At 71.4% G+C, this 56515-nt stretch carries 54 protein-coding genes (1 of these 54 cut by a window edge); 21 read left to right on the top strand and 33 right to left on the bottom strand.

Annotated features, from left to right (window positions below; all coding sequences use genetic code 11):
* From ABT354_RS29180 to ABT354_RS29150, 7 genes are all read right to left on the bottom strand, one after another.
* Window positions 1-687: the start of an NADH-quinone oxidoreductase subunit G gene (locus ABT354_RS29180; RefSeq protein ID WP_351499180.1), read on the bottom strand. The gene continues 1818 nt to the left of window position 1, outside the view; 687 of the gene's 2505 nt are visible here — the first part of the coding sequence; it begins with the start codon at window positions 685-687; its stop codon lies beyond the left edge, outside the window.
* Entirely contained in the window at window positions 684-2060 is a 1377-nt protein-coding gene (gene nuoF, locus ABT354_RS29175; protein WP_351499178.1) for an NADH-quinone oxidoreductase subunit NuoF, read from the bottom strand. The genes ABT354_RS29180 and nuoF overlap by 4 nt, the downstream gene beginning before the upstream one ends.
* Window positions 2060-2869, bottom strand: coding sequence for an NADH-quinone oxidoreductase subunit NuoE (nuoE, locus tag ABT354_RS29170; RefSeq protein ID WP_502983521.1), 810 nt, complete (start codon window positions 2867-2869; stop codon window positions 2060-2062). The genes nuoF and nuoE overlap by 1 nt, the downstream gene beginning before the upstream one ends.
* A 35-nt stretch (window positions 2870-2904) precedes the next feature.
* Window positions 2905-4266: an NADH-quinone oxidoreductase subunit D gene (locus ABT354_RS29165; RefSeq protein WP_351499174.1), complete on the bottom strand. Its 1362-nt coding sequence runs from the start codon at window positions 4264-4266 to the stop codon at window positions 2905-2907.
* Window positions 4266-4994, bottom strand: coding sequence for an NADH-quinone oxidoreductase subunit C (locus ABT354_RS29160; RefSeq protein ID WP_351499172.1), 729 nt, complete (start codon window positions 4992-4994; stop codon window positions 4266-4268). Before ABT354_RS29160 ends, ABT354_RS29165 begins: the two co-directional genes overlap by 1 nt.
* Before the next feature lie 91 nt (window positions 4995-5085).
* On the bottom strand, window positions 5086-5640 hold the full coding sequence (locus ABT354_RS29155; protein WP_351499170.1) for a NuoB/complex I 20 kDa subunit family protein: 555 nt from the start codon (window positions 5638-5640) through the stop codon (window positions 5086-5088).
* Between the two features lie 21 nt (window positions 5641-5661).
* The gene (locus tag ABT354_RS29150) at window positions 5662-6021 is read right to left on the bottom strand and encodes an NADH-quinone oxidoreductase subunit A (protein WP_003956195.1); all 360 of its coding nucleotides are present in this window, start codon (window positions 6019-6021) and stop codon (window positions 5662-5664) included.
* A gap of 744 nt (window positions 6022-6765) precedes the next feature.
* Here ABT354_RS29150 and ABT354_RS29145 point away from each other — a divergent pair.
* A complete protein-coding gene (locus ABT354_RS29145) occupies window positions 6766-7638 on the top strand; it encodes a C40 family peptidase (RefSeq protein WP_351499167.1) in 873 nt (290 codons plus the stop codon).
* A 105-nt stretch (window positions 7639-7743) separates the two neighbouring features.
* Here ABT354_RS29145 and ABT354_RS29140 read toward each other — a convergent pair whose 3' ends face one another.
* On the bottom strand, window positions 7744-8715 hold the full coding sequence (locus ABT354_RS29140; protein WP_351499165.1) for a YobF C-terminal domain-containing protein: 972 nt from the start codon (window positions 8713-8715) through the stop codon (window positions 7744-7746).
* A gap of 493 nt (window positions 8716-9208) precedes the next feature.
* Window positions 9209-10495, bottom strand: a complete 1287-nt coding sequence (locus ABT354_RS29135) for a geranylgeranyl reductase family protein (protein WP_351499163.1) — start codon at window positions 10493-10495, stop codon at window positions 9209-9211.
* Between the two features lie 105 nt (window positions 10496-10600).
* On the opposite strand from ABT354_RS29135, the gene ABT354_RS29130 reads away from it, so the two are divergent.
* Entirely contained in the window at window positions 10601-11107 is a 507-nt protein-coding gene (locus ABT354_RS29130) for a GNAT family N-acetyltransferase (protein WP_351499161.1), read from the top strand.
* A gap of 120 nt (window positions 11108-11227) precedes the next feature.
* Here ABT354_RS29130 and ABT354_RS29125 read toward each other — a convergent pair whose 3' ends face one another.
* The 4 genes from ABT354_RS29125 to ABT354_RS29110 all read right to left on the bottom strand — a co-directional run bounded on the left by ABT354_RS29125 (window position 11228) and on the right by ABT354_RS29110 (window position 14837).
* Window positions 11228-11920 carry a demethylmenaquinone methyltransferase gene (locus tag ABT354_RS29125; protein ID WP_351499159.1) on the bottom strand — a complete coding sequence of 231 codons (693 nt, stop codon included), beginning with the start codon at window positions 11918-11920 and terminating at the stop codon, window positions 11228-11230.
* Window positions 11921-11964: 44 nt separating this feature from the next.
* Entirely contained in the window at window positions 11965-12591 is a 627-nt protein-coding gene (locus tag ABT354_RS29120) for an imidazolonepropionase-like domain-containing protein (protein ID WP_351499157.1), read from the bottom strand.
* 30 nt (window positions 12592-12621) lie between these two features.
* On the bottom strand, window positions 12622-13821 hold the full coding sequence (gene mqnC, locus ABT354_RS29115) for a cyclic dehypoxanthinyl futalosine synthase (protein ID WP_351499154.1): 1200 nt from the start codon (window positions 13819-13821) through the stop codon (window positions 12622-12624).
* Between the two features lie 134 nt (window positions 13822-13955).
* A complete protein-coding gene (locus tag ABT354_RS29110; RefSeq protein WP_351499152.1) occupies window positions 13956-14837 on the bottom strand; it encodes a menaquinone biosynthetic enzyme MqnA/MqnD family protein in 882 nt (293 codons plus the stop codon).
* A gap of 371 nt (window positions 14838-15208) precedes the next feature.
* On the opposite strand from ABT354_RS29110, the gene ABT354_RS29105 reads away from it, so the two are divergent.
* The gene (locus ABT354_RS29105; RefSeq protein WP_003956183.1) at window positions 15209-15412 is read left to right on the top strand and encodes a cold-shock protein; all 204 of its coding nucleotides are present in this window, start codon (window positions 15209-15211) and stop codon (window positions 15410-15412) included.
* Between the two features lie 254 nt (window positions 15413-15666).
* Here the strand turns inward: ABT354_RS29105 and ABT354_RS29100 are convergent, their stop codons facing one another.
* From ABT354_RS29100 to ABT354_RS29070, 7 genes are all read right to left on the bottom strand, one after another.
* Entirely contained in the window at window positions 15667-17010 is a 1344-nt protein-coding gene (locus ABT354_RS29100; protein WP_351499150.1) for a dicarboxylate/amino acid:cation symporter, read from the bottom strand.
* A gap of 453 nt (window positions 17011-17463) precedes the next feature.
* On the bottom strand, window positions 17464-17745 hold the full coding sequence (locus ABT354_RS29095; RefSeq protein ID WP_351499148.1) for a DUF4229 domain-containing protein: 282 nt from the start codon (window positions 17743-17745) through the stop codon (window positions 17464-17466).
* Window positions 17746-17872: 127 nt separating this feature from the next.
* A complete protein-coding gene (gene mqnE, locus ABT354_RS29090) occupies window positions 17873-19036 on the bottom strand; it encodes an aminofutalosine synthase MqnE (protein ID WP_351499145.1) in 1164 nt (387 codons plus the stop codon).
* 90 nt (window positions 19037-19126) lie between these two features.
* Window positions 19127-19582 (bottom strand): Lrp/AsnC family transcriptional regulator, encoded by a 456-nt coding sequence (locus ABT354_RS29085; protein ID WP_351499261.1) that lies wholly within the window; start codon window positions 19580-19582, stop codon window positions 19127-19129.
* 156 nt (window positions 19583-19738) lie between these two features.
* On the bottom strand, window positions 19739-20407 hold the full coding sequence (locus ABT354_RS29080; RefSeq protein WP_351499259.1) for a UbiX family flavin prenyltransferase: 669 nt from the start codon (window positions 20405-20407) through the stop codon (window positions 19739-19741).
* Window positions 20408-20519: 112 nt separating this feature from the next.
* Window positions 20520-21431: a menaquinone biosynthesis prenyltransferase MqnP gene (gene mqnP, locus ABT354_RS29075; protein WP_351499143.1), complete on the bottom strand. Its 912-nt coding sequence runs from the start codon at window positions 21429-21431 to the stop codon at window positions 20520-20522.
* The gene (locus tag ABT354_RS29070) at window positions 21428-22879 is read right to left on the bottom strand and encodes a menaquinone biosynthesis decarboxylase (protein ID WP_351499141.1); all 1452 of its coding nucleotides are present in this window, start codon (window positions 22877-22879) and stop codon (window positions 21428-21430) included. The genes mqnP and ABT354_RS29070 overlap by 4 nt, the downstream gene beginning before the upstream one ends.
* Window positions 22880-22968: 89 nt before the next feature.
* Here ABT354_RS29070 and ABT354_RS29065 point away from each other — a divergent pair, with 89 nt between their 5' ends.
* Complete coding sequence (locus tag ABT354_RS29065) at window positions 22969-23289, top strand: PLD nuclease N-terminal domain-containing protein (RefSeq protein WP_351499139.1); 321 nt, start codon at window positions 22969-22971, stop codon at window positions 23287-23289.
* Window positions 23290-23373: 84 nt separating this feature from the next.
* Here ABT354_RS29065 and ccsB read toward each other — a convergent pair whose 3' ends face one another.
* From ccsB to hemL, 7 genes are all read right to left on the bottom strand, one after another.
* Window positions 23374-24453 carry a c-type cytochrome biogenesis protein CcsB gene (gene ccsB / locus ABT354_RS29060; RefSeq protein WP_351499137.1) on the bottom strand — a complete coding sequence of 360 codons (1080 nt, stop codon included), beginning with the start codon at window positions 24451-24453 and terminating at the stop codon, window positions 23374-23376.
* Window positions 24450-26285 carry a cytochrome c biogenesis protein ResB gene (resB, locus tag ABT354_RS29055; RefSeq protein ID WP_351499135.1) on the bottom strand — a complete coding sequence of 612 codons (1836 nt, stop codon included), beginning with the start codon at window positions 26283-26285 and terminating at the stop codon, window positions 24450-24452. Before resB ends, ccsB begins: the two co-directional genes overlap by 4 nt.
* A 5-nt stretch (window positions 26286-26290) precedes the next feature.
* The gene (locus ABT354_RS29050; RefSeq protein WP_351499132.1) at window positions 26291-27115 is read right to left on the bottom strand and encodes a cytochrome c biogenesis CcdA family protein; all 825 of its coding nucleotides are present in this window, start codon (window positions 27113-27115) and stop codon (window positions 26291-26293) included.
* Window positions 27116-27119: 4 nt separating this feature from the next.
* A complete protein-coding gene (locus tag ABT354_RS29045) occupies window positions 27120-27713 on the bottom strand; it encodes a TlpA family protein disulfide reductase (protein WP_351499130.1) in 594 nt (197 codons plus the stop codon).
* A gap of 101 nt (window positions 27714-27814) precedes the next feature.
* The gene (locus ABT354_RS29040) at window positions 27815-29179 is read right to left on the bottom strand and encodes a polysaccharide deacetylase family protein (RefSeq protein WP_351499128.1); all 1365 of its coding nucleotides are present in this window, start codon (window positions 29177-29179) and stop codon (window positions 27815-27817) included.
* Window positions 29180-29475: 296 nt separating this feature from the next.
* A complete protein-coding gene (locus ABT354_RS29035; RefSeq protein WP_351499257.1) occupies window positions 29476-30123 on the bottom strand; it encodes a histidine phosphatase family protein in 648 nt (215 codons plus the stop codon).
* A gap of 119 nt (window positions 30124-30242) precedes the next feature.
* Window positions 30243-31550 carry a glutamate-1-semialdehyde 2,1-aminomutase gene (gene hemL / locus ABT354_RS29030; protein WP_351499125.1) on the bottom strand — a complete coding sequence of 436 codons (1308 nt, stop codon included), beginning with the start codon at window positions 31548-31550 and terminating at the stop codon, window positions 30243-30245.
* Between the two features lie 273 nt (window positions 31551-31823).
* Between hemL and ABT354_RS29025 the strand changes: the two genes are divergently transcribed.
* The 3 genes from ABT354_RS29025 to ABT354_RS29015 all read left to right on the top strand — a co-directional run bounded on the left by ABT354_RS29025 (window position 31824) and on the right by ABT354_RS29015 (window position 34982).
* Window positions 31824-32381 carry a hypothetical protein gene (locus ABT354_RS29025; RefSeq protein ID WP_351499123.1) on the top strand — a complete coding sequence of 186 codons (558 nt, stop codon included), beginning with the start codon at window positions 31824-31826 and terminating at the stop codon, window positions 32379-32381.
* A gap of 123 nt (window positions 32382-32504) precedes the next feature.
* Complete coding sequence (locus ABT354_RS29020; RefSeq protein ID WP_351499121.1) at window positions 32505-33239, top strand: Mut7-C RNAse domain-containing protein; 735 nt, start codon at window positions 32505-32507, stop codon at window positions 33237-33239.
* A gap of 234 nt (window positions 33240-33473) precedes the next feature.
* Window positions 33474-34982, top strand: a complete 1509-nt coding sequence (locus ABT354_RS29015; protein ID WP_351499119.1) for an FAD-dependent monooxygenase — start codon at window positions 33474-33476, stop codon at window positions 34980-34982.
* A 301-nt stretch (window positions 34983-35283) separates the two neighbouring features.
* Here the strand turns inward: ABT354_RS29015 and ABT354_RS29010 are convergent, their stop codons facing one another.
* Complete coding sequence (locus tag ABT354_RS29010) at window positions 35284-35763, bottom strand: hypothetical protein (protein ID WP_351499117.1); 480 nt, start codon at window positions 35761-35763, stop codon at window positions 35284-35286.
* Window positions 35764-35892: 129 nt separating this feature from the next.
* Here ABT354_RS29010 and ABT354_RS29005 point away from each other — a divergent pair, with 129 nt between their 5' ends.
* Entirely contained in the window at window positions 35893-36228 is a 336-nt protein-coding gene (locus ABT354_RS29005) for a YnfA family protein (RefSeq protein ID WP_351499114.1), read from the top strand.
* A gap of 98 nt (window positions 36229-36326) precedes the next feature.
* Complete coding sequence (locus ABT354_RS29000) at window positions 36327-37091, top strand: SDR family NAD(P)-dependent oxidoreductase (RefSeq protein WP_351499112.1); 765 nt, start codon at window positions 36327-36329, stop codon at window positions 37089-37091.
* Window positions 37092-37148: 57 nt separating this feature from the next.
* Here the strand turns inward: ABT354_RS29000 and ABT354_RS28995 are convergent, their stop codons facing one another.
* Entirely contained in the window at window positions 37149-38354 is a 1206-nt protein-coding gene (locus ABT354_RS28995) for an RtcB family protein (protein WP_351499110.1), read from the bottom strand.
* 171 nt (window positions 38355-38525) lie between these two features.
* Between ABT354_RS28995 and ABT354_RS28990 the strand changes: the two genes are divergently transcribed.
* The 3 genes from ABT354_RS28990 (at window position 38526) to ABT354_RS28980 (ending at window position 41970) form a co-directional block, all read left to right on the top strand.
* A complete protein-coding gene (locus ABT354_RS28990; protein ID WP_351499108.1) occupies window positions 38526-39368 on the top strand; it encodes a hypothetical protein in 843 nt (280 codons plus the stop codon).
* A gap of 187 nt (window positions 39369-39555) precedes the next feature.
* Entirely contained in the window at window positions 39556-40302 is a 747-nt protein-coding gene (locus tag ABT354_RS28985) for a DUF3558 domain-containing protein (RefSeq protein ID WP_351499106.1), read from the top strand.
* Window positions 40303-40374: 72 nt separating this feature from the next.
* Window positions 40375-41970: a DUF2637 domain-containing protein gene (locus ABT354_RS28980; RefSeq protein ID WP_351499104.1), complete on the top strand. Its 1596-nt coding sequence runs from the start codon at window positions 40375-40377 to the stop codon at window positions 41968-41970.
* A gap of 42 nt (window positions 41971-42012) precedes the next feature.
* Here ABT354_RS28980 and ABT354_RS28975 read toward each other — a convergent pair whose 3' ends face one another.
* Window positions 42013-42219, bottom strand: a complete 207-nt coding sequence (locus ABT354_RS28975; protein ID WP_351499102.1) for a hypothetical protein — start codon at window positions 42217-42219, stop codon at window positions 42013-42015.
* A gap of 290 nt (window positions 42220-42509) precedes the next feature.
* On the opposite strand from ABT354_RS28975, the gene ABT354_RS28970 reads away from it, so the two are divergent.
* The 6 genes from ABT354_RS28970 (at window position 42510) to ABT354_RS28945 (ending at window position 48158) form a co-directional block, all read left to right on the top strand.
* Entirely contained in the window at window positions 42510-42884 is a 375-nt protein-coding gene (locus ABT354_RS28970; RefSeq protein ID WP_351499254.1) for a transcriptional antiterminator, read from the top strand.
* Between the two features lie 31 nt (window positions 42885-42915).
* Complete coding sequence (locus ABT354_RS28965) at window positions 42916-43287, top strand: DUF2620 family protein (RefSeq protein ID WP_351499252.1); 372 nt, start codon at window positions 42916-42918, stop codon at window positions 43285-43287.
* Between the two features lie 39 nt (window positions 43288-43326).
* On the top strand, window positions 43327-44679 hold the full coding sequence (locus ABT354_RS28960; RefSeq protein WP_351499250.1) for a YhfT family protein: 1353 nt from the start codon (window positions 43327-43329) through the stop codon (window positions 44677-44679).
* Between the two features lie 105 nt (window positions 44680-44784).
* Window positions 44785-45816 carry a phosphotriesterase family protein gene (locus ABT354_RS28955; protein ID WP_351499099.1) on the top strand — a complete coding sequence of 344 codons (1032 nt, stop codon included), beginning with the start codon at window positions 44785-44787 and terminating at the stop codon, window positions 45814-45816.
* The gene (locus ABT354_RS28950; RefSeq protein ID WP_351499097.1) at window positions 45813-46973 is read left to right on the top strand and encodes an aminotransferase class V-fold PLP-dependent enzyme; all 1161 of its coding nucleotides are present in this window, start codon (window positions 45813-45815) and stop codon (window positions 46971-46973) included. The genes ABT354_RS28955 and ABT354_RS28950 overlap by 4 nt, the downstream gene beginning before the upstream one ends.
* Before the next feature lie 9 nt (window positions 46974-46982).
* On the top strand, window positions 46983-48158 hold the full coding sequence (locus tag ABT354_RS28945; protein WP_351499095.1) for an alanine racemase: 1176 nt from the start codon (window positions 46983-46985) through the stop codon (window positions 48156-48158).
* A gap of 17 nt (window positions 48159-48175) precedes the next feature.
* Here ABT354_RS28945 and ABT354_RS28940 read toward each other — a convergent pair whose 3' ends face one another.
* Together ABT354_RS28940 and lysS are read right to left on the bottom strand one after the other, a co-directional pair.
* Complete coding sequence (locus ABT354_RS28940; RefSeq protein WP_351499093.1) at window positions 48176-49807, bottom strand: hypothetical protein; 1632 nt, start codon at window positions 49805-49807, stop codon at window positions 48176-48178.
* 242 nt (window positions 49808-50049) lie between these two features.
* Window positions 50050-51795 carry a lysine--tRNA ligase gene (gene lysS / locus ABT354_RS28935; protein ID WP_351499248.1) on the bottom strand — a complete coding sequence of 582 codons (1746 nt, stop codon included), beginning with the start codon at window positions 51793-51795 and terminating at the stop codon, window positions 50050-50052.
* 177 nt (window positions 51796-51972) lie between these two features.
* On the opposite strand from lysS, the gene argS reads away from it, so the two are divergent.
* Window positions 51973-53742 (top strand): arginine--tRNA ligase, encoded by a 1770-nt coding sequence (argS, locus tag ABT354_RS28930; RefSeq protein ID WP_351499091.1) that lies wholly within the window; start codon window positions 51973-51975, stop codon window positions 53740-53742.
* Window positions 53743-53892: 150 nt separating this feature from the next.
* Here argS and ABT354_RS28925 read toward each other — a convergent pair whose 3' ends face one another.
* Window positions 53893-54168 (bottom strand): DUF1876 domain-containing protein, encoded by a 276-nt coding sequence (locus ABT354_RS28925; protein WP_351499089.1) that lies wholly within the window; start codon window positions 54166-54168, stop codon window positions 53893-53895.
* Between the two features lie 190 nt (window positions 54169-54358).
* On the opposite strand from ABT354_RS28925, the gene ABT354_RS28920 reads away from it, so the two are divergent.
* Complete coding sequence (locus ABT354_RS28920; protein WP_351499087.1) at window positions 54359-55261, top strand: NAD(P)-dependent oxidoreductase; 903 nt, start codon at window positions 54359-54361, stop codon at window positions 55259-55261.
* A 212-nt stretch (window positions 55262-55473) separates the two neighbouring features.
* Complete coding sequence (locus tag ABT354_RS28915; RefSeq protein WP_351499085.1) at window positions 55474-56382, top strand: glycoside hydrolase family 19 protein; 909 nt, start codon at window positions 55474-55476, stop codon at window positions 56380-56382.
* Window positions 56383-56515: the final 133 nt, after the last annotated feature.

The following is a 56515-nucleotide window of genomic DNA, read 5'->3' as shown; positions in this document are numbered from 1 at the left end:
GCGGTAGGCGGCGGAGGTCAGCGCGCCCACCGGGCAGATCTGGATGGTGTTGCCGGAGAAGTAGGAGGCGAAGGGGTCGCCCTCGCCGGTGCCGACCTGCTGGAGGGCGCCCCGTTCGATCAGTTCGATCATCGGGTCGCCCGCGATCTGGTTGGAGAAGCGGGTGCAGCGGGCGCAGAGCACACAGCGCTCGCGGTCGAGCAGGACCTGGGTGGAGATCGGTACGGGCTTCTCGTAGGTGCGCTTGCGTCCCTCGAAGCGGGATTCGGCGTCGCCGTGGGACATGGCCTGGTTCTGGAGGGGGCATTCGCCGCCCTTGTCGCAGACCGGACAGTCGAGCGGATGGTTGATCAGCAGCAGCTCCATCACGCCCTTCTGCGCCTTCTCGGCGGTGGGCGAGGTGAGCTGGGAGCGGACGACCATGCCGTCGGTGCAGGTGATGGTGCAGGAGGCCATCGGCTTGCGCTGGCCCTCGACCTCGACGATGCACTGGCGGCAGGCGCCGGCGGGGTCGAGGAGGGGGTGGTCGCAGAAGCGCGGGATCTCGATGCCGAGGAGTTCGGCGGCGCGGATGACGAGCGTCCCCTTGGGGACGCTGATCTCGGCTCCGTCGATGGTCAGCGTGACCAGGTCCTCGGGCGGCTGGGCCGCGCCGCCCCCGGAGGGGGCGCTGGTGGTCACGGTCATGCGGTCACCTCCGTGCGGTGATCGGCCCAAGCGGTGGACCTGGCCGGGTCGAAGGGGCACCCGGCGCCGTTGATGTGCTCCTCGTACTCCGCGCGGAAGTACTTCAGGGAGGAGAAGATGGGGGACGCGGCGCCGTCGCCGAGGGCGCAGAAGGACTTGCCGTTGATGTTGTCGGCGATGTCGTTGAGCTTGTCGAGGTCGGAGAGGACGCCCTTGCCGTCCTCGATGTCCCGCAGCAGCTGGACCAGCCAGTAGGTGCCCTCGCGGCAGGGGGTGCACTTGCCGCAGGACTCATGGGCGTAGAACTCGGTCCAGCGGGTGACGGCGCGGACGACGCAGGTGGTCTCGTCGAAGCACTGGAGCGCCTTGGTACCGAGCATCGATCCGGCGGCTCCGACGCCCTCGTAGTCGAGGGGGACGTCGAGGTGTTCCTCGGTGAGCAGCGGGGTGGAGGAGCCGCCGGGGGTCCAGAACTTGAGCCGGTGGCCGGGGCGCATGCCGCCGCTCATGTCGAGGAGCTGGCGGAGGGTGATCCCGAGGGGTGCCTCGTACTGTCCGGGGCCGGCGACATGGCCGCTGAGGGAGTAGAGGGTGAAGCCGGGGGACTTCTCGGTGCCGAGGGAGCGGAACCATTCCTTGCCCCGGTGGAGGATGGCGGGAACCGAGGCGATGGATTCGACGTTGTTCACCACAGTGGGGCACGCGTACAGACCGGCGACCGCGGGGAAGGGGGGTCGCAGCCGGGGCTGGCCGCGGCGTCCTTCGAGCGAGTCGAGCAGTGCGGTCTCCTCACCGCAGATGTACGCGCCCGCGCCCGCGTGCACCGTGATGTCGAGGTCGAGTCCGCTGCCGAGGATGTTCCTGCCGAGGTAGCCGGCTTCGTAGGCCTCGCGTACCGCCTCATGGAGGCGGCGGAGGACGGGGACGACCTCGCCGCGCAGATAGATGAAGGCATGGTTCGAGCGGATCGCCCAGCAGGCGATGATCATCCCCTCGATGAGGGAATGCGGGTTGGCGAAGAGGAGCGGGATGTCCTTGCAGGTCCCGGGCTCCGACTCGTCGGCGTTGACAACTAGATAGTGGGGTTTGCCGTCTCCCTGGGGGATGAACTGCCACTTCATCCCGGTGGGGAAGCCGGCGCCGCCGCGGCCGCGCAGCCCGGAGTCCTTGACATAGGCGATGAGGTCGTCGGGCGACATCTCCAGGGCCTTGCGGAGTCCCTGGTAGCCGTCGTGGCGCCGATAGGTCGTCAGGGTCCAGGAGTCCTCGGCGTCCCAGAAGGCGGAGAGGACCGGGGAGAGCAGTTTCTCGGCGCTGGTGTCGCCGTCGGCCGGGGGACGGGCGGTGCCGTCCTGTTCGGTGGACAAGGTCATCACTCCCCCTCCTCGGTAACCGGTCCGGACGGGTGGCCGGGGTCGGAGTCGGCTGTGGGCTGCGGTGCGTCATGGGAGCTGAGGTGCTCGGAGCCGGGCTGCGGCGGGGCCTCGGGGGCCTCGCCCCGGGGGGCGACCACCCGGGCGGGGCTCTCGCCCTTGGCGAGGCGGAGTCCGACCAGGGAGGCCGGGCCCGCGCCGCCGGTGGCGGCGACGGCTCCGGGGCGTTCGTCGGGGAATCCGGCGAGGATCCGCGCGGTCTCCCGGAAGGTGCACAGGGGGGCGCCGCGGGTGGGTTCGACGGGGCGTCCGGCGCGCAGGTCGTCCACGAGGGAGCGAGCGGACTGCGGGGTCTGGTTGTCGAAGAACTCCCAGTTCACCATCACCACGGGGGCGAAGTCGCAGGCCGCGTTGCACTCGATGTGCTCCAGGGTGACCTTGCCGTCGTCGGTGGTCCCCTGGTCGCCGACGCCGAGGTGGTCCTTCAGCTCGGCGTAGATGGCGTCACCGCCCATGACCGCGCAGAGGGTGTTGGTGCAGACGCCGACCTGGTAGTCGCCGGAGGGCCGGCGCCGGTACATGGAGTAGAAGGTGGCGACGGCCGTGACCTCGGCGGTGGTGAGGTCGAGCACCTCGGCGCAGAAGCGCATCCCGGTGCGGGAGACGAAACCCTCCTCCGCCTGGACGAGATGGAGCAGGGGCAGCAGGGCGGAGCGGGAGTCGGGGTAGCGGGAGATGATCTCCTTGGCGTCCGCCTCCAGCCCGGCGCGTACCTCGGCCGGGTAGTCGGGGGCGGGGAGCTGGGGCATCCCGAGCGCCACTTCCTGATTGGACGACTGGGCCGTCACCGGTCGACGCCTCCCATCACGGGGTCGATGGACGCGACGGCGACGATGACATCGGCGACCTGGCCGCCCTCGCACATCGCCGCCATGCTCTGGAGATTGGTGAAGGAGGGGTCCCGGAAGTGGACCCGGTAGGGGCGGGTGCCGCCGTCGGAGACCACATGCGCGCCGAGTTCGCCCTTGGGTGACTCGACCGCCACATAGGCCTGTCCGGCGGGGACCCGGAAGCCCTCGGTGACCAGCTTGAAGTGGTGGATCAGGGCCTCCATGGAGGTGCCCATGATCTTCCTGATGTGGTCGAGGGAGTTGCCGAGACCGTCGGGGCCGAGGGCGAGCTGGGCGGGCCAGGCGATCTTCTTGTCGGCGACCATGACCGGGCCGGGGGCCAGCCGGTCGATGCACTGCTCCACGATCCGCAGCGACTGGCGCATCTCCTCCAGGCGGATGAGGAAGCGGCCGTAGGAGTCGCAGGTGTCGGCGGTGGGGACCTCGAAGTCATAGGTCTCGTAGCCGCAGTACGGATCGGTCTTGCGCAGATCGTGCGGGAGTCCGGCGGCGCGGAGGATGGGCCCGGTGGCGCCGAGGGCCATGCAGCCGGTGAGGTCGAGATGGCCGATGCCCTGCATGCGGGCCTTGAAGATGGGGTTGCCGGTGGCGAGTTTGTCGTACTCCGGCAGGTTCTTCTTCATGGTCTTCACGAACTCGCGCAGCCGGTCCACGGTCCCGGCGGGGAGGTCCTGGGCGAGGCCGCCGGGCCGGATGAAGGCGTGGTTCATCCGCAATCCGGTGATCAGCTCGAAGAGGTCCAGGACCAGCTCGCGGTCGCGGAAGCCGTAGATCATGATCGTGGTGGCGCCCAGCTCCATGCCGCCGGTGGCGATGCACACCAGATGCGAGGAGATCCGGTTCAGCTCCATCAGCAGGACCCGGATGACGGAGGCACGGTCCGGGATCTGGTCCTCGATGCCCAGGAGCTTCTCCACGGCGAGGCAGTAGGCGGCCTCGTTGAAGAAGGGGGTGAGGTAGTCCATGCGCGTCACAAAGGTGGTGCCCTGGGTCCAGTTCCGGAATTCGAGGTTCTTCTCGATCCCGGTGTGGAGATAGCCGATGCCGCAGCGGGCCTCGGTGACGGTCTCGCCGTCGATCTCCAGGATGAGCCGGAGCACTCCATGGGTGGAGGGGTGCTGGGGACCCATGTTGACGACGATGCGCTCGTCGTCGGCGCGTACGGCGCTGCGGGCGATCTCGTCCCAGTCGCCGCCGGTGACGGTGTAGACGGTGCCCTCGGTGGTCTCGCGGGCCTGCGCCCGGGAGGCCTCGTCGGGAGCGCCGGTGCGGGACTCGGCGTGGGAAGTGGACATCAGCTGTACGACCTCCGCTGGTCCGGAGCCGGGATCTGGGCGCCCTTGTACTCGACGGCGATACCGCCGAGCGGATAGTCCTTGCGCTGCGGGAAGCCCTGCCAGTCGTCCGGCATCATGATCCGGGTGAGGGCGGGGTGGCCGTCGAAGACCAGACCGAAGAAGTCATAGGTCTCGCGCTCGTGCCAGTCGTTGGTGGGATAGACCGGGACCAGCGACGGGACATGCGGATCGGCGTCGGGGGCGGTGACCTCGACCCGGATCAGCCGGCCGTGGGTGAGCGAGCGCAGATGGTAGACGGCGTGCAGCTCGCGGCCCTTGTCGTCGGGGTAGTGGACCCCGCTGACGCCGGTGCACAGTTCGAAGCGGAGCGCGGGGTCGTCGCGCAGGGTGCGGGCGACCTGGAGCAGATGCTCCCGTTCGATATGGAAGGTCAGCTCCCCCCGGTCGACCACGGTCTGCGCGATGGCGTGCTCGGGGACGAGGCCCTGTTCCTCCAGGGCGCCCTCCAGCTCATCGGCGACCTCGTCGAACCAGCCGCCGTAGGGGCGGGTGGCCGGGCCCGGCAGGCGTACGGAGCGGACGAGTCCGCCGTAGCCGGAGGTGTCGCCGCCGTTGTTGGCGCCGAACATGCCGCGCTGGACGCGGATCTCCTCGCCGTGCTCACCGCGCATGCCGGGGAGGTTCTGCTCGCTGAGTTCCTTCTCGGGGTTCGGCTGGTCCGTCATCGCCCCTCCTCGGGGGTCGCGTCCCGGCCGGTGCGGCTCGGGGGTGCGGCCCGGTGCTTCGTCCGCCGGCCGGTGGGCGGGGATGCCTCGCTCACCGGAGCAGACCCTTCATCTCGATCAGCGGCAGGGCCTTGAGCGCCGCTTCCTCCGCCTCCCGGGCGGCCTCCTCCGCGTTGACGCCGAGCTTGGTGGACTGGATCTTCTGGTGGAGCTTGAGGATCGCGTCCATCAGCATCTCGGGGCGGGGCGGGCAGCCCGGCAGATAGATGTCCACGGGGACGATGTGGTCGACGCCCTGGACGATCGCGTAGTTGTTGAACATGCCGCCGGAGGAGGCGCAGACGCCCATGGAGATGACCCACTTGGGGTTGGGCATCTGGTCGTAGACCTGGCGCAGTACGGGGGCCATCTTCTGGCTGACCCGGCCGGCGACGATCATCAGATCGGCCTGGCGGGGGGAGCCCCGGAAGACCTCCATACCGAAGCGGGCCAGGTCGTAGCGGCCGGCGCCGGTGGTCATCATCTCGATGGCACAGCAGGCCAGTCCGAAGGTGGCCGGGAAGACCGACGCCTTGCGCACCCATCCCGCGGCCTGTTCCACAGTGGTCAGCAGAAAGCCGCTCGGCAGCTTCTCTTCGAGTCCCATTGGTCTCTCAGCCCTTCAGCCTCAGTCCCATTCCAGGCCGCCGCGCCGCCATACATACGCATAGGCGACGAAGACGGTGAGCACGAAGAGCAGCATCTCGACGAGCCCGAAAAGCCCCAGGGCGTCAAAGCTGACGGCCCAGGGATAGAGGAAGACGATTTCGATGTCGAAGACGATGAAGAGCATCGCCGTCAGGTAGTACTTGATGGGGAAGCGACCGCCTCCGGCGGGCGTGGGGGTGGGCTCGATGCCGCACTCGTACGCTTCGAGCTTCGCCCGGTTGTACCGCTTGGGTCCGATCAGCGTGGCCATGACCACGGAGAAGATCGCAAACCCTGCCCCCAGGGCTCCGAGCACAAGGATGGGTGCGTAGGCATTCACCCTCTTCGCTCCTTCCAGTCGTCCTTGACCGAGTGGACCGCACCGGGCGTCTGCCGCTCCGCCACGAAGATCGTGTTCATGTGAGGCAGTTCACAAGCCCGCGTGCCCCGCATCCTATGCCCGGCGGTCTGTGATCTGCGACACGGGGTCGGTAACCACTCTTGTGATCTCCACCACCCGTCGAAGGATCATGAACACGGATGAGGGGTGATCTTCATACGTGAAGCGCCCAGTTGATCACCAGCGGTGACATCTTCCGGCGTTTCCGCTGGTCGAAGCGGTTTCCCACTATCAAGCGGAGGCCCGTTCAGGCAAATTGGCATGGAACGCGAATGGGTGATAGTAAGCCTTGCCTTACTTCCGGGAGGGGGCACCGGGGGCGGGAGCGGGGAATCCCGTACGGACACAGCGGGGGCATGCGCCGTCACCCACCGTGCCGCATCGCTCCGTTATCTTCCGGACACCGTCCGCGAGATGTCGCCGCATCGAAATGTGACCTGCGCCACGTCCATCCGTCGCACCAAGAACCGAGCTTGGCCAACGACCCGAGCCGGTGGTAGGGCGATGGCAATTCGGACTTTTTTCTGAAAGTCCGTGATCACGACCATGATCACCGGTGTCCGTATTGCCCGTTGTGGCGTCAATAAAGGCCCCAGGAAAGCGGATTAAATAATTCCGATCGTAACTGTGGCGCAACCCACGAAGGTTGTCGGGAACCTGCCGTGGCTGATAGCGGTTGTCCCCATGTCCCACACCGCTCAGATACCCAGCCACCGGAAGCCCCGCCGCCCCAGCGCTTCCGCCATGGCGCTCCGTGCCGGAGTCGCCGGTGGCGTCCTCGGCACCATCGCCGTGGCCGGTACCGCCGGAACGGCACACGCCGAGCCGGTGACCGAGACCATCGAGATGCCCGTCCTCTCCCCCACCGCCGGTCTCGCCCTCGCCGTCGAGGAGACCGCCCACGCCCAGCAGCAGGTCGCCTTCGACCAGGAGGTGCAGGCGCAGGAGGACGCGGCGGCCGAGACCGCCGCCAAGACCGCCAAGAAGGCCAAGGCCGAGGCGATCCGGCTGGCCGAGGCCGAGAAGAAGGCCGAGGAGAAGCGGGAGCGCGAGGCCAAGGCCGCCGCCGAGGCGGAGCGCGAGCGGGAGCGCGCCTCCCGTACCGCCGAGCGCACCGACCTCACCACCCAGGCGTCGACGGGCTCCTCCTCGTCCGCCACCGGTGGTTCCACCTCCGCGCCGAGCAGCTCCAACCAGGCCTCCGGCTCGGTCGCCACCGTCATCGCCTTCCTCAAGGCGCAGGTCGGCGACGCCTATGTGATGGGTGCCACCGGCCCCAACTCCTGGGACTGCTCCAGCCTGGTCCAGGCCGCGTTCCGCCAGGTGAACATCCAGCTGCCGCGCATCTCGCAGGAGCAGTCGACCGCCGGTACCCAGGTCGGCACCTCCAACCTCCAGGTGGGCGACATCCTTTACTGGGGCGCCGCCGGCAGCGCGTACCACACCGGTGTCTACATCGGTGACGGCAAGTACCTCGACGCGGCGAACCCCGCCAAGGGCGTCGTCATCCAGGATCTCTCCGGTTACCCGGCGACGGGCGCGGTGCGCGTGCTCTGAGCACACCGCGGGCCGACCGGCCGACCGGCCCGAGGGGCCGACGGGAATCTCCCGTCGGCCCCTTTGGCATGTACGGCCCCCAGGGGTTCCGGGACTCCCGGGGGCTCACCGGCTCCCGAGGGCGGCGGCGAGGGCCCCGTGGAGCCGCTCGTAGCCGGGCGCCAGCCGGTGGAGGGCGGCGGCCAGGGCGGCGTCGTCGCCCCGGGAGAGGGGCTCCTGAAGGGCACCCAGGGCACGGGCCTGCCCGGCGGCGGCGGTCGCGGCGGTCTCCAGACCGAGCAGGGCGAGGGCGCGGGCCGCGTCGGCCAGCCGCCGGGCGCCGACCCGTACCCCGAACTCCCGCAGCAGCCTCCTCGTCCCCGGTGCGAGGCCCACGGCGGCCAGTTCGGCCAGGGCGAGGACCGCCTCGGCGCCACCGAGGGTGCCCGGCGGCACCGGGGCCGTGCCGCCCCGGCCCGCGAGCCAGTCCAGCGCCCGGGGCAGCGAACGGCGCAGGGCCTCCCGTACCGGCACCTCCCGCGCACGGACGAACCCCGTCCGCAGGACATACGGTTCGGGGCCGTAGTCGACCGCCTCGGCCCGCCAGGCGGCCTCGAAGGCGTCGACGGGCAGGGTGGCGTACGGAAAGCCCTCCGGGTCGTGCAGCAGCACGGTGGTGGCGGTGGCCTCCAGCACCACCGCGTAGTGGTCGCCGAAATCGGCGGCCGGGGTGCCCGGCTGATGGAGCAGCAGCCCCATGTCGACGGGGCCCACCAGCACCGGGCCCCGGGCGAGGGCCGCGCGGAGCCGGTCCAGCGCCTGTCCGGGGGTGCCGCCCGCGGTGCGCTCGCAGCCCAGTCCGAGCAGCTCCACGGCGGCGTCCAGGCCCTGTTCCGGGTCCCAGCCGTACGGGTCGAAGAACGGCAGGGTGCCCCCGATCAGCTGAACGCCGAACGGCGATCCGGTCAGGGTCTCGATCACCCAGGGGTCGGGCACCTCCACCGCCGGTGCCACGCCGGCCGTCATCGCCAGCGCGTTGCTGTAGCAGTAGGGGCCGGAGCCGATATAGGCCGTCGGCGGATACGCGGGGGTGCTCATGGCGGGGCCTTTCCCTGAGGTGGCTGGGTACGGGCGCCACTTCAGGCCCTGCCCCCGTGACAAGGTCAAGCCACCGCACCCGGCCTCGGCGCCCGCCCGCGCACCCCGTACCCGTACCCGTATCCGCACCTGTGCCCGTGCCCGTACAGCACAACGGACCGGAGCCGAGGGCTCCGGTCCGTTGAAGGATTTCCGATGGTCAGAGGACCGTCGGATCAGGCGGTGAGGGCCGGGTCCCAGGACCCGTCGTCGTCACCCGTGACGGTCTTGAAGAAAACGTTGTGCTCCATTTCGGCTCCCCCGTTGAGTGGTCCTGTCCACCGCCCGCTGCGGTGAACAAGACCCAGAGTGCGGGGGGCAGCCGCCTCACAGCAACGGCCATCGTGTCCGGGACAGTCCTGCTCTGTCCCGGACAGCGAAACCGCAGGTCAGGACGGCAAACATGGGACAGGAGGGACAGCCTCCACCGGGCCGTGCCGATCCGGCGGCACGGTCACGCCTTGGGGGCCACCCGGGAGAGGCCGTTGATGATGCGGTCCATCGCGTCACCGCCCGTCGGGTCGGTGAGATTGGCCAGCATCTTCAGAGTGAAGCGCATCAACAGCGGATGGGACAGACCCCGATCGGCCGCCAGCTTCATCACCTTCGGGTTGCCGATCAGCTTCACAAAGGCGCGGCCCAGCGTGTAGTAACCGCCGTAGGTGTCCTTGAGGACCTTCGGGTAGCGCTGGAGCGCCAGTTCGCGGTGGGCCGGAGTGGCGCGGGCATGGGCCTGGACGATGACATCGGCCGCGATCTGCGCGGACTCCATGGCGTACGCGATGCCCTCCCCGTTGAACGGGTTGACCAGGCCACCGGCGTCACCGATGAGGAGCAGCCCCCGGGTGTAGTGCGGCTGCCGGTTGAAGGCCATCGGCAGCGCCGCACCCCGGATCGGGCCGGTCATGTTCTCCTCGGTGTATCCCCACTCCTCGGGCATGGAGGCGCACCACGCCTTGAGGACCTCACGCCAGTCCAGCTCCTTGAAGGCGGTGGTGGTGTTGAGGACGCCGAGGCCGACGTTGGAGGTGCCGTCACCCATGCCGAAGATCCAGCCGTAGCCGGGCAGCAGCCGGTCCGGGCCGGGGCCCCGGCGGTCCCACAGCTCCAGCCAGGACTCCAGATAGTCGTCGTCGTGGCGGGGCGAGGTGAAGTAGGTCCGTACCGCCACTCCCATCGGGCGGTCCTCACGGCGGTGCAGCCCCATCGCCAGGGAGATTCGGGAGGAATTGCCGTCGGCCGCGACGACCAGCGGGGCGTGGAAGGTGACGGGGGTCTTCTCCTCGCCGAGCTTCGCCTCCACCCCGACGATCCGGCCGGTGCGGTCGTCCAGAACGGGCCCCTGGACATTGCAGCGCTCGTACAGCCGGGCTCCGGCCTTCTGCGCCTGCTGGGCCAGCTGGTCATCGAAGTCGTCCCGCTTGCGGACCAGTCCGTAGTCCGGGTACGAGGCCAGCTCCGGCCAGTCCAGCTGGAGCCGCATCCCGCCGCCGATGATGCGGAGGCCCTTGTTCCGCAGCCAGCCCGCCTCCTCGGAGACATCGATACCCATGGCCACCAGCTGTTTGGTGGCGCGCGGGGTGAGGCCGTCACCGCAGACCTTCTCGCGCGGGAAGGCGGTCTTCTCCAGCAGCAGGACATCCAGTCCCGCCTTGGCGAGGTAGTACGCGGCGGTGGAACCGGCCGGCCCCGCCCCGACGACGATCACATCGGCGGTGTGTTCGGAGAGCGGCTCGGACACGGTGTTCCTCCGGAGACTCGACAACTCGATAAAACGTGCGTGATGGCACTGGAACAGGTGCAGTCTATGGGTGCGTACTGATCACCGATCGAAGGGCTCCCTTCCATGAGCAGGCTCCTTCCCGCCGTACGGCTCCGTGTGCCCACCGACGAGGATGCCCTCGCCTGGCACCGGGCCTTCGACGACCCCGAGGTCATGGAATTCTTCGGGGGACGCTCCGCCGAGTTGTCCGTGTACGAGGAGTTGACGGCACGGCAGCGGCGCCACGACGCGGAGCTGGGCTTCTGCCTGTGGACCCTGCTGGACGACGCGGACTCGGTCATCGGTTTCGCCGGTGCGCAGCCCTGGCCGCGCACGGAGTACGGGCCGGTCGGTGAGATCGAGATCGGCTGGCGGCTGACGAGGTCCGCCTGGGGGAAGGGGTATGCCAGCGCCGCGGCCCGTACCACCGTGGAGCGGGTACGGGAGGCCGGTCCGAGAGAGGTCGTGGCGATGGTGGACGCGCGCAACGACCGCTCCATAGCGGTGACCCAGCGGCTGGGGATGGAGCGGGCGGAGAGTTATGAGGTGTCCGGGGGCCGGACGGCGCTCTGCTTCCGGCTGACGCTGTAGCCCGGCCCCCGCTCCCGGGGCCCGGCGCGAACCAGCGGGCCCCGGGGCCCTGGGTCCTTGGTCCTTGGTCCTGGGTCCTGGGTCCTTGGGGCTCAGGGACCCCGGTGTGCTCCCGTGGCGTTACGGCTTGGTGCCCCGGTGCAGCGCCACGATGCCGCCGGAGAGGTCGCGCCAGGCCACCCGGGACCAGCCGGCGCTCTGGAGGATCCCGGCCAACTCGGCCTGGTCCGGCCAGTCCTGGATGGACTCGGCGAGATACACATACGCGTCCGGGTTGGAGGAGACGGCGCGCGCGACCGGCGGCAGCGCCCGCATCAGATACTCCTCGTACACCGTCCGGAAGGGCGCCCAGGTGGGGTGGGAGAACTCGCAGACCACGATCCGCCCGCCGGGCCGGGTGACCCGCAGCATCTCCCGCAGGGCCCCCTCGGTGTCCCGCACATTGCGCAGCCCGAACGAGATGGTGACCGCGTCGAAGACATCGTCGCGGAAGGGGAGCCGGGTGGCGTCGCCCGCGGTCAGCGGCAACCACGGCTCGCGCTCCTTGCCGACGCGGAGCATGCCGAGCGAGAAGTCGCAGGGGACCACATAGGCCCCGGCGCGGGCGAACGGCAGCGAGGAGGTGCCGGTGCCGGCGGCGAGGTCCAGGACCTTCTGCCCCGGGCGCGGGTCGACCGCCCTGGTGACCTCCCGGCGCCATCTGCGGTCCTGGCCGAGCGAGAGCACATCGTTGGTGAGGTCGTAGTTCTTCGCGACATCGTCGAACATCGCGGCGACGGCGTGCGGCTGCTTGTCCAGGGAGGCTCGGTTCACGCGGCCCATTCAAGCAGGGCGCTCCGGCGGGGCCCCGGCGCGGGTCAGCGGCGGCGGTGGACCAGCCGGCCGCCCAGCACGGTGGCGACGCAGACATGGTCCCGGACGAGACGGTCGGTGCCGAGCGGCCCCGCGGGAGGCCCGCCGCGGGACCCGGCGGCGTCGAAGACCGCGAAGTCGGCGGGGGCGCCGGGGACGAGCTGCCCGGCGGGCAGCAGCGGCGGGGCGTCCGGGGGCGCGGTCCGGGTCCGCAGCCCGGAGCGGTCGACCGCGGTGCGCACGGAGGGCCGGTGGAAGGGGCCGGAGACGGTGGTGACGCCCTGGGCCAGCAGCCGCTGGGTGCCGCGCCGGGCGCTGCCGCCCCAGCCGGTCGCGTCCAGCTCCAGCGCGGCGAGCGCGGGCCCGGTCAGCGGCTCGGTGCCGAGCCGGTCCGCCTCCCGGGGGTCGGGGTGGTAGGCGGCCTCCAGGAGTGCCCCGGCCCCGGTGTGCCAGAGCCCCGGGGCCAGCAGACCGGGCCAGTACCGCTCGCGGACGCCGGGGTGGGCGGCGGTCAGCTCCTCGTACGGTCCGAGGGCGTGGATCCCCCCACCGGAGACCAGGACGGCATACCGGCCACGGCGGACGACGCCCTCCCCGGTGAGCAGGGCGTCGGCGGCGTGCAGGGTGAGCACGAGGGCCTCTCTTCCGGCGGACCCCGGCCGTCAGCGGGCGTCGAGGAGCTTCAGCTCGGGGTGGGCGGTGCCGCCCTCGATCGCGGTGGAGGAGATGTGCGAGACCACCCGCTCGTCGACGGGGTCGTCGGCCGGGTCCTCGTGGACGACGATGTGCTCATAGGTGGTGGCCCGCTGCGCGGGGACCCGGCCCGCCGCGCGGATCAGGTCGATGATCTCCTGGCGGTTGGAGCGGTGCTTGGCCCCCGCCGAGGAGACGACATTCTCCTCCAGCATGATCGAGCCGAGGTCGTCCGCGCCGTAGTGGAGGGAGAGCTGGCCGACCTCCTTGCCGGTGGTCAGCCAGGAGCCCTGGATATGGGCGACATTGTCGAGGAAGAGCCGGGCGATGGCGATCATCCGGAGGTACTCGAAGAGCGTCGCCTGGGTGCGGCCCTTGAGGTGGTTGTTCTCGGGCTGGTACGTGTACGGGATAAAGGCCCGGAAGCCCCCGGTCCGGTCCTGGACGTCGCGGATCATCCGCAGATGCTCGATCCGCTCGGCGTTGGTCTCGCCGGTGCCCATCAGCATGGTGGAGGTGGACTCCACGCCGAGGCCATGGGCGATCTCCATGATCTCCAGCCAGCGCTCGCCGGACTCCTTGAGCGGGGCGATGGCCTTGCGGGGGCGGGCGGGCAGCAGCTCGGCGCCGGCGCCCGCGAAGGAGTCGAGCCCGGCGGTGTTGATCCGGCGGATGGCCTCCTCGGCGGAGACCCCGGAGATCCGGGCCATGTGGTCGATCTCGGAGGCGCCCAGCGAGTGGATCACCAGCTGGGGGAAGGCCTTCTTGATCGCCGAGAAGTGCTCCTCGTAGTACTCCACGCCGTAGTCGGGGTGGTGGCCGCCCTGGAACATGATCTGGGTGCCGCCCAGCTCGACGGTCTCCGCGCAGCGGCGCAGGATGTCGTCGAGGTCGCGGGTCCAGCCCTTGCGGGTGTCCTTGGGCGGGGCGTAGAAGGCACAGAACTTGCAGGCCGTGACGCACACATTGGTGTAGTTGATGTTGCGCTCGATGATGTACGTCGCGATGTGCTCGGTCCCCGCGTAACGGCGGCGGCGGACGGCGTCGGCGGCGCTGCCGAGGGCGTGGAGGGGAGCGGAGCGGTAGAGGTCGAGTGCCTCTTCCGGAGTGATCCGGCCTCCTGCGGCGGCGCGGTCCAGCACGGACTGAAGGTCGGCCTTCTCGGTCACCGGGTGTCACCTTTTCGCGGTTTCGACGGGGCTCCGACGCATGGTCATCGGCGGCGCTGCGGGCGGATCCAGCCTACGCCAGGCCGGGCCGGAGCCCTCGGGCCGGTAGGGATCCCGCCGGCCCGGGACGGGTGTCAGCCCCGGGTGGGCAGCAGTTCGACCCGGACATCCGCCGGGAAGCCGGTCGTGGGGCCGGTGAGGCGGGCGAACTCCCGCACCCCCGCCAGCTGCTCGGCACCGAAGCGGAAGTCAAGGGTCCGGAAGTACCGCTCCAGCAGTTCCGCGTCGAAGCTCTCCCAGCGCGCCGCCTGCTCGGCGACCTTGCCGACCCCGGCCAGCGAGAGATCGCGCGAGGCGAGGAACGCCGTGTGCACATCGTGGACGAGCCCCTCCTCCCGGGCCAGATACTCCTTGCGCGCCGCCCACACCGCGAAGACGAAGGGCAGCCCGGTCCACTCCTTCCACATCCGGCCGAGGTCGTGGACCTGGAGACCGAGCCGGGGCGCGTCGTGGAGCGCCGCGCGGAGTGCGGTGTCACCGATCAGAACGGCGGCGTCCGCTTCCTGCATCATCACGCCGAGATCGGGTGGACAGCTGAAGTAACGGGGCTCCACCCGGTACCGCTCGGCCAGCAACAGCTGGGCGAGGCGGACCGATGTACGGGAAGTGGAACCCAGGGCGACCCGGGCACCGTCGAGTTTCTCCAGGGGGAGCTGCGAGACGATCACGCAGGACATCACCGGCCCGTCGCAGCCGACCGCGAGATCGGGAAAGGCGACGAGCTGATCGGCATTGCGCAGGAATTCAACGAGCGTGATCGGCCCGATATCGAGATCACCCCGGACCAGCCGCTCGCTGAGCTTCTCCGGGGTGTCCTTCGTCAGCTCCAGATCGAGCAGGGTGCCCGTACGGGCCAGCCCCCAGTAGAGGGGGAGACAGTTGAGGAACTGGATATGCCCGACCCGGGGCCTGCTGCGTCGCGGGCCGGTTGCTGCGATTTCTCCGAGACTGTCCACAACGCGAGGCTAGACCTCCCCGGCCGCCCACCGGACGCCGGGGCGGCGCGCCCGGCGTGGCGCGGACGCCGCATCCCTCCCAGGCTTCTCCCGGGCCTCCCCCGCCCCGTCTCCGCCTTCACTCCCCGGTGCGGGCGCGACGCCTCTGAGCGGCCACTTGTCAGCATCCGGACGCAGGTTTCAGGCGTCCGGGTGAAGTGATCTTTGCCTCTACCGCTGCCAACACCCTGCATGCTACGCTCGACGCAAGTTGCAGTTTGGTTTCCCTTGCAGTACAGAGCCTGCGGAGCATGTGACCCGCAGGCTTTTGTAGTTTTCAGACTTGTTTGCAGGTTCTGGAGCAGGGCAACCCTTTGGCCCAAGGAGGGCTTATGGCTACCGGAACCGTCAAGTGGTTCAACGCTGAAAAGGGCTTCGGCTTCATCGCCCAGGACGGCGGCGGCCCGGATGTCTTCGTCCACTACTCCGCGATCAACGCGACCGGCTTCCGCTCCCTCGAGGAGAACCAGGTCGTGAACTTCGACGTCACTCAGGGCCCCAAGGGCCCGCAGGCGGAGAACGTCTCCCCGGCCTAATCGGCCAGGTCGACCGATCGCATCGACTTAGCAGTACCAAGGAGCCCCGCCCCTTCCAGGGACGGGGCTCCTGCCCTTTCCCGGGAAACCTCCCCGCCGGGCTTTTACCTATTCTTTGCCCTTGCCGCCCGGGAGGCCGTCACCCATTCCCCGGGAAAGGCCCGAGGCCCCTGTTCCCCGCGCTGTACGGCGCGGGGAACAGGGGCCTCGGGGGTCCCGCCTCGGGTCCCGGAGTCGCAGGTCCCTGAGGAGGGTCAGGCGACCGCGGGCACCCGGTCACCGACGGGGGCGGGCTGCTCCTCGTCGATCGGCGAGGAGGTGGCGTTGGTGTACGCGTCGTGGTCCAGGATCTTCTCCCGGGCCGCGACGATGACCGGGACCAGCGCCTGGCCGGCCACATTGGTGGCGGTACGGGCCATGTCGATGATCGGGTCGATGGCCATCAGCAGACCCACGCCCTCCAGCGGGAGGCCCAGCGTGGACAGGGTCAGCGTGAGCATCACCGTCGCACCGGTCAGACCGGCGGTGGCCGCCGAGCCGATCACCGAGACAAAGGCGATCAGCAGATACTCCTGGATGCCCAGCTGCACATCGAAGATCTGGGCGATGAAGATCGCCGCCAGCGCCGGGTAGATCGCGGCGCAGCCGTCCATCTTGGTGGTGGCGCCGAAGGGCACCGCGAAGGAGGCGTACTCCTTCGGCACACCCAGCCGCTCGGTGACCCGCTGGGTGACCGGCATGGTGCCGACCGAGGAGCGGGAGACGAAGGCCAGCTGGATCGCGGGCCAGGCGCCCCGGTAGAAGTGCACCGGGTTGACCTTGGCGGCGGTCGCCAGCAGCAGCGGGTAGACACCGAAGAGCACCAGGGCGCAGCCGATGTAGACATCGGCGGTGAAGGTGGCGTACTTGCTGATCAGGTTCCAGCCGTAGCTGGCGACGGCGGAGCCGATGAGGCCGACCGTGCCCAGCGGGGCGAGCCGGATCACCCACCACAGGGCCTTCTGGAGGAGTTCGAGGACGGACTCGCTCAGGCTGAGGATCGGCTTGGCCTTGTCACCGAGGGCGAGCGCGGCGACACCGGCGACGGCGGCGAGGAAGACGATCTGGAGGACGTTCAGCTCGGTGAACGGGGTGATCACATCGGTGGGGACGATCCCGGTCAGGAAGTCGATCCAGGAGCCCTCGACCTCGGGGAGCTTGCCGTCCTTGGGGGTGAGGCCGGTGCCCTGGCCCGGGTTGGTGAGCAGACCGATGGTGAGGCCGATGCCCACCGCGATCAGCGAGGTGATCAGGAACCAGAGCAGGGTGCGGCCGGCCAGCCGGGCGGCGTTGTTGACCTTGCGGAGGTTGGTGATCGACACCAGGATCGCGAAGAAGACGAGGGGGGCCACGGCCAGCTTCAGCAGCCGGACGAAGATGCCGCCGATCTGGCTCAGGGTCTCCTTGAGCCAGCCGATGTCCTGGCCCCGGGCGAGCCAGCCGAGCGCCGCACCCAGCACCAGGCCGAGGACGATCTGTGCCCAGAAGGGGATCTTGGGTATTCGGAATCCGGAGCCCGAGGGGCTTCCGGTCGTGGTCGACGCGGTGTTCGCGGACACGGACACACTCCAGTGGCGGCTTAAGGGGAGGGGGAGAGCGGGGGGTGCGGTGCCCGTGCACGCGGGGGCACGGCCGCAGGTCGGTCGGGGCCGGTCGGTCAGGACAGGCGGCGACAGACCGCGGACATACAGCGACAGAGGTCGATGTGCAGGCGCACCACGAGCGGGGTGCCCGGGGCATCGAGGGTGCGCGCTGCTGACTTCATGTCCAGTACATTAACACTTGAACTTTGAGGACCTCAAAGGCCCCCTTTGGGATCTTCACCACGCGACGCCCGGGGAAGAACGGGGCATGCCGGGGTGTTCCCCGCTTCCCGCCCGGGGAACGGCGTGGGGGGCGACCGAGGGGCTGGCGCCGGACATGACAAAGCCCCCGGCGCCGATCACGGCGGCCGGGGGCCGAAGAAGCGAGGCCGGGACCCGGAGAGCGGGACCCGGGCAGGCGGGACCCGGTCAGTCCTCCTGGTTACGGCTGGACTCCAGGCGGTCCTTCGCCCGGCTCACCCTGTTCGCCACCTGCTCGGACATCGCGTCGCGCTGCTTGCGCAGCAGGACGAAGCTGAGCGGCGCGGAGATCACCAGCGCCAGCAGCACGACCCAGACGAAGTTCGAGTCACCGAGTCCCTTGGGCAGCGCGCCGACCTGGACCAGGACGGCCACCAGCAGGAAGCAGCCGGCGAAGATGCCCAGGCGCATGCCGGTGTACTTGAGCGCGGCGCTCGACTTGGTGGCCATCGGGGGGTGCCTACTCTCTTCACAGCTCGGGTGAGGACGATCTCGCGGGACGGCAGACCGTACCGAACCAGTGAAACACGGGACGGAATCGATCAGTACGGGGGTCCGGTACGGCCCCCGGCCGGGCTCAGACCCGCATGGGCTGGGGCGACTCACGGCGGTCGGCGTCCGGGCCGGGGTACTCGCGGATGATCTCGTACCGGGTGTTCCGCTCCACCGGGCGGAAACCGGCGTCCCGGATCAGATCCAGCAGATCGTCGCGGGTGAGCTTGTTGGGCGTGCCGTAGTTGTCGGCATCGTGGGTGATCTTGTACTCGACCACCGAGCCGTCCATGTCGTCGGCGCCGTGCTGGAGGGCGAGCTGCGCGGTCTGGACGCCGTGCATCACCCAGAAGACCTTGACATGCGGAACGTTGTCGAAGAGCAGCCGGGAGACCGCGAAGGTCTTCAGCGCCTCGGCACCCGTCGCCATCGTGGTGCGTGCCTGAAGGCGGTTACGGATCTTGCCGTCCTTCATGTCCACGAAGTCGTGCTGGTAGCGCAGGGGGATGAAGACCTGGAAGCCACCGGTCTCGTCCTGGAGTTCCCGCAGCCGCAGCACATGGTCCACCCGGTGGCGGGGCTCCTCGATATGCCCGTACAGCATGGTGCTCGGGGTCTTGAGGCCCTTGCTGTGCGCCAGCCGGTGGATGCGCGACCAGTCCTCCCAGTGGGTGCGGTGGTCGACGATGTGCTGCCGCACCTCCCAGTCGAAGATCTCCGCGCCGCCGCCGGTGAGCGATTCGAGGCCCGCCTCGATCAGCTCGTCCAGGATGTCCGACGCGGAGAGGCCCGAGATCGTCTCGAAGTGGTGGATCTCGGTGGCGGTGAACGCCTTCAGCGAGACATGCGGCAGCGCCTTCTTCAGCTCGCTGAGCGAACGGGGGTAGTACCGCCACGGGAGGTTGGGGTGGAGCCCGTTGACGATGTGCAGCTCGGTGAGGTTCTCGCTCTCCATCGCCTTGGCGAGGCGGACCGCCTCCTCGATGCGCATGGTGTACGCGTCCTTCTCGCCCGGCTTGCGCTGGAACGAGCAGTAGGCGCACGACGCGGTGCACACATTGGTCATATTGAGGTGGCGGTTGACGTTGAAGTGCACGACATCGCCGTTCTTGCGGGTCCGCACCTCATGGGCGAGTCCGCCGAGCCAGGCCAGGTCGTCCGAGTCGTAGAGGGCGATGCCGTCCTCACGGCTCAGCCGCTCCCCGGCCCTGACCTTCGCCTCCAGCTCGCGCTTGAGCCCAGCGTCCATGCGCCCGCCTCCCATGTCCTTCGCCAAAATCGGGCTCCACCCACGGTACCCGCCCGCCCCTCGGCGGGCGGGACGCCCCCCGGGGTGGACTCAGCCCTGGCCGGGCAGTTCGCCGACGCGGTTCTCCCACTTGGTGGAGAGAACGATGGTGGTACGGGTCCGGGAGACCCCCCGGGTGCCGCTCAGCCGGCGGATGGTCTTCTCCAGCCCGTCGACATCGCTCACCCGCACCTTGAGCATGTACGAGTCGTCGCCCGCGATGAACCAGCAGTCCTCGATCTCCTCCAGATCGCGCAGCCGACGGGCCACGTCCTCGTGGTCGGCGGCGTCCGAGAGGGAGATCCCGATCAGGGCGGTGACCCCGAGCCCGAGCGATGCGGCGTCGACGGTGGCGCGGTAGCCGGTGATGACTCCCGCCGACTCCAGGCGGTTGATCCGGTCCGTGACACTGGGGCCGGAGAGCCCGACGAGCCGTCCCAGCTCGGCGTAGGAGGCCCTGCCGTTCTCCCGGAGGGCCTGGATGAGCTGTCTGTCCACCGCGTCCATGTGCCTGGAGCCTTCCATAGTTGCTGAACCTGAGGCGTACGGGGGCGGGGGCCCCTCGGGTCGTGCGGATCGTGCGGGTGGTGCGGGTCATGCGGTACCGGATCGCGCGGTACGGGTCGGTGGGGGGCCGTACGAACCGGTCGGGGGGTGTACGGGTCAGTCGGGGGCGTCGGTACGGGAGGCCCCCAGCTCGCCCTCCCAGCGCCGGTAGAGCCGGTGCGGCACCCCGACCGCGTCCAGCACCCGCCCGGCGACGAAGTCCACCAGATCCTGGATATGGGTGGCCCCCGCGTAGAAGGCCGGGGAGGCGGGGAGCACCACGGCCCCGGCCGCGTCCAGCGTGACGAGATGGGCGAGGGTCTGCCCGTTCAGCGGGGTCTCCCGGACGGCGACGACCAGCGGGCGCCGCTCCTTGAGGGTGACGCTCGCCACCCGCTGGAGCAGGTCCTTGGAGAGCCCGAGGGCGACACCGGCGACGGAGGCGGTCGACGCGGGCACGATCAGCATGCCCTTCGCGGGGTACGACCCGGACGACGGCCCGGCCGCCAGATCCCCGGCGGACCAGTACCGCACCCCCGACAGATCCACCGTGAAGGTGCCCGGCTTGCCGTCGGCGCCCCGTCCCAGCCACTCCCGCAGATCGTCCTGCCAGCGGGCGTCCCGGAAGGAGATCCCCGTCTCGTCGAGCAGGGTCAGCCGGGAGGCTCTCGACACCACCAGGTCGACGCTCTCCCCCGCGTCGAGCAGCCCGCGCAGCACGGCGGCGGCATAGGGCGTACCGGACGCGCCGGAGACTCCGACGATCCACGGCCGGCGGGGGTTCACTTCTGCTGACTCCACACAACGAGCCTATCCGGACGCCCGGAAGGGCCGTGCGCCAGGCGTCCGGGCCCGGGGCACCGGGTGTCCCGCACCCGGAGCGCCGGCCATCGGGGGCTCAGAGCGTGAGGCCCCGTACCGCCAGATCGAGCACCGCGCAGACGAAGAGGGCGATGCCGATGAAGCCGTTGACGGTGAAGAAGGCCCGGTTCAGCCGGGACAGATCGTGCGGGCGGACGATGGTGTGCTCGTACCCGAAGGCCACCGCCACGATCGCCAGACCGGCCCAGAAGAAGGCGCCCGCGTCGGTGGCGAGGGCGTACCAGACCAGCAGGGCGGTGGTGATCACATGGCAGACGCGGGCGGCGTGCAGGGCGGCCGGGACACCGAAGCGGGCGGGGACCGAGTGGACCCCCTCGGCCCGGTCGGCCCGGACGTCCTGGCAGGCGAAGATCAGGTCGAAGCCGCCGATCCAGATGCCCACGGCCGCGCCCAGGATCACCGCGTCCCAGGACCACTCACCGGTCACCGCGAGCCAGGCGCCGACCGGCCCCATGGCCTGGGCCAGCCCCAGGATGGCGTGCGGGTAGTGGGTGAAGCGCTTCCCGTACGGATAGACCACCATCGGGATCACCGCGACCGGCGCAAGGGCCAGACAGAGCGGGTTGAGCAGCGCCGCCGCACCCAGGAAGACCACCAGGGCGATCGACGCCCCGGTCCAGGCGGAGCGGACGCTGACCGCCCCGGTGACCAGCTCACGGCCGGCGGTCCGGGGGTTACGGGCGTCGATCTCCCGGTCGATGATCCGGTTGCAGGCCATCGCGAAGGTGCGCAGACCCACCATGGCCAGGGTGACCAGCAGCAGCGTCCACCAGTCGATGGAGCCGCCGTTCAGGAACATCGCGGTCAGCGCGGCGGTGTAGGCGAAGGGCAGCGCGAAGATCGAGTGCTCGAACATCACCAGCTTGAGGAAGGCACGGGCGCGGCCGGGCCGGGGCACGGCCGCCGCCGGGGCGCCGGCCGCGCTCACAGGCCGTATTCCTTCCAGCGGCGCTCCACCAGCGCCACCGTCTCCGGGTCGGACTCGACCATGTCCGGCCAGCCGCCGTCCCGGGTGTACCCCTCCTCGGGCAGCTTCTTGGTGGCGTCGATGCCCGCCTTGCCGCCCCAGAACTGCTGGTACGAGGCATGGTCGAGATGGTCGACGGGGCCCTCGGCGACGGTGAGGTCACGGGCGTAGTCGGTATTGCCGAGCGCCCGCCAGGCCACCTCGTGGAGGTCGTGGACATCGCAGTCGGAGTCCACCACGATGATCAGCTTGGTGAGGGACATCATGTGCGCGCCCCAGATCGCGGACATCACCTTCTGGGCGTGCTTGGGGTACTTCTTGTCGATCGAGACGATCGCGCAGTTGTGGAAGCCGCCCGCCTCCGGCAGGTGGTAGTCGACGATGTCCGGCACGATGATCTTGAGCAGGGGCAGGAAGAACCGCTCCGTGGCGCGGCCCAGCGGGCCGTCCTCGGTCGGCGGCCGGCCCACCACGATCGACTGGAGCAGCGGGCGGCGGCGCATCGTCACACAGTCGATGGTGAGCGCCGGGAACGGCTCCTGCGGGGTGTAGAAGCCGGTGTGGTCGCCGAAGGGACCCTCCGGGAGCATCTCCCCCGGCTCCAGCCAGCCCTCCAGGACGACCTCGGCCTGCGCCGGGACCTGGAGCGGCACGGTCTTGCAGTCGACCATCTCGATCCGCTTCCCCTGGAGGAAGCCCGCGAAGAGGTACTCGTCGATGTCACCGGGGAGCGGCGCGGTCGAGGCGTAGGTCACGGCGGGCGGCGCCCCGAAGGCGATGGCGACCGGCAGCCGCTCGCCCCGGCGGGCGGCGACCTGGTAGTGGTTGCGGCTGTCCTTGTGGATCTGCCAGTGCATCCCGATGGTGCGCCGGTCATGGCGCTGGAGGCGGTAGAGGCCCAGATTGCGGATCCCGCTCTCGGGGTCCTTGGTGTGGGTCAGCCCCAGATTGAAGAAGGAGCCGCCGTCCTTGGGCCAGGTGAAGAGGGCGGGCAGGGCGTCGAGGTCCACATCGTCGCCGCGCAGGACGACCTCCTGCACGGGGGCATCCTTCACCTTCTTCGGCGGGACATGGACCATGGAGCCCAGCTTGCCGAACGCCTCCCGGACACCGACGAAGCCATGGGGCAGCTCCGGCTTGAGCAGGCCGCCGATCTTCTCGCTGATCTCGGCGTAGGACTTCAGCCCCAGCGCCTTCAGCAGCCGCCGGTCGGTGCCGAAGACATTCATCGCCAGCGGCATGGACGCGCCGCGCACATTCTCGAAGAGCAGCGCGGGCCCGCCGGCCTTGTTCACCCGGTCGACGATCTCCCCGACCTCCAGGTGCGGATCCACCTCCGCCGTGACGCGCTTGAGGTCTCCCTCACGTTCCAGGGCCCTGAGCAGGGAGCGAAGATCGTCATAAGCCATGCGCCCCAGTATCCGGTACCGGTTACCCTGGCCGCGTCACCGGGGCACGGTTCCGTGCCCATCCGCCTCTTCCTGGGGGACCCTCCACCATGCTCAGGTATCTGCCCTTCCTCCTGGTCCTGGCGGTGTGGATCTACGCGTTCATCGACTGCCTGAACACTCCCGAGAAGGAGGTCAGGAATCTGCCGAAGGTCGCGTGGGTCATCATCGTGCTGCTCTTCGGCCAGGTGCTGGTGGGACCGGTGGCCTGGTTCGTGGCGGGCCGTCCGCGCCGCCCGGCGGGGTACGCGGGCCGGGGCGGCGGCTGGGTCGCCCCCGACGACAACCCGGACTTCCTCCGCTCGCTGAACGACGAGAAGCCGCCGTCGAAGGACGAGCCGGAGCGCAAGAAGGACGACGACGAGGCCTGAGCGCCCCGGACAGCGAAGGGCCCCGCCGGTGACCGGCGGGGCCCTTCGCTGTGTCCACGGAGCGGTGTCCGTACGGCCGCGTGGTTACGCGTACGAGTGCAGGCCGTCCACGAAGATGTTGACGCCGTAGTAGTTGAAGAGCCAGCAGGCGAAGGCGATGAGCGCCAGCACGGCGGCCTTGCGCCCCTTCCACCCGGCCGTCACCCGCGCGTGCAGATAGCAGGCGTAGGCGACCCAGGTGATGAAGGACCAGACCTCCTTGGGGTCCCAGCCCCAGTACCGGCCCCAGGCGTCGCCCGCCCAGATCGCCCCGGCGATGATCGTGAAGGTCCAGAGCGGGAAGATCGCCGCGTTCACCCGGTAGGCGAACTTGTCCAGGGTGGCGGCGGCGGGCAGCCGCTCCAGCACCGAGGTGGCGAAGGGGCCCGGCTTCCCGCCCTTGGCGAGCTTGCTCTCGTAGGAGTCCCGGAAGAGATAGAGCACGGTGGCGACGGCGCCGAGGTAGAACACCGCGCCGCAGAAGATGGCGGTGGAGACATGGATCCACAGCCAGTACGAGTCCAGCGCGGGCACCAGCTGGTCACTGGAGGTGTAGAGCCAGGTGGTGGCGATGCCGAGATCCAGCAGGACGGTGCCGGTCAGCGGCAGGCCCAGCCAGCGGACGTTCTTCCCGGCGAGCAGGAAGCCCAGGTACGCGCCGACCAGCACCATGGAGAAGGTGATGGAGAACTCGTACATATTGCCCCAGGGGGCACGCTGTACGGAGGCGGCGCGGGCGATCACACCGCCCAGATGGATCGCCCAGGCCAGCACGGACAGGGAGACGGCGATCCGGCCGTAGAGATCACCCTTGACGGTGCCGCCCGCCGCGCCGGGGCCGTCGGGCACCTCCCGGGTGCCGGGCGCCGAGCGGGCGACGACCTTGGGCTTCTCCAGCACGGCGGTGGAGCCCTCGGCCCCGGCGGCCCGGACCACCGGTGCGGCGGCCCCGGCCCCGGCCCCGCCGGCCAGGGCGGCCGAGGTACGGCTCACCTTGCTGCGGCTGCCGAAGACCCACTCCGCGATGTGCGCGAGGAAGGCCAGGATGTAGATGGCCATCGCCGAATAGATCAGGTAATTACTGATCTCGGCGAGGTTCTCGTTGGTAGCGGCGGCGAGAGTCACTTCTCAGCCCCTTCGGCAGAAGCTTCCACGGGTTCGTCGGAGTCGTCGGGGACGGGGGAGCCGGTCTCGGCTCCGGTGCCGTCGGGGCGGTCGGGGGTCGCGGGGGTCTCGGGGGTCTCGGTGGGGCCTTCGGCGGTCCCGGTACGGGCGGTGTCGTCGGGGGCTTCGGTCGCCGTGGGCACCCGCTCGTGCAGTGTGCCGGAGAGCACGGTCAGCTCCTCCGCGAGCCGGGGGGACTCGCCGCGTCCCAGACCCGCCATCTCCACCACGGTCACCCCGTCGGCGCCGCGCACGGCCCGTACCCACACCCGGCGGCGCTGGATGAAGAGCGAGCCCACCAGGCCGGCGATGGCGGCGACCGCGCCGGTCAGCGCCCAGCCGTTGCCGGGCGACTCGGAGATCTGGAAGCTGGCCCACTCACGGACCTCGCGCTCGAAGGTGATGGAGCCGGCCCCGCCGGGCAGCGTCATGGTGTCGCCGGGCCGCAGCAGCTGGGCGAAGGGACTGCCGTCCTTCTCCTTGAACTGCTTCATGTTGCGGGTTTCCAGCTGGTACACGTTCTTCGGGATGCCCGCGTCCACCCCGAGGTCACCGATATAGGCGTTGAGCGCCAGCACCGGCTGGGCCAGACCCGGGAAGGTGGAGAACATCCGGCCCTCGCCATGACCGGCGAAGGTGGGCACGAAGAACGCCTTGAAGCCGAGCTGGGTCTTCTTGCCGTTCTTGTCGCGGTAGCCGTCCATCACCCGGATCGCGCCCTGCGAGGTGACATTGGCGTCCAGCGGCAGCAGCGGCACCGCGCCGTCGTAGACCTTCTTGCCCTTGCCGTCCCGGACGGTGACCACCGGAGCGTAGCCGTGGGCCAGCAGATAGACCTTGGTGCCGTCCACCTCCAGCGGCCGGTTCACCTCGATCGTGGACTTCTGCTCCTTGCCGCCGGGCCGGGACCAGGTGACGGCCGCCTCGAAGGTGCGCGGGGTGCCCTGCTGGGGCCCGCTCTTCTCATAGGTGCCGGTGAAGCTGTCCAGCATGAACGAGAACGGCGTCAGATCGTCCACATTGTGCAGCGGCCCGGAGCGGAAGTCGTCGTAGTGGGTGAGCGTGTTCGAGAAGCCGTCGCCCTCGACGATCAGCTTTCCGCCCTCGGACCTGAGGAGCTGTCCCGCCGCGAACGCCAGCAGCATCACGATCAGCGAGACATGGAAGACCAGATTCCCGACCTCGCGGAGATAGCCCTTCTCGGCGGCGACCGCGTTCCCCACGGTGTGGGCGCGGAAACGCTTCCCCTTCAGCAGCTCCAGGGCGGCGGACCGGACCTCGTCGGGCGAGGCGTCGGTGCGCCAGGTGGTGTAGGCCGGCATCCGTTTCAGCCGCCCCGGGGCGCCCGGCGGACGGCTGCGGAGCTGGCCGACGAACTGCCAGGTGCGCGGGACGATACAGCCGATGAGCGAGACGAAGAGCAGGATGTAGATCGCGGAGAACCACACCGAGCTGTAGACATCGAAGAGCTGGAGCGCCTCGAAGAGCCCCACCCAGCCCTCGTTCTCCTCCTTCCAGCCCCGGACCTTCTGGTCGTCCACGCTGTTCTGCGGGATCAGCGACCCGGGGATGGCGGCCAGCGAGAGCAGCAGCAGCAGCAGGAGCGCGACCCGCATGGAGGTGAGCTGGCGCCAGAACCAGCGCAGCCAGCCGAGGGGACCGAGGGTGGGGCCGCCGGAGATCTCCTGGCCGGCGCCCTGCTCCTCCTCGCGGGGGGCGGTGGAGAGCGTACGGGCGCCGTCCTCCACCTCGGTCCGCCCGGCGGCCTTCGCCGATGACTCTGTCTTGCTCATGGGTGTCAGATTCCAACCGTGAAGGAGCTGGACCAGGTCTGCATCGACTGCACCATCAGGTCCCAGACCCCGGTGAGGAGCAGGATCCCGGTCGCGATCATCATGATGCCGCCGATGCGCATGACCCAGACATAGTGCCGCTTGACCCAGCCGAAGGTGCCCATCGCCTTGCGGTAGGCGATGGCGGCGAAGACAAAGGGGATACCGAGCCCCAGACAGTACGCGACGGTGAGCACCGCTCCCCGGCCCGCGCTCTCCTGCTGGGCGGCGAGGGTGAGGACGGCGGAGAGCGTCGGCCCCATGCAGGGGGTCCAGCCCACGCCGAAGAGGGCACCCAGCAGGGGGGCGCCCGCGAGCCCGGCGGCGGGCTTGCGGGTCAGCCGGAACTCCCGCCGGTTGAGCCAGGACATCCCGCCCATGAAGAAGACGCCCAGCAGGATCATCACCACGCCGAGGATCTTGCTGAGGATGTCCTGCTGCGCCTGGAGCTCCGCGCCGAAGTAGCCGAAGAGGGCCCCGCCGGAGACGAAGACGACCGTGAAGCCGAGGACGAAGAGGGAGGCCCCGGCGACCATCCGGCCGCGCTTGGCCTCGGCGAGATCGGTGCCGCCGATGCCGGTGACATAGGAGAGGTAGCCGGGGATCAGCGGCAGTATGCAGGGGGAGAAGAAGGAGACCAGACCGGCGAGGAGGGCGATCGGCAGGGCGATGGCCAGGGCGCCGTTGAGGACGGTGCCATTGGTGCCGGCCTGCGCGAGCAGGGTCAGACCGTCGGTGGCGGCGGGGCCGTGCGGTGCGGCGAGGGCCGCCAGGGGCTGTGCGACTGCCATCGGTTCACTTCTCCGCGACCACGGGGTCGACCATCTTGCGCAGCCGCTTGTCGTCCAGCTCCTGGAGCGAGCGGGCGGCGACCCTGCCCTCACGGTCCAGCACCAGGGTGGAGGGGATCGACTGGGGGGGCAGGGTGCCCCGGGGGAAACCACTCAGGATGAGCTTGCCGGCCGGGTCGTAGAGGCTGGGGTAGGGGACCCCGTAGTCCTTCTCGAAGGCGAGGGCCGGGCTCTTGTTGGGGTCCCGGGTGTTGATGCCGACGAACTCGACGCCCTGGGGCTTCAGCTCCTTGGCCACCTTGACGAAGTGGGGGGCCTCGGCCCGGCAGGGGCTGCACCAGGAGCCCCAGACGTTGATCACCACGACCTTGCCCTTGAGGTCGGCGACATCCAGCTCCTCGCCCTCCAGGGTCTTCCCCGCGAGCTTCCCGGCGGACTTGCGGTCGGCGGGTTCGACGGTGGAGATGCCTCCGGTGCTCGTGACGAAGTTGACGTTGCCGCCACCGCCCGAGGTCCCTCCGCAGGCGGACAGGAGGAGCACGCCGGCCACGGTCACAGCGGTCAGCAGGGCAGCGCGAGGTGCACGGCTAGGGCTCATGTGAAAAGTTTCGCATGGCGGTTGTGGCGATCTTTAGCGCCCCCCTGGGTGCCCGTACGACCCCATAGTGGCCGTTGTCAGGCACCCCTCAACCCGTCGGCTCACGGCGTGTCGAGGAAGGCCTCCCAGCCGTCCGCCGGGCCCTGGCCCACGCCGAGGGTGCGCAGCTTCGCCAGCACCGCCGGGTCCTGGGCGTCCAGCCAGTCGCAGAGCTGCCGGAAGGAGACCAGGCGTACGTCCTTCTCCCCCGCCATGCCCCGGAGCGCGTTCTCCACGGCGTCCATGTAGATGCCGCCGTTCCACTCCTCGAAGTGATTGCCGATGAAGAGGGGGGCGCGGTTGCCCTCGTACGCCCGCCGGAAGCCCTGGAGATAGGCGCCGGTGGCCTGCTTCCGCCAGGCGGCGTGCCGGGCGGGCGGGCTCTTCGTCGCGTTGCCGGACTGGTTGACCATGAAGTTGTAGTCCATGGAGAGCACCTCGAAGCCGCGCCCCGGGAAGGGGAGCTGCTGGAGCGGGAGGTCCCAGAGCCCCTCCCGCTTGCCCGGCCACACCTGGAGTCCGCCCGGGGAGCTGGCGTCGTAGCGCCAGCCGAGCCGGCGGGCGGCGGGGAGCAGCCGGTCCTGGCCGAGGAGGCAGGGGGTGCGCCCGCCGATGAGTTCGGTGCGGTAGTCGAAGGGGAGCGGGGGGAGGTCGTGGCGGCCGGTGTGGGTCCGCCAGGAGGTGACGAAGGACATCGCCTGCTCGATCTCGCTCTCCCAGTCGGCGGAGGTCCAGCGGTCGACCGAGCCGCTGCCCGCGCAGAAGTGCCCGTTGAAGTGGGTGCCTATCTCATGGCCTTCGAGCCAGGCCCGGCGCAGACAGGAGAGGGTCCGCTCGATGTTGCGGTCGGCGAGGTAGCCGATGTCGGAGGCGCCGGTGCGGTTGTTCGGCGGGCGGTAGAGCGACTTCTTGTCCTCGGGGAGGAGGTAGATCCCGGAGAGGAAGAAGGTCATCGAGGCGTCGTACCGCCGGGCGAGGTCGAGGAAGCGGGGGAAGAGGCCGTTGCCGATCTCTCCGGCGCCGTCCCAGGAGAAGACCACGAACTGCGGCGGGGTCTGACCCGGCTGGAGGCGGGTGGGGCGGGGCGGGCGGCCGGGCTGGGGGCCGCTGTCGGAGGTGGAGCCGTCGCCGATGAGCCTGACCCGGCCGCCGGCCGGGTTCTCGCCGCCGGAGCGCGGGGTGGCGCCGCCGGTGGGGCCGGGGCGGTCCGGGGAGTCGCCGCCGGGGAGGCCGCAGCCCGCGAGACCCAGGGCGGCGGCGGCACCGAGTCCGCCGCCCAGCACCTGTCGTCGCGGCACCCGTCGCCGCAGGACCCCGCCGGCCGTCCGGGGGCCGGGGGCGGCGGCCCCGGGTATGCCCGCCGGCCCGTCCGCCGGAGTCTCCGTCGATATCCCGGTGGTCGCCCGGTCGCCCGTACCGCTCGGCATCGTTCTTCCCCATCTCGGCGCGGGCCCGGGGGCCGGGTGCGCCTCTTGTCGCCCTTGGAACCGGGCCGGTGGTCACCGGCCCCCTGGGGAGAGGGAAGAAGGAACCAGAAGGTTCCAGACATATACCGAACAGAAATAATCCGTCCCGTACAGCTCGGATGCCCGATTAGGTCGCGGTGGGGGAAATGCTCCTCGGCTCCCGGACCCGGTCGGGCCGGGCCGGGCCGGGCCGGGAGACCGCACCGCCCCTCCGGTGGACACCGAAGGGGCGGGACGGACAGGGCAGAGGGACCGGATCAGGCGCCGAACGCCTTGGACTGCCCCTTCACCGGCTTGGCCCCGGCGAGCAGATGCGGCGGCACCAGCTCGCGCGCGGGCTCCCCGTACCCGATCGACACAATGCGGTCGTCCTCGAAGGTGAAGGTGGTCAGCGAGGCGAGCGTGCACTGACGGCGGCGCGGGTCGTGCCAGAGCCGGCGCCGCTCCACAAAGCTGCGCACGATCCAGATCGGCAGCTGATGGCTGACACAGACGGCCTCGTGCCCGAGGGCCGCCTCCCGGGCGGAGTTGATCGCCCCCATCATCCGGACCACCTGGTCGATATAGGGCTCACCCCACGACGGACGGAACGGATTGGTGAGATGACGCCAGTTCCCGGGCCTGCGCAGGGCGCCGTCGCCGACCCCGAAGGTCTTGCCCTCGAAGACATTGCCCGCCTCGATCAGCCGGTCGTCGGTGTCCACGCCCACGCCATGGGAGTCGGCGATGGGCGCGGCGGTCTCCTGGGCGCGCTCCAGCGAGGAGGCGACAACATGGGTGATGTCCCGGTCCGCGAGATGCTCGGCGACCAGGTCGGCCATCCGGCGGCCCAGCTCCGAGAGGTGGTAGCCGGGGCGGCGGCCGTAGAGCACCCCCTCGGGGTTCTCCACCTCGCCATGGCGCATCAGATGGACCAGGGTGCGGACCGGCTCGACGCGCTCCACCTCCGTACTCGCCGTCCCTCTCAGTGCCACCTCCGTACCGGTGGCCCCGGCGCTCCCGGCCTGCCCGGTGCTCGGCGTGCTCATGCCGTGGCCTCCGCGGCGGCGCGGGCGGCGGCGGGCAGGGCGGCGGCGATCCGCTCGATCGCCCGGGTGTCATGGGCGGTGGAGACGAACCACGACTCGAAGGCCGACGGCGACAGATAGACCCCGCCGGCGAGCATCGCGTGGAAGAAGGCATTGAAGCGGAATGCCTCCTGGCGCTTGGCGTCCTCGTAGGAGCGCACCTCGTCCGGGGTGAAGAAGACGGAGAACATATTGCTCGCCGTCTGGAGCCGGTGGGCCACGCCCTCCTTGGTCAGCGCCTCGGTCACCAGCGCCTGGATCTGCGCGGAGACCGCGTCGACGGTGTCGTACGCCGCCTGGTCGAGCAGCCGCAGCTGGGCCAGGCCCGCGGCGGTGGCGACCGGGTTCCCGGAGAGGGTGCCCGCCTGGTAGACCGGGCCCGCCGGGGCCAGGTGCGCCATGACATCGGCGCGCCCGCCGAACGCGGCGGCGGGGAAGCCACCGCCCATGACCTTGCCGAAGGTCAGCAGATCGGGCTCGACGCCCTCCACGCCGTACCAGCCCGCGCGGCTGGTGCGGAAGCCGGTCATCACCTCGTCCGAGATGAAGAGGGCGCCGTGCTCCCGGCAGAGGTCCTTGAGCCCCTGGTTGAAGCCGGGCAGCGGCGGGACCACGCCCATATTGCCGGGGGACGCCTCGGTGATCACACAGGCGATCTCCCCGGGGTGGGCGGCGAAGGCGGCCCGTACCGCTTCGAGGTCGTTGTAGGGGAGCACCACCGTCTCGCCCGCCTGGGCGCCGGTGACGCCGGGGGTGTCGGGGAGCCCGAAGGTCGCGACGCCGGAACCGGCGGCGGCGAGCAGCGCGTCGACATGGCCGTGGTAGCAGCCGGCGAACTTGATCACCTTCGCGCGGCCGGTGAAGCCGCGGGCCAGCCGGATCGCCGACATGGTGGCCTCGGTGCCGCTGGAGACCAGCCGTACCTGCTCGACCGGGGCGACCCGGGCCACGATCTCCTCGGCGAGGGCGACCTCGCCCTCGCCGGGGGTGCCGAAGGAGGTCCCGCGGGCGACGGCCGCGTGGACCGCCTCCAGGACGGCCGGGTGGGCATGCCCGAGGATCATCGGCCCCCAGGAGCAGACCAGATCGACGTACTCACGTCCGTCCGCGTCGGTGAGGTACGGGCCGGTGCCGGACACCATGAACCGGGGCGTACCGCCCACGGCCCGGAAGGCCCGCACGGGAGAGTTGACGCCGCCGGGCGTCACCACGGACGCGCGGTCGAAGAGCGCCTGGGAAACTGGGGCTTCGTATGAATACGCCACTTTGGTCCTGATCTGCGATGAGGGTGTCGGGCGGCCGGTGCGGATGATCTCGGCCACGGGTGAGCGAAGAGAGCGGTCTCGTCGTATTACGGAACGGCTTCAGCCTCCTCGCATCTGCGAAACTGGGTCGACACAGGGAAGGCTCACGGAATCCATGGTGTCAGAGGCCGCCGTGTTCCTCGCCGACAGGTGTTTCACCAGGCGCGGGCGGGGGAGGTCACTGACACGATGATCGGGTTGCGCGGCGGGGGTCGCGAGTGGTCGGGTGGAGATATGTATCGCGGTGGCGGACTGGGCGAGGGGACCGACGACCTGGGCCCTGAGCCGTCCCGGCGGGGCAGGCACCGGCGAGGCGAGGCGGACGCGCGGGCCATGGGAGGCAGGAACGCCCGCATGGGGGTGACATACAAGTATTTCGGGGCTCCGAACGGCGCGACAGCGGCACGGGTCCCGATCTCGATGCGCCCGGAGGAGCTGGGCGGTGACGAGCTGGGCATGGGCGGGCTCTTCACCAAGATCAAGCCCGAGACCATAGCGGCGATGGTGCTCACGGGCATCCAGGGCATGCCGCTGAACCGGGTGCCGCCACTGGAGCTGGTGGTGCTCCATCCCGACTACGCGGTGGTGAAGCTGCCGATGACGGTGGTCGACCCGCTGCGGGACGTGGGCGAGGAGTCGGTGGGCGCGGCGGCCTTCATCTGGTCCACCGTGCCGGACCGGGGCGGGCCCAGGAACGCCTTCGACGTCTACCAGCTGCTGCACGAGTGGCAGGACTTCAGCCATCGGCTGCACGAGGCGGGGCATCAGCCGTACTGCCTGGTCTGGCCCTGAGCGGCCCCCGGGCCCGGGTTCGGATCCGGGACCGGGACCGGGTGCAGGTCCGGATCCCCGCCCCCGGGGGCACCGCGGGGGAACCCGCGTGAATTCCTCGCCTCCCGGTGGCATGCTGACGGCGTGAACGGACCGGAGATCCAGCTGAATGTCGCGCCTGAGCTGCGCCTTTTCATCCCGTCGGAGCGCCGTGGCGGGCGTACGGCACTGATCACCGACGGGGTGTCGACGCTGGGGCACGCCATCGAGTCGCTGGGCGTGCCGCTCACCGAGGCGGGCCGGGTCCTCGTCGACGGGCGCGCGGTGCCGTTCTCGCACATCCCCGCCGCCGGGGAGAGCGTCGAGGTGTACGGGGTGGAGCGCCCCCAGCGGGTCCCCGGCGCCCCGCTCCGCTTTCTGCTCGATGTGCACCTCGGCACGCTGGCCCGGCGGCTGCGGCTGCTCGGCGTGGACGCGGCGTACGAGAGCGAGGACATCGGCGACCCGGCCCTCGCGGCGTACTCCGCCCGGGAGCGGCGGGTGCTGCTCTCCCGGGACCGGGGGCTGCTGCGCCGCCGGGAGCTGTGGGCGGGCGCGTACATCTACAGCGACAAGCCGGACGAGCAGCTCCGGGACGTCCTGGAGCGGTTCGCGCCGGCGCTCGCGCCCTGGACCCGCTGCACCGCGTGCAACGGGGAGCTGCGGGACACCGACAAGGACGCCGTCCAGGGGCTGCTGGAGCAGGGGACGGAGCGGACGTACGACGTGTTCGCGCAGTGTGCCGTCTGCGAGCGGGTGTACTGGCGGGGCGCCCATCACGCCCGGCTGGAGGCGATCGTCTCGGCGGCGGTCGCGGAGTTCGGCGGTACGCCCGTCTGACCCCGTTTGACCTCTCCGGCCGCCTGACCTCTCCGCCGGTGCGACCGTCCCTTCCGGTGCGACCGTCCGACCCTCTCTTTCCGGCCCGCACACCCCTTTCCGGACCCGCCTCCGGGAGGGCCGGCCGGGACGGGAGATCGATTCCGGTCAGAGGCCGTCGTTGATCGGCTCGATCGTGCGACGGGATTGCCCGGACCCCGCCGACCACGCAGGGTTGCTGTCCAGGAGGTAGCCATGAGCAACGACCCATCCGGCACCACCCGTGACGGCCACACCCCCGGGCCCGCCGACGACGACGGTCCCGCCGGGGCGGCCCGCCCCCGGGACCCCGGCCCGGACCCGGCGGAGACCGCCGAGGTCCTGGTGGTGGGCGCGGGCCCCACCGGCCTGCTGCTCGCGGGGGACCTGGCCGCCGCCGGGGTACGGACCGTCCTGATCGAGCGCCGCCCGGCCGGGATCTCCAACCTCACCCGTGCCTTCGGCGTCCACGCCCGCACCCTGGAGCTGCTGGACGCCCGGGGGCTCGCCGACAAGCTGGTGGCCACCGGCAGCACCGTCGACAGCCTGGGCTTCTTCCGGAAGCTCACCCTCGATCTCTCCTCGCTGCGCGACCGGACCCGCTTCCCCTTTGTCCTGATCACCCCGCAATACCAGGTGGAGCGGCTGCTGGAGCGCCGGGCCCGCGCGGCCGGGGTCGACTTCCGGCACGACACCCGGCTGACGGGGCTGACCCAGTCCGCGGACGGGGTCGTCGCCCGGACCGAGGACGGCGAGGGCGTGCGGTCCACCCTGCGGGCCCGGTACGCGGTCGGCGCGGACGGGGTGCGCAGCACCGTCCGGGGCGAGCTGGGGATGCCGTTCCCCGGTTCCGCCGTGGTGCTCTCCATGACCCTCGCCGATGTCCGGCTGGACGAGCGGCCGGACGGCCCGATCGCCGCCGACGGCGGGGGGAACGCGCTGGTCCTGATCGTCCCCTTCGGTGACGGCTGGTACCGGTTCATCGGCTGGGACGGGAACCACCAGGTACCCGTGGACGAACCCCTGGAGCTGCCGGAGATCCGCGAGCTGGCCCGGCGGGCGCTCGGCACGGATCTGGGCATGCGGGAGGCCCGCTGGCTCTCCCGGCTCCAGGCGGACGAGCGCCAGGTGCGGGCCTACCGCGACGGCCGGGTCTTCCTGGCGGGGGACGCGGCCCATGTCCACTCCCCCGCGGGCGGCCAGGGCATGAACACCGGCCTCCAGGACGCGGCCAACCTCTCCTGGAAGCTCGCGTCGGTGGTCCAGGGCCGGGCCCCCGACCCGGAGGCGCTGCTGGACAGCTATCACACGGAGCGCCACCCGGTGGGCCGTACGGTGATCCGGTCGAGCGGTGCGCTGGTCCGCATGGTGACCGGGGTGACCCGGACCCAGCGCGCGGCCCGCCTGGTCGTCGGCGCGGTGGCGGCGACGGTGCCGCCGGTGATGCGGAAGGCGCTGGGGCAGGTGTCGGGGGTGGGTATCGCCTACCCACGGCCCTGGGGGGCGCATCCGCTCACGGGGCGGCGGGCGCCGGATCTGCGGCTGGCGGAGGGGCGGTTGTACGAGTTGCTGCGGGAGGGTCGTTTCGTCCTGGTGGCCCCGGCCGGGGTGGACCCGCTGGATGTGCCCGCGCCGGCGGACACGGTCCGGGCGCACTGGCTCTCGGCCCGCCGCACCGAACTCCTCGTCCGCCCGGACGGCTACGTCGCGTGGGCCCGCGCCTGAGCCGAACCCTTGCGGCTGGCCTTGAGGAACAGGGGCCTCACCATTCAGCCCGTCCGACGGTTGCGTGTATTCAGCCTCTCCGGCGATTGCGCATTTCCAGCCCCTCCGGCGATTGAGGAGCGGGGTTCGGGGCTGGCCCCGACGTCTGCCCGAGCCGACTCGGGGGCTCGGGTCCGTCCTCAATCGCCGGACGGGCTGGATTTGCCCGACCGTCCGCCCGAGGCTGCCCGGAGCCCGGGTCGGTCCTCATACGCCGGACAGGCTAGGCCTTGCCGACTCGGGGCCGAGCGCGGGGTCGTCGTCAGAAGACGGACGGCTCCCCCGTACCCGGCACAAGCACTTCGTGCTCATTGTTCGCGGGGCGGCCGTCCGCCGCGCCGCCGTTCCAGTGCGTGCCCACCGTCAGCACCACCTCGTCCGGCGCCTCCTCCGCCCGCAGCTCCAGCACCGTCCGCCGGCCCGCCGCCCCCGCGCCCAGGGGGCCCGTCGCGCAGAGGACCACCGAGTCGCCGCTCCAGAGGCAGGAGGGCGGCAGCTCCCGGTCCCCCGCGAGCGGGGTGGAGAAGGCGAGCCGCAGGGTGGCGTTCTCCAGTGCGGCGGGGCCGTGGTTCTCGGACTCCACGGAGAGGGTGAGGCGTCCCTGGGAGAGGGCGGCCCGTCCGTGGTGGACCAGGTCGGCCTCCGGCACCACCATCCCGGCGCCCTTGGTCACCGCCCCGGTCCCGGCCACCATCACCACCGTCGCGCAGACCGCGAGGAGGGTCCTGTGCATCACAGCCATAGCCAGAAGATACCTTTTATCCGCTTATCACCCTGACATGTCATCAGCTCGGCGCGTCATGGCCCGGGAAGAGCGGGAAGGGACGGACAGCTACCGGGAGGCGCCTACGGTCATGGCAGGCTGGGACCCATGCTCGTCGTACGTTCCGTCGCCCTCTTCCTTGTCGCCGCCCTCTTCGAGATCGGCGGTGCCTGGCTGGTCTGGCAGGGGATCCGGGAGCACCGCGGCTGGATCTGGATCGGCGCGGGGGTCATCGCCCTGGGCGCCTACGGCTTTGTCGCCACCCTCCAGCCCGACGCCGAGTTCGGCCGTGTGCTGGCGGCGTACGGCGGGGTCTTCGTCGCGGGCTCGATCGCCTGGGGGATGGTCGCCGACGGCTACCGCCCGGACCGCTGGGACGTGATGGGCGCGCTGATCTGTCTGCTGGGCATGGCGCTGATCATGTACGCGCCCCGGGGCCGCTGACCCGCCTGCGGAACCGCTCCCCGGACACCGCCCCGTGGCCGGCCCGCCCCCGCCTATCCTGGGCGCTCGGTTCGATCATCTGCCCGAGGAGTCAGGACATGACCGCCGCCGGTACCCCCGTCGCCGTCGTCACCGGAGCGAGCAGCGGCATCGGAGCCGCCACCGCACGGCAGCTCGCCGAGGCGGGCTACGAGGTGGTGCTCACCGCCCGCCGCGAGGACCGGATCCAGGAGCTGGCGAAGGAGCTGACGGCCGGCGGGCTGAAGGCGGTGGCCCGTCCGCTCGATGTGACCGACCGGGCCGCGGTCGACGCCTTCGCCGCCTCGCTGGACCGCTGCGATGTCCTCATCAACAACGCGGGGGGCGCGTTCGGCGCCGATACGGTGGCCACCGGCGACCCCGCCGACTGGCGGTGGATGTACGAGGTCAATGTGATCGGCGCGCTGAACACCACCCAGGCGCTGCTGCCCGCCCTCACCGCGAGCGGCGACGGCACGGTCCTGCTGGTCAGCTCCACCGCCGGCCATGGCACCTATGAGAACGGCGGCGGCTATGTCGCCGCCAAGCACGCCGCCCATGTGCTCGCCGAGACCCTGCGGCTGGAGATCGTCGGCACCCCGGTCCGGGTGATCGAGATCGCTCCCGGCATGGTCCGTACCGAGGAGTTCGCCACCACCCGCTTCCGGGGCGACACCGAGAAGGCCGCGAAGGTCTACGCGGGCGTCGCGGCCCCGCTGACCGCCGACGACGTGGCCGAGACCATCACCTGGGCGGTCACCCGGCCCTCCCATGTGAACATCGATCTGCTGGTCGTCCGCCCGCGCGCGCAGGCGTCCAACACCAAGGTCCACCGCGAGCTGTGAGCGGCCCGTCCCGCCCGGCCGGAAAGCCGGGCGGGACGGTAGGCCCCATCGGCGGCATCAGCCCTTGACGCAGATGACCTGCTTGAGCTTGGCGACGACCTCCACCAGATCCCGCTGCTGGTCGATGACCTGCTCGATCCGCTTGTACGCGCCGGGGATCTCGTCCACCACCCCGGCGTCCTTGCGGCACTCCACACCCCGGGTCTGCTCGGCCAGGTCCTCGACCGAGAAGTGCCGCTTCGCCTGGTTCCGGCTCATCCGGCGGCCGGCGCCGTGCGAGGCGGAGTTGAAGGACTTCTCGTTGCCGAGACCGCGCACGATGTACGAGCCGGTGCCCATGGAGCCCGGGATGATGCCGTGGTCACCGCTGCCGGCCCGGATCGCGCCCTTCCGGGTGACCAGGAGGTCCATGCCCTCGTACCGCTCCTCGGCGACATAGTTGTGGTGGCAGGAGATCACCGGGTCGAAGGCGACCTTCGCCTTGCGGAACTCCCGGCGGATGATCTCCTGGAAGAGCCCCATCATGATCGCGCGGTTGTGCTGGGCGTACTCCTGGGCCCAGTACAGATCGTTCCGGTACGCCTCCATCTGCGGGGTGCCCGCCACGAAGACGGCGAGGTCGCGGTCGACGATCCCCTGGTTGTGCGGAAGGTCCCGGGCGATGCCCATGTGGTGCTCGGCCAGCTCCTTGCCGATATTGCGGGAGCCGGAGTGGAGCATCAGCCAGACCGCGCCGGTCTCGTCCAGGCAGACCTCGATGAAGTGGTTGCCGCCGCCGAGGGTGCCCAGCTGCTGGGCGGCCCGCTCACGGCGGAACTTCACCGCGTCCGCGACCCCGTCGAAACGGCTCCAGAAGTCGTCCCAGCGCCCGCTCCCGGCGGCGGCGGAGAAGCCGAAGACCCGCCGGGGGTCCACCGGGTCGGCGTGCATCCCCCGGCCGACCGGGATCACCCGCTCGATCCGGGTGCGCAGCCGCGAGAGGTCGCCCGGCAGGTCCTCGGCGGTCAGCGAGGTCCGTACCGCCGACATCCCGCAGCCGATGTCGACACCGACCGCCGCCGGGCAGACCGCGCCCTCCATGGCGATCACCGAGCCGACCGTGGCGCCCTTGCCGAAGTGGACGTCGGGCATCACGGCGAGGCCCCGGATCCAGGGGAGGGTGGACACATTGCGGAGCTGCTGCATCGCCTGCTGCTCCACCGAGGACGGGTCCGTCCACATCCGGATCGGTATCTGTGCCCCCGGCACCTCTACGTACGACATACTTATTGATTCCCCCGATACCCTGACAAAATCCATGGATCGCAAAAACCGGTGCCAAGGTCCGCGAAAGACTCAGCGGACCGGCAGCGACGGCGGTGCGTGCGATAGACATTGTGTCCACCGGCCGCCATGGACCGGCAAACGCTTTTCCGCCCGAAGGGAGCCTGGACCGTGCAGCGACTGGCGTACGCCCGCCGTGAGGGGCGAAGGGCCCACGGGGGCAGGAAGGCGCTGTACGCGCCCGGAGTGGCCGCCGCCCTGATCGCGGTGGTGGTCGGCGCGGTGGCGACCGGCTGCACCGCCGGTTCGGACGACGGCGGGACGGAGGCGGACGCCAAGTCGGGCACGGCCAGGACGGTCGCCCAGCCCGGGAAGTACCGCACCCTCCTCGAACCCTGTGGCGCGGTCGACCGTTCCACCCTGCGTGAGCTGCTGCCCGGCCTCGACGCGCTGGCGGAGGAGGAGCGCGGCGAGCGGCTGCGCGGCGAGGCCGCCCCCACCTTCGACACCGACCGCCGGGTCGGCTGCTCCTGGCAGGCGCGGACCGCCGAGGGCGTCGTCCACACCCTCACCCTCGACTTCGAGCGGGTGGTGTCGTACGACGCGGCGATCAGCGACAACGACCAGGCCCAGCAGGTCTTCGAGGCCAAGCGGGACGCGGCGCTCCCCGAGGACGCCCTCCCGGCCGCCACCGGGACGCCCACCGGGGGCTCCTCCGACCCGGCCACGACCGACGGCGCGACCGGGGACGGGACCGGGGACGAGCCGGATCTCTCCTCCCGGGTGCTGGACGACCTCGGCGACGACGCCTTCCTCCATGACGAGGCCTCCGCGCCGGGCGGCCCCACCGCCGACCGCCGGAACGTCAGCGTGGTCTTCCGCACATCGAACGTCGTCGCGACCGTCGACTACAGCGAGCAGACCGGACGCGCGACCTCCACCCCCGACGGCGAAGAACTCCAGGACAGGGCCACGAACCTGGCGGATGAACTGGTCGGCGAGTTCGACGAGTGAGCCGCCCCGGGCGCTTCCGGGAGGCGTCCCGGAGCACCCGGGAGCGCCCGGGGCGCCTTCGCCCGTCCACCGGGGCCGCGTACGGTGGCGGGTGGCCGGATCCGGCGGACCCGGGCGGAGCACCGTGTTCAGACGCGCGCCGCCGCCGGGCGCCGGAGCGCGTACGACCAACGAAACCGAAGGAACCATGCACCGAACAGCCCCGCGTCTCGCCCGCGTACTCGCCTGCGCAGTCGTCCCGGTGATGCTCGTCGTCTCCGGTTGCTCGTCCGAACCCGAGCCGGACAAGAAGGCCAGTGCCCCCAAGGGCGGCGATTCGTCCACCGCCGACGGCTCCGGCAGCGCGCTGGCGACCCCGAGCAAGACCCCCGAGGTCGAGCCCGCGAAGTACGCCAAGCTCCCCTCCGCCTGCAAGGCCGTCCCGGCGAAGACCGTGACCTCGCTGGTCCCCTCGGCCAAGAGCAAGGGCGGCAGCCCCACCCGTACCTCCGACAGCATGGTCCGCGCCGGCTGCTCCTGGAACGGTCTGGACGACAAGGGCGTCAAGGGCTCCCAGTACCGCTGGCTGGAGGTCTCCTTCCAGCGGTACACCTCCGATCAGGCGCTCGGCGCCAGCGGTGCGGCGCGCGCCGGGGAGACGTACACCAAGGAGCTGGAGAAGGCCAAGGCCACCGACGGCGCGAAGAAGCTCAAGACCTCGGCCCTGAAGGATGTGGGCAACCAGGCGAGCCTGGTGACCTACCAGCTCCGCCGCACCGGCGAGGACTTCGCCTATGTCACCGTGGTGAGCCGGACCGAGAACGCCGTCATCACCCTCACGTACAACGGCACCGGCTACGCGGGCGCCGGGGCACCCTCCGTCGGCGACCTCACCAAGGGTGCCGTCGACGCCGCCAAGGAGGCTGTCGCGTCGGTGGCGAGCGCCAACAAGTAGCCTTCCCCCTGGCGAAAAAGGAACACGCGTTCAGCTCACGCGCACGCGTTTCGACAGGGGAGGGGTCCGCGTATGGCCGCGATGCAGCTCACACGCACCCACCGCATACTCATCGGCGTCGTCGTGGCCGGCGCGGTGGTCATCGCCGGGATCGGCTTCGCCGGTTCGTACGCGGCGGTAAGGGAACTGGCCGAGCGCAAGGGGTTCGGCGACTTCGCCGTCGTCTTCCCGATCGGTATCGACGCCGGCATCTGTGTGCTGCTGGCACTGGATCTGCTGCTCACCTGGATGCGGATCCCCTTCCCGATGCTCCGTCAGACGGCCTGGCTGCTGACGGTCGCGACGATCGCGTTCAACGGCGCGGCCTCCTGGCCCGATCCGCTGGGCGTGGGGATGCACGCGGTGATCCCGGTGCTCTTCGTGGTCACCGTGGAGGCGGCACGGCACGCGGTGGGCCGGATCGCGGACATCACCGCCGACAAGCACATGGACGGGGTCCGGATCACCCGCTGGCTGCTGTCGCCGATACCCACCTTCAAGCTGTGGCGCCGGATGAAGCTGTGGGAACTGCGCAGCTATGAGCAGGTCATCAAGTTGGAGCAGGAACGGCTCGTCTACCGGGCCCGGCTCCAGGGGCGGTACGGGCGGAGCTGGCGGCGCAAGGCCCCGGTCGAGGCGCTGATGCCGCTGCGGCTCGCGAAGTTCGGCGTACCGCTGGCGCAGACCGCTCCGGCGGGGCTCGCGGCGGCGGGGGTGGACCCGGTCCTGCTGCCGCCCCCGCCCTCGGTGGCCCCGGCGGTCGCCCCGGCCGCCGTCGCCCCGGTGGCGGTGGCCCCGGCGGCGGTCGGTCCGGCGGAGCGGCCGGTACGGGAACTGCCCCAGGGGGAACGGGAGCAGCCGGGCCAGCCGGAACTGCCGGCCGCGCCCGAGCGGGACGGGCGGCCGGTGGCGCTCCGCAAGGAACGCCCCGCCGAGGAACGCCCCGTTGAGGAACGCCCCCCGGCCCAGCGGCCCGGCCCGCGTCGGCGGCCCGAGGAGGTGCCGGACCACCAGGAGCTGTGGCCCGAGGAGCACTGGCCGGAAGAGGCATGGGCGGAGCCGCCGTACGAGGACTTCCCGTACGAGGAGTTCCCCTACGACGAGGCGCCGCCGCCGGAGCACCGGGGTGGGCACGGGGGACGCCCCGGCCCGCATGATGTGCCCGGGGGCAACCCGTGGTTCGTGGAGCCCCGCCAGAAGGTGTACGAGGGGAGCTACGACCCCGCGTTCGACAACGACGGTCCGCAGGCCCCGCAGGCACCGGAACTGCCCGAGGCGCTGGACGTACCGGTGGATGTGCCGGTGGACATGCCGGTGGAGGCGCCCGTGGAGCTGCCGGACGGCCCCCCGGTGGAGGCGGCGGCCCCCGAGCGGCCCGCCCGCACCTCCAAGCGGGCGCTGCGCCGGGAGCGCAAGGAGCAGGAGGAGGAGTTCATCGAGGCGGCCTATCCGGTCTTCGCCTCGCTCGCCCAGGAACTCGGCGACTATCCCAAGGTCGAGCAGCTGGACATCCATCTCTCCGATGTCCACGGCCTCACCCACGCCGGGAGCGCGGCCCTGCTGCGGCAGGCCATGTCCTCCTTCAGGGAGCGCTTCCAGGCCGAGCTGCTGGACGAGCACATCGCCTGAGGGGCCGGGCCTGTCCGGCTCCGGGGCTGTCCTCCGAGGGGCTCAGCGGCGGGCGCGCTTCTTGGCGCTCTCGCCGGACGCGGCCAGTACCGCGCCCACCAGGAGGATGACCAGGTAGCCGGTGGTGGGCAGATCCCACCACCGGTGGAGCAGACCCCAGGGGCCGTCCCCGAAGAGCTGCCCGCCCGCGCCCAGCGCCCCCTGGATGGCGACGACCCAGCCGATGGTCAGAATGATCTCGTTCTTCATCTCTCCACGGTCCCGCGCCCGCCCCGGCCGCGCGTCGTGCGCACGGCGGAGAGCCGGGTAGGCCGAAGGATGCAGTCCGCCCGTCGGGGACCGGCCGTTCCGCCACACCGGCGGTGGCGGCGGGATCGCTCCCGCGCCCCGTCCGGGTCTACGCTCCGGAGCGGGAGGTTCCCATGTCGGAAACGGGCGAGCGGCTGAACGACGGACCGGGCGGCGGACCGGCTGCGCGGCCGGACGACGGGCCGGAGGACGGACCGGCCGGGCGGCGGGGCGGCGGCGGGGACGGGCGGCTGGAGGGCCGGCTCGCCGAGCGCATCCGGCTCTTCCGCGCGGGCGGGCGGGTACGGCCCGAGGTGGCCGACTTCGTCACCGCCGAGCTGACCGCCCTCGCGGACGGCGGCCGGGCGGTCACCGAGACCACCGCAGGCCTGCTGACGAGCCATCTGATGCTGGCGCTCACCCGGCTCCTGGACGGCGAGCCGATCGCCGCCTCCCCCGCCGACGGCCTGCTCGCGGCGGAGCTGACGGACCATCCCCAGGCCCTGGCCCGTGCCCGGGCCCTGGCCGCGCGGGCGGAGCGGGCGCTGGGCGCGGCCCTGCCCGACTCCGAGATCCGCTTCCTCGGGCTGCACCTGGCCGTACTGGACCGGCCGCCCGCCCTCTGAGCCCCGGCACCCCCGTGCCAGGACGGAGCCCCTGATGAAGATCCTCACCGGTGGCGTCGGCAAGGTGGAGACCGCCGACACCCTGCGCGCCCTCGCCCTCGACGGCGTCGAGATCGCCGTCTCCAGCGATCTGGAGGCCGCCGCACAACTCGGCGGCGGCGGGGGAGGCGGCGGGGCCGTCTACTACCTCGGGACCTGCCACACCGGCGCCGGGGCCTCCCTGGGGGTGCTGGTCGGGCTGCTGGGACAGGGCACCTGCCACACCTTCGGCCGCTCGGTCCCCACCGAGGAGGAGATCGCCGCGCTGGTGGCGGGCGGGACCCGGGTCTTCGGCTTCTCGCTGGACCGCATCGAAGCCGTCGCACCCCCACTCGCCCGCGCCATCGCCGCGACACGCGCCTAGGGAGTTTCTTCCGGAGCGAGGAGTGACCCCGTGTACCCCGTGTACCTCCCCCTCGTCACCGCGTCACCCGCCGCGCCGCCCGCCGCCGGGCTGGACTTCACCGCCGCCCAGCAGTGGACGGTGATCTCCCTGTGCGCCCTGACCGCCCTGGTCTCCCATCTGGCGCTCGCCGTCTTCAACGACGGGGTACGCCCCTTCCTGCTCGACTTCGTCCAGGGGCGGAGCACCCGCGCCGCCACCGCCGCCGTCGCCTTCGGCCTCTCCGCGGGCTTTGTCTTCGGCCTCGGGGCGCCCATGGCCCTCACCACCGGGGTGCTCAACCCCTGGCTGCTCTTCCTCCCCACCGATGTCCTCGGGCTGCTCGCCCCCGGGCGGGCCCTCGCCCTGCTGCTGGGCGCCGCCTGGGGCGCGGTGGTCGTCTTCGGTCTGGGCGGGGCCAACGACCTCGCCCAGCGGCTCCCGGTGGACTTCCTCACCGCGATGCAGCAGATGTCCACACCGATCCTCTTCCTCTTCACCCTCTTCCCGGTGCTGGCGATCGTGCGCCAGTTCGGCCGGGCCTGGGGCGCCGCCGCCGGGGTCCTGGAACTCTCCCTGGTGGTGGCGACCCTGAAGATCTGGCCCGGGATGTTCGCCGGGGCGCTCGCCATGGCGGCGGGGGTGCTGCTGCTCATCGGTCTCGCCCTCGCCCGGGATCTGCGCCACCGCCCCGCCGCCGGGCCACCGGGGGCGGACGGGTCCGGGGACTCCCCCCTGGCCTCCCTCTTCGCCGTCGGCGCCACCCGGCTGCGCCGCTCCCTCCCGCTGCTGGCGCTGCTCGGCGCGGGGGTCGCCGTCCTCGCCCAGAGCCATGCCTTCGGCGGCGGCGAGGCCACCAGCTTTCTGATCGCCCGGGGCGAGCACACCGAGGCCGCCCAGGTCGACTTCTACCGGGCCTTCGGCTTTCTGCCGCTGATCGCCACCACCGCCCTCGCCTCCGGCGCCTATGGCATCGCGGGCCTCACCTTCGTCTATCCGCTGGGCTATCTGATGCCGGGGCCGCTGCTCGCGGCGGGCGCCGGGGCGGCCGTCCTCACCGCCGAGGTGCTGGCCCTCTCGGCGATCGGCCGGCTGCTGGGGCGGCTGCCCTCGGTCCGGGACTCCTCGGAGCATCTGCGCGCGGCGATCACCGAGACCCTGCTGCTCGCCATCCTCTTCGGCTCGCTGATGGCCGCGAACGCGATGGGCGGCGGGCTGGGGATCCTCATCGTGGGCGGGCTCTATCTGCTGAACGAGGCGACGGGACGGCCCCTGGTACGGATGGCGGCGGCACCCGTCGCGGTCATCGCGGGCGGGGTCCTCCTCAACCTGCTGCACTGGCTCGACCTGTTCGCCCCACCCGCCGCCGCCTGACCCGTACCGCCGCATACCGACCCGTACCGCAAGAAAAGCCCGCACCGCCGCACACCCGCCCGTACCGACACCCGTACCGGCCCCCGCAGCGCCACCGGAGCCGCCGTGAAAGCCGACCTCACCGAACCCCACAGCCCCACCGTCACCACCGTCACCGGCCCCCTCCCCCTCCGCTCCCTCACCGGGCCGGTCCTCGCCCATGAGCATCTCGCCCTCGACCTGGACCGTACGGGCGAGGGCGCCGCCGTCCTCGGCGACCGGCACGCGCCCGCCGTCGCCGCCGAACTCGCCGCGCTGCGCGAGGAGTACGGACTCGGCCTGGTCATCGAGCTGACCTGCCGGGGCATGGGCCGGGACCCGGCGGCCCTGGTACGGATCTCGCGCGCCAGCGGGGTCGCCGTGACCGCCGCCACCGGCTGGTACCAGGAGCCCTTCCACACCCCCGAGGTCGCCGGCAGCGGGGTGGAACGGCTCACCGAGACCCTGGTACGGGAGATCACCACCGGACTCGGGGCGAAGGACAGGGCAGGACCGCTCCCCGGGATCATCGGCGAGGTCGGCAGCCACGGCGACACCCCGAGCGAACCCGAGGCCCGGGTGCTGCGCGCCGCCGCCCGGGCCGCCCTCGCCACCGGGCTGGCCGTCGCCACCCACGCCCACCTCGGCCGGGGCGGCCCCGCCCAGCTCGCCCTGCTCACCCGCGAGGGGCTGCCCCCCGACCGGGTCGGCATCGGCCACCAGGACCTCCTCGACCGGCCCGCCGTCCATCGCACGCTCGCGGCGGAGGGCGCGTACATCGCCTTCGACACCGTCGGCAAGGAGGGCTACCAGAGCGACACCACCCGGCTGCGGCTGCTGCTCGCGCTCCTGGAGGCGGGACACGCCGAACGCGCGCTCCTCAGCTGCGACATCTCCCGCCACCGCTATCTGTGGTGCGAGGGCGGACCGGGGTACGGACATCTCTTCCGCTCCTTCCTCCCCCGGCTGCGCGCCGCCGGGGCCGACGACGAGCTGATCGACCTGCTGACCCGCCGCAACCCGCTGCGCCTGCTCACCGGCGCGGACCCGGGCCCGCGCCGGCCCGGCCCCGCCCCCTCCGCCTTGTCCGCCCCATCCGCCCCGAAGGACGGCCCATGACCCCCACCGCGACCGCCGCGACCACCGGGGCCGCCGTGCCCCCGGCGCTGCCCCGGACGCATCCGCTGCCCACCGTTCCGCTCCAGGACGCCGTCGCCCGCCAGTTCCGGCTGCTCGAATGCACCGCCGCGCACTTCGAGGGGCCCCAGCTGTTCACGGCCGATGCCGGAGTGGTCCCCGGGCCCGGCAGGCCCCGGGCCACCGCCCGGGTCGAGGCGGTGCTCGCCGACTTCTTCGGCGCCGAGGACGCGGCCCTGGTCCAGGGCGCGGGGACCGGCGCCATCCGGGCGGCGCTGCACGCGGCGGACATCCCCCCGGGCGCCCCCGGCGGGCTGCTGGTGCACCGGGCCCCGCTCTACCCCACCACCCGGACCACCCTCACCGGGATGGCGGTACGGACCGTGGCGGCGGACTACAACGACCCGGAGGCGCTGTCGGCCGCCCTGCCATCGGTGCGCTGGGCGTACATCCAGCACACCCGGCAGCGGCTCGGCGACGCGTACGACATCGGCGCCACCGTCGCCGCCTGCCGGGCCGCCGGGGTGCGCACCGTCGTGGACGACAACTACGCGGCGCTGCGGGTGCCCGCCTGCGGGGTGGAGCTGGGCGCCGACGCGTCCTGTTTCTCCCTCTTCAAGCTGCACGGGCCGGAGGGCGTCGGGGTGGTCGTCGGCGCCCGCGATCTCGTCGCCCGGGTCCGGGCCGACAACTACTCCGGCGGCGGCCAGGTCCAGGGCCACCAGGCGCTGGACGCGCTGCGCGCGCTGACCCACGTACCGGTGATGTGGTCCATCCAGTCCCAGGTGGTCCAGGAGGCCGCCGACCGGCTCGCCGCCGGGGAGGTGCCCGGGATCGCCGAGGTGGCCGTCGCCAACGCCCAGGACCGCTGTCTGCTGGTCCGGCTGGCGCGCCCGCTCGCCCGGGAGCTGCCCGCCGCCGCGGCCCGCTTCGGCGCGGCGCCGCACCCGGTCGGGGCGAACTCCCGGTACGAGATCACCCCGCTGGTGTACCGGCTCTCCGGGTCCTGTCTGGAGGACTCCCCCGCCCTCGCCGACTGGACGGTACGGGTCAATCCGATGCGGGCGGGCGCCGATCTGGTGGTGGAGCTGCTGGGCCGGGCGCTCGCCGACCTGGACGCGCCCGGCCGGCGGGGCTGAGGGGGCCCGGTGTTCCTCGCCGCGCTCACCGCCCGCAACCCCGCGCTCCTCGACGCGGCGGCCCGGCTGCACCGGGCGGGCGGGATCCCGCCCGACACCTATGTCCTGGACCTGGACGCGGTCGAGGCCAACGCGGAGCTGCTCGCCGCCGGGGCCCGGCGCCACGGTCTGACCCTGTGGTTCGTGGCCAAGCAGTTCGGCCGCAACCCCGAGCTGGTCCGGGCGGTCGCCCGGCACATCCCCCGGTACGCGGCGATCGACGCCGCCGAGGCCCGGACCCTGGACGCGGCCGGGGCCCGGCCGGGGAACCTCGGGCATCTCGTCCAGATCCCGGTACGGGAGCTGCCCCGGGTACTCGCCCGGCGGCCCACCGCGATCACCGTGTACGACGCGGCGGGCGCCCGCGCGGTGGCCCGTGCCATGACCCGTTCGGCCGGGGACCCCGGCCGCGTCCAGGACCTGCTGGTACGGCTGGAGAGCCCGCCCGGCGAGGGGTTCCCCGGCCAGGAGGGCGGGGTTCCGCCGGACGCCCTCCCGGCCTTCGCCGACACCGTCGAACGGCTCCCCGGGGTACGGCTCGCGGGGGTCACCGCCTTCCCCTGTCTGCGCCCCGACCCGGTCTCCGGGCGCCCGGAGACCACCGGGGCGCTGGCGGCGGCCCGTACCGCCGTGACGGCCCTGGCCGCGCGCGGCACCCCGCGGCCCCTGTTCAGCGCCCCCGGGATGACCTGTACGGCGACCCTGCCGCTGCTGGCCGCCGCCGGGGCGACCCATGGGGAGCCCGGCCACGCCCTGACCGGCACGACGCCCCCGCACGCCACCGACCCCGGGCAGCCGGAGATCCCGGCGTATGTCTATGTCACCGAGGTGGCGCACACCCTGGCCGACGGGCGGCCCGCGCTCTTCGGCGGCGGCTTCTACGCCCGGGGCCGGGCCCGCTCGGCGCTGCTCCCCCGGACCGGGCTCCGGCTGCCGGTGGAGCGGGCGCCCGCCGGGTGGATCGACTACTACCGGCTGCTGGCCGCCCCACCGCGGCCGGGCGCCGTCCGCACCGGCGACACCGCGCTGCTGGCCTTCCGTACCCAGATGTTCGTCACCCGCTCCACGGTCGCCGTCATCGGCGGCCTCTCCACCGGTCCGGGCCGGCTCACCGGGCTCTACGACTCCCGGGGCACGCCCCTGTGACCCGTCCCCCCGAGGGGTCAGTGGCGGCCCTGGACCTGGGGGTCGAGGAAGTCGACGGCGAAGACGGTCCGGAGGGAGAGCGGGCGGTTGTCGTACCGCCCGGCGCAGGCGTCGCGCGGGTCGAGGGGGACCCGGCGGGGGTCGCCGCTCAGCTCCGTCAGGGGCGGGCAGACCTTCTCGGTCAGCCCCCAGAGTTCGTCGACGCGCAGCCCGCCGCGCCGGGGCCAGTGGCTGAGCGCCTGGACGGTCCCGGCGGCCCAGTTGCCCCGGGGCAGGATGCCGTCCGGGCTGGCGTCCCGGGTCTGACAGTTGGTGGTGAGGGTGGGACGGGTGTCGCCCAGCCAGGTGCGGGCGAAGATGTTCGGCAGGGTCTCGCACCCCTTGTGGAAGGCGAAGTTGAGCATGCCCCGGGGGTCCGTCCAGGTCATCCCGCCCTGGAGCCCGGTGTAGCGGACGGCGCTGTACGCGTCCTCGACCACGGTCCGGCCGTCGCGCAGGGCGAGCAGCCCGGGGGCGTCCGGGGCGGTCATGGGGTTGAAGCGGTAGCGGACCACCCGGCCGCCGCGCACCGCTCCGTACCACTCGCCGACGACGAGCCGGTACGGGCCGCTCCCGGGTCCGCCCGTGCCGCCCTTGCCGCCGGGGCCGGTGGCGCCCGCGCCGGGCCCGGTCCGGTCGAGGGAGAGCCAGGAGAAGCAGAGGGAGCGGGCGGCGGGACGGCCCGCCACGCCCTTGGCCCCGCAGCCGCCCGGCGGCACCGGCACGCTCTGCCGGTAGGAGAGGACCTGGGGCACGACATGGGCGTAGCCACAGGCGCTGGTGCGGCCGTCGGCTCCGACGCCATAGGTGTCGACCCCGGAGCCATAGGTGTCGACCCTGGCCATCCGCCCGAGGTCGAAGACGCGCAGCCCGTTGACGGTGTCGGTGACATAGAGGTGGTTGCCGTACCAGACGATCCCGCCGCCGTGGCCGGTGACGAAGTCGAAGCCGGGACCGGTGGCCCCGTCCGCCGTCCGGCCCCGCCCGCGGGTGGCGGCCGGTTTCGGCTCGACCAGCAGGACATGGCGGTAGCGGCGGGTGGTGTGGTCGATGAGGCTCAGCCGGAGGAGATTGTGGGTCCGGCAGCCGGCGGCGGTCCGTCCGGGGTTCTCGTAGTGCCAGGCGACCGCGATGGCGGAGCGGTTCTGGATGGCGCCGTCGGCGCTGTCCGCCGTCCCGGTGGTGCTCAGCCCCTGCGGCAGCCACTCCATGGTGGTGTCGTCGCGCTGGGCGGAGTCCCAGCACCAGGCGGTGCGCTGGGTGACCGGCGGCAGGGCCAGCCGCTCCCGGCCCGCGCAGCCGCGCATCCGGCGCAGCCCGAGCCGGCTGTCGGGGCGGCCCCGGGAGTCGGTGAGCATCTCGGTGCCCAGCACCTCGGCGAGGCCCGCCCGGCGGGTGAGCCGGGTCCGGCCCAGTTCGTCGGCGGTGGCCCGGAGGTCGGTGGGGGTGAGCCCGAACTCCCCGTCCGCGAGCGGCAGCCGCCGTACCGCGGGCTCCCGGCCCCCGGTGGCGGGGTCCGTCCCGGCACCGGCCGCCGGGGGGCCGCTGAGCAGGGTGGCGGCCGGAAGCAGCAAGAGGGCGAGGACGCCCAGTCCGCGCGATGTCCGCACGCCGTCTCCTTCACCTGGGGACCCGGAGGTCCCACACCGATCGGATAAGACGACCACAGTGGATCACGCAGAACGGATATATCCGTGCATATGCCTACAACTCGGCCCGCCGCGTGTCCCGCCCGGAGGGCACCTCATCGGCGGTCATCGGCGGTCATCGGCGGTCATCGGCGAGGAGACACAAAAGGGCCGGGCGCCCTCCCTGAGGAGAGCGCCCGGCCCCTTCGCCCGGTATGTACCGGCTACGCGCCGAGCAGCGTCCGCACCCGGTCCGCCCCCACCGCCAGCAGCAGCGTGGGCAGCCGGGGCCCGGTCTCCCGGGTCACCAGCAGCCGGTAGAGCAGCGCGAAGAACGTCCGCTGCGCCACCTTCAGCTCCGGCGTCGGCTTGGCGTCCGGCTCCAGACCGGCCATCACCTTGGGCACGCCGTAGACCAGCGTGGTCAGCCCGTCCAGCGACCAGTGCGAGTCCAGACCGTCGAGCAGCAGCTCCAGCGAGCGGCGGCCCTCGTCGTCCAGCGAGTCCAGCAGCTCCCGGTCGGGCTCGGAGCGCACGATCGTACGGGCGTCCGCCGGGACCTGGCTGGTGATCCAGTACTCGGCCCGGTCCAGCCGGGGCCGGACCTCGTCCAGCGAGTCCAGCGGATTGGCCGGGTCCAGTTCACCGAGGATGCGGAGGGTCTGCTCGTCGTGCCCGGCGGTGATGTCGGCGACCGAGGCGAGCGTGCGGTACGGCAGCGGGCGCGGGGTCGCGGGCAGCTCACCGGCGGCGGTACGGACCGCGCGGGAGTGGGCGGCGGCGTCGGCGGGCAGCACCGAGCCGTCGGCCACCTTCGCGGCCAGCTTGTCCCACTCGTCGTACAGCCGCTGGATCTCCTGGTCGAAGGCGATCTTGAACGCCTGGTTGGGCCGGCGCCGCGCGTACAGCCAGCGCAGCAGCGGCGCCTCCATGATCCTCAGCGCGTCGCCCGGTGTGGGCACCCCGCCCTTGGAGGACGACATCTTCGCCATCCCGCTGATGCCCACGAAGGCGTACATCGGGCCGATGGGCTGCTCACCGCCGAAGATCCCGACGATCTCCCCGCCGACCTGGAAGGAGGAGCCGGGGGACGAGTGGTCGACACCGCTGGGCTCGAAGATCACGCCCTCGTACGCCCAGCGCATCGGCCAGTCGACCTTCCAGACCAGCTTGCCGCGGTTGAACCCGGAGAGCCGGACGGTCTCCGCGAAGCCGCACTCCGCGCAGGTGTACGCCAGCTCGGTGGTCGCGTCGTCGTAGGCCGTGACGGTGGTGAGGTCCTTGCCGCAGCCACCGCAGTACGGCTTGTACGGGAAGTACCCCGAGGTGCCGGTGCCGTCGTCCTCGGCGGCGGCGCCGGAGCCCTCGGCCGCCTCCAGCTCGGCGGCGTCGACCGGCTTCTGCTGCTGCTTCTGCGGCGGCTTCTTCTTGGTGCGGTACTGGCCCAGGATCGCGTCGATGTCGCCCCGGTGCTTCATCGCGTGCAGGATCTGCTCGCGGTAGGCGCCCGAGGTGTACTGCTCGGTCTGGCTGATCCCGTCGTACTCCACACCCAGCTCGGCCAGGGCGTCGGTCATCGCCGCCTTGAAGTGCTCGGCCCAGTTGGCGTGGGCGGAGCCCTTGGGGGCGGGCACCGAGGTCAGCGGGCGGCCGATGTGCGCGGCCCAGCTCTCGTCGACCCCGTCGATCCCGGCCGGCACCTTGCGGTACCGGTCGTAGTCGTCCCAGGAGATCAGATGACGGACCTCGTGCCCCCGGCGGCGGATCTCGTCCGCGACCAGGTGCGGGGTCATGACCTCACGGAGATTGCCCAGGTGGATGGGGCCCGAGGGGGAGAGACCGGAGGCGACCACGACCGGTTTCCCAGGCGCACGCCGCTCCGATTCCGCAATGACCTCGTCCGCGAAACGGGAGACCCAGTCGGTCTCGGTGCTGCTCTGAGCCACGATCGGCACGTCCTTCTTCCTCATCATCGGCGGAACACCCATTCTCCCAGACGGCGCGAGGGGTTTCAGGGCCGCCCGGCCACCGGACGCGCGCCGCCCCGCCCGGCGCCCGGGGCGCGGGCGAAATGCGGGTCCGGCCCGCCACTCCACCGTGGGACACTTGACAACCACACACTGGCCTCCACCCCAGGAACGGATCCCATGACCTCGGTCCCCTCACTCGCCTCGGAAGTGCAGCAGCGCCTCTCGGACGCCCTGACGGCAGCCCTGCCGGACGCCGGCTCCGCCGACCCGCTGCTCCGACGGAGCGACCGGGCCGACTTCCAGGCCAATGGCATCCTGGCGCTGGCCAAGAAGGTCAAGGGCAACCCCCGCGAGCTGGCGACCCGGGTGGTCGAGGCGATCCCCGCCAACGATCTGCTGCGGGAGATCGAGGTATCCGGACCCGGCTTCCTCAACATCACCCTCACGGACGGGGCGATCCTGAGGACCCTGGCCGCGCGCGCCGCCGACGACCGGCTCGGTGTGCCGCTCCAGGAGACGCCGGGCACCACGGTGATCGACTACGCCCAGCCGAATGTCGCCAAGGAGATGCACGTCGGCCATCTGCGGTCGGCGGTGATCGGCGCGGCGATGACCGAGATCCTGGAGTTCACCGGCGAGAAGGTGATCCGGCGGCACCACATCGGCGACTGGGGCACCCAGTTCGGCATGCTCATCCAGTATCTGATCGAGCACCCGCACGAGCTGGACCACTCGTCGGGCGACGAGGTCTCCGGCGAGGAGGCGATGTCCTCGCTGAACCGCCTCTACAAGGCGTCGCGGGCGCTCTTCGACTCCGACGAGGAGTTCAAGGCGCGGGCCCGGGACCGGGTGGTGGCCCTCCAGGCGGGCGACCCGGAGACCCGTGCCCTGTGGCAGCGGTTCGTGGACGAGTCGAAGATCTACTTCTACTCGGTCTTCGACAAGCTGGACATGGAGATCCGCGACCCCGACATCGTCGGCGAGTCCGGGTACAACGACATGCTGGACGAGACCTGCCGGCTCCTGGAGGAGTCCGGTGTCGCCGTCCGCTCCGAGGGCGCGCTCTGCGTCTTCTTCGACGACATCAAGGGCCCGGACGGCAACCCCGTCCCGCTGATCGTGCGGAAGTCGAACGGCGGCTACGGCTACGCGGCGACCGACCTCTCCGCCATCCGCGACCGGGTGCAGACCCTGGGCGCCGACACCCTGCTCTATGTGGTGGACGCCCGGCAGTCGCTGCACTTCCGGATGGTCTTCGAGACCGCCCGGCGGGCCGGCTGGCTGAAGGACGGCGTCCAGGCGGTCCAGCTGGCCTTCGGTACGGTCCTGGGCGCGGACGGCAAGCCGTTCAAGACCCGTGAGGGCGAGACCGTGCGCCTGGTCGACCTGCTGGACGAGGCCGTGCGGCACGCCACCGGTGTGGTCCGGGAGAAGGACACCCGGGGCCAGCTGACCGAGGCGGAGATCGCCGAGCGCGGTGAGCAGGTGGGCATCGGCGCGATCAAGTACGCCGACCTGTCCACCTCGGCCACCCGGGACTACCGCTTCGACCTGGACCAGATGGTCTCGCTCAACGGCGACACCTCGGTCTACCTCCAGTACGCCTATGCCCGGATCCAGTCGATCAAGCGCAGGGCGGGCGAGGTCGGTCCGAAGGCCCACCCGGAGCTGGCGCTGGAGCCGGCCGAGCGGGCGCTGGGGCTGCATCTGGACCGGTTCGCGGAGACGGTGGCCGAGGTGGCCGCCGCGTACGAGCCGCACAAGCTGGCCGCCTACCTCTACCAGCTGGCCTCGCATCTGACGAAGTTCTACGACCAGTGCCAGGTGCTCAGCGCGGAGAACCCGGCCGAGGTGGTGGAGAACCGCCTCTTCCTGATCGATCTGACGGCGCGGACGCTGCACCAGGGGATGGCCCTGCTGGGGATCCGGACGCCCGAGCGCCTCTGACCCGTACCGGCCGCCGATCCGTCACGGCGACCGACCCGTCACGGCCACTGATCCGTACCGTACGAGGGCCCGCGACCGCATCCCGGTCGCGGGCCCTCGTACGTACCGCGCCGGATCCGGACAGCGGCACGGTCTCTCGGACGAGGTCTCTCAGACGATGGCGTGGGAGGTACGTCCGGACACCTCGTCGATCTCGACGTGCGCCTTCTGGAGCAGCTGGGAGGCGATGTCCATCAGCGCCCGCGCGCCCGCGATCTCCTCGCCGACACGGAGCTGCTCGGGGTCGCTGGGGTGCCGCAGGGCGGTGCCATGGCCCCGTATCTCCGTACCGTCCGCGAGCCTGACCAGTGCGGCGGCCCGGGTGTGCTGATGGTCCTCCTCCTCACGGAATTCCAGATCGATGTGCCAACCGACGAGCGTCTGCATGACGGATCACCTCCAGCGGGACAGCGGCGCGTCCGTGGTCATGTCTCCAGGGTGCGCCCGCCGTCCCCTGATCACCACTCTCATACTTACTTTTTGGTGAGTACCTGACTTAATAGTCGGTACTTGTACGCGCCTCAGTGGCTCGGGAGGATGGACACACACCCCGGGAAACCCTTCGAGGAGCCTTCGCATGCCCGCGCCCGCCACACCCGCCGCCCCCTCCCCCTCCCCCGCTTCCGTCTCCGTCTCCGTGCTGGGTCTCGGCCTGATGGGTACGGCGCTCGCCGGTGCCCTGCTGGGGGCGGGCCACCGGGTCACGGTCTGGAACCGCACCCACGCCAGGACCGGCCCGCTCGCCGCCCGGGGCGCCCTTCCCGCGACCACCCCGGCGGACGCGGTCGCCGCCGCCGAGCTGGTGATCCTCTGCCTCACCGACAACACCGCCGTCCAGGATGTGTTCGACACCCTGGGCGCCGGGGTGGCGGGCCGGACCCTGGTGAATCTGACCAATGGGACCCCGGAGCAGGCGCGTGAGCTGTCCGCCTGGGCCGTGCGGCACGGTGCGCGCTATGTCGACGGCGGGATCATGGCGGTGCCCCCGATGATCGGCGGCCCGTACGCCTATGTCTTCTACAGCGGCGACGAGGAGGCGTTCACGACCCACCGGCCGGTGCTCGCCGCCTTCGGCGGGACCCGCTTCACGGGGACGGACCCGGGCCTCGCCGCCGTGCACGATCTGGCGCTGCTGACCGGGATGTACGGAATGGTCGTCGGGGTGAGCCATGCCTTCGCCCTCGTCCGGGCGGAGGGCATCCCGGCCGGCGAGCTGGCGGCTCCGCTGAGCGAGTGGATGGGGGCGATGCTCCAGGGGGTGGCGGAGGACGCGCGGGCCGTGGACTCCGGCGAGCATCTGACCGATGTCTCCAGTCTGCTGGTCAACCAGGCCGCGTTGGCCAACTTCACCGCCACCTACCGGGCCCGGGGGCTGGACACCGGATTCTTCGACCATCTCCAGGGAATGCTGGACCGTGCGGTCGACCAGGGGCACGGCGCGGACGGCCTCTCCCGGCTGGCCGACATGATCGCCAAGTGAACCCCGGGGCCGCTGCGGCCCCGGGTGTCCGTGTCAACTCCCGTACGGAGACGTTCACTTACCGCACACCCTTCGGATTGGTCCAGACCTTGACTGGACCACGTCAACAGGGTTCAGTAGTGGAACCCCCACCACCACGGCACGCCCGCGAACCCCACCCGGACCCCAACCGGCAGTCCCGGGCCTGGCCGTTGACGCACGAAGGAGCCATCGTGCTGAGCAAACGCCTGACCTCCACCCTCACCGGCCTGCTCGCGGCGGTCGGTCTCGCGGTGGCGAGCCTGATCCCGACAGCCTCCCCGGCAGCGGCGGACGAGTGCACCACCGCCCCCTCCTGGCGACAGGGGACCAACTACGTACCGGGCAATATCGTCCGCTACACCGACGGCAACTACTACATCGCCGAGCACGCCAACCCGGGCTATGACCCGGTGGTCAGCCACTGGTACTGGAACCCGCACACCTGTAGCGGCGGCAACCCGGGCCCCGGCCCCGGCCCGTCCGGATTCGTGGTGAACGAGACCCAGTTCAACCAGATGTTCCCGAGCCGGAACGGTTTCTACACCTACCGGGGGCTGACCGACGCCCTGAGCGCCTTCCCGGCCTTCGCGAAGACCGGGAGCGACACCGTACGGAAGCAGGAGGCCGCGGCCTTCCTCGCCAACGTCAGCCATGAGACCGGCGGACTGGTCCACATCGTGGAGCAGAACCAGGCCAACTACCCGCACTACTGCGACCGTACCCAGCCCTATGGCTGCCCGGCCGGGCAGGCCGCGTACTACGGCCGCGGCCCCATCCAGCTCAGCTGGAACTTCAACTACAAGGCGGCCGGTGACCACTTGGGCATCGATCTGCTGAACAACCCCTCACGGGTCCAGACCGACCCGGCGGTCGCCTGGAAGACCGGTCTCTGGTACTGGAACACCCAGACCGGTCCGGGCACCATGACCGGCCATGCCGCGATGGTGAACGGCTCGGGCTTCGGCCAGACGATCCGCTCCATCAACGGCTCCCTGGAGTGCAACGGCGGCAACCCCGCCCAGGTGCAGAGCCGGGTGAACAACTACACCCGTTTCGCCCAGATCCTGGGCGTCCCGACCGGCGCCAATCTGTACTGCTGAGCACGGCGGAACCAGGCGGGGCGGGGGGGTGGCCCCCGCCCCCCTCTCAAGTTACGCCGCCCACACCCCCGCCATTAGAGGGGGGTGGAGGAAAAAAGGAGAGGTGAAAAACATGAAAGTAACCCCGCCCCCC

This window comes from Streptomyces sp. NPDC000594 (assembly GCF_040299965.1).
Lineage (GTDB): Bacteria > Actinomycetota > Actinomycetes > Streptomycetales > Streptomycetaceae > Streptomyces.
Note: the sequence above shows the minus strand (reverse complement) of the source record. Positions and strands in the feature narration are given on the sequence as shown.

What these genes read in the sequence shown, in the direction of transcription:
- ABT354_RS29025 (WP_351499123.1), top strand. Translation starts at nt 31,824, where the DNA reads ATGTATCGCGGTGGCGGACTGGGCGAGGGGACCGACGACCTGGGCCCT.
- ABT354_RS29130 (WP_351499161.1), top strand. Translation starts at nt 10,601, where the DNA reads ATGAGCAGGCTCCTTCCCGCCGTACGGCTCCGTGTGCCCACCGACGAG.
- mqnE (WP_351499145.1), bottom strand. Translation starts at nt 19,036, where the DNA reads ATGGACGCTGGGCTCAAGCGCGAGCTGGAGGCGAAGGTCAGGGCCGGG.
- ABT354_RS28950 (WP_351499097.1), top strand. Translation starts at nt 45,813, where the DNA reads ATGACCCCCACCGCGACCGCCGCGACCACCGGGGCCGCCGTGCCCCCG.
- nuoE (WP_502983521.1), bottom strand. Translation starts at nt 2,869, where the DNA reads ATGCCCCAGCTCCCCGCCCCCGACTACCCGGCCGAGGTACGCGCCGGG.
- ABT354_RS29015 (WP_351499119.1), top strand. Translation starts at nt 33,474, where the DNA reads ATGAGCAACGACCCATCCGGCACCACCCGTGACGGCCACACCCCCGGG.
- argS (WP_351499091.1), top strand. Translation starts at nt 51,973, where the DNA reads ATGACCTCGGTCCCCTCACTCGCCTCGGAAGTGCAGCAGCGCCTCTCG.
- ABT354_RS29160 (WP_351499172.1), bottom strand. Translation starts at nt 4,994, where the DNA reads ATGACGGACCAGCCGAACCCCGAGAAGGAACTCAGCGAGCAGAACCTC.
- ABT354_RS29000 (WP_351499112.1), top strand. Translation starts at nt 36,327, where the DNA reads ATGACCGCCGCCGGTACCCCCGTCGCCGTCGTCACCGGAGCGAGCAGC.
- ABT354_RS29040 (WP_351499128.1), bottom strand. Translation starts at nt 29,179, where the DNA reads ATGCCGAGCGGTACGGGCGACCGGGCGACCACCGGGATATCGACGGAG.
- ABT354_RS29050 (WP_351499132.1), bottom strand. Translation starts at nt 27,115, where the DNA reads ATGGCAGTCGCACAGCCCCTGGCGGCCCTCGCCGCACCGCACGGCCCC.
- ABT354_RS28985 (WP_351499106.1), top strand. Translation starts at nt 39,556, where the DNA reads ATGCACCGAACAGCCCCGCGTCTCGCCCGCGTACTCGCCTGCGCAGTC.
- ABT354_RS28920 (WP_351499087.1), top strand. Translation starts at nt 54,359, where the DNA reads ATGCCCGCGCCCGCCACACCCGCCGCCCCCTCCCCCTCCCCCGCTTCC.
- ABT354_RS29035 (WP_351499257.1), bottom strand. Translation starts at nt 30,123, where the DNA reads ATGCGCCATGGCGAGGTGGAGAACCCCGAGGGGGTGCTCTACGGCCGC.
- ABT354_RS28995 (WP_351499110.1), bottom strand. Translation starts at nt 38,354, where the DNA reads ATGTCGTACGTAGAGGTGCCGGGGGCACAGATACCGATCCGGATGTGG.
- ABT354_RS28975 (WP_351499102.1), bottom strand. Translation starts at nt 42,219, where the DNA reads ATGAAGAACGAGATCATTCTGACCATCGGCTGGGTCGTCGCCATCCAG.
- nuoF (WP_351499178.1), bottom strand. Translation starts at nt 2,060, where the DNA reads ATGACCTTGTCCACCGAACAGGACGGCACCGCCCGTCCCCCGGCCGAC.
- ABT354_RS29095 (WP_351499148.1), bottom strand. Translation starts at nt 17,745, where the DNA reads ATGGCCACCAAGTCGAGCGCCGCGCTCAAGTACACCGGCATGCGCCTG.
- ABT354_RS29070 (WP_351499141.1), bottom strand. Translation starts at nt 22,879, where the DNA reads ATGGCTTATGACGATCTTCGCTCCCTGCTCAGGGCCCTGGAACGTGAG.
- ABT354_RS28925 (WP_351499089.1), bottom strand. Translation starts at nt 54,168, where the DNA reads ATGCAGACGCTCGTCGGTTGGCACATCGATCTGGAATTCCGTGAGGAG.
- ABT354_RS29155 (WP_351499170.1), bottom strand. Translation starts at nt 5,640, where the DNA reads ATGGGACTCGAAGAGAAGCTGCCGAGCGGCTTTCTGCTGACCACTGTG.
- ABT354_RS29085 (WP_351499261.1), bottom strand. Translation starts at nt 19,582, where the DNA reads ATGGACGCGGTGGACAGACAGCTCATCCAGGCCCTCCGGGAGAACGGC.
- ABT354_RS29045 (WP_351499130.1), bottom strand. Translation starts at nt 27,713, where the DNA reads ATGAGCCCTAGCCGTGCACCTCGCGCTGCCCTGCTGACCGCTGTGACC.
- ABT354_RS29010 (WP_351499117.1), bottom strand. Translation starts at nt 35,763, where the DNA reads ATGGCTGTGATGCACAGGACCCTCCTCGCGGTCTGCGCGACGGTGGTG.
- ABT354_RS29005 (WP_351499114.1), top strand. Translation starts at nt 35,893, where the DNA reads ATGCTCGTCGTACGTTCCGTCGCCCTCTTCCTTGTCGCCGCCCTCTTC.
- ABT354_RS29105 (WP_003956183.1), top strand. Translation starts at nt 15,209, where the DNA reads ATGGCTACCGGAACCGTCAAGTGGTTCAACGCTGAAAAGGGCTTCGGC.
- ABT354_RS29165 (WP_351499174.1), bottom strand. Translation starts at nt 4,266, where the DNA reads ATGTCCACTTCCCACGCCGAGTCCCGCACCGGCGCTCCCGACGAGGCC.
- ABT354_RS28980 (WP_351499104.1), top strand. Translation starts at nt 40,375, where the DNA reads ATGGCCGCGATGCAGCTCACACGCACCCACCGCATACTCATCGGCGTC.
- ABT354_RS29065 (WP_351499139.1), top strand. Translation starts at nt 22,969, where the DNA reads ATGCTCAGGTATCTGCCCTTCCTCCTGGTCCTGGCGGTGTGGATCTAC.
- resB (WP_351499135.1), bottom strand. Translation starts at nt 26,285, where the DNA reads ATGAGCAAGACAGAGTCATCGGCGAAGGCCGCCGGGCGGACCGAGGTG.
- ABT354_RS29140 (WP_351499165.1), bottom strand. Translation starts at nt 8,715, where the DNA reads ATGAGCACCCCCGCGTATCCGCCGACGGCCTATATCGGCTCCGGCCCC.
- ABT354_RS29145 (WP_351499167.1), top strand. Translation starts at nt 6,766, where the DNA reads ATGTCCCACACCGCTCAGATACCCAGCCACCGGAAGCCCCGCCGCCCC.
- lysS (WP_351499248.1), bottom strand. Translation starts at nt 51,795, where the DNA reads ATGAGGAAGAAGGACGTGCCGATCGTGGCTCAGAGCAGCACCGAGACC.